A 57671-nucleotide genomic window follows, 5' to 3' on the forward strand; every position below is an offset into this window, starting at 1 on the left:
AGATGGCAGACGCTACTAGGGCACCGCAATGCGAAAGCAGCGGCAAACGGACAAGCCAAGCCTAAGACTACCGCGCCACATCCTTACTCTACCGCGTCCGGGGGGCAACATCAGGTGAAAATCCAGAGCATTTGCAGTCATCGACAACACAAGACATAGTCATTACGGCAAAATGCGCTACAACCCCAACTGTCTCGATCTACGCTATGTCTGTAACATCTCATTTGAAATATATCCGCCTGCAGGCGGACGGCGACCTGCCAGAGTTGAGCGAACCAAGTCCATTTAAAGTCATGCTTGTTATTGACGAAGAAACGTCGCAGCCTTGGCAGTGGGAACTAGCCCGCTGGCTTGTTCGCACCAATTGCCGTTGTGTAATGGCGTGGGGACTGGAATGTGATTCATGGGAGGAGGCGGTTGAAGACGCGCATCTGGAGGCGTTCGACTTTGAAGAGGTGCCTGAAGAACAGGTCATCGTCACGACTTCGCATGCGGATGAGGAATTAGCCGAAGTTTTCTGGTATTGCCGCCACCGTGCAAGGCATCCGGTACACGAATTGGCGAATACCGTGATTCTGCATATATCAAAGGAGATAAAAAAGACGGAATTTGAGGCGTTATATGCGGCTGCATGAAGCGGTCGGTTGATCGTCTCCGCCTAAGTGCCTCGCCTAAGTTTTAACATACGCGTACCGTTGCAGGAAATGCAATGCATGCAGGCTCATTCTGATCCGGGCTGCACCAAAATTTCGCGACTACCATTGGTTGCCATTGAAGACAGGATGCCTGCCGCTTCCATCTGTTCCACCAACCTAGCCGCACGGTTGTAGCCAATCCGTAATTGACGTTGAACCGATGATATGGATGCCTTGCGACTGCGAACGACAAAGGCGACCGCCTCGTCATAAAGCGGATCGGATTCGGCGTTGGCATCCTGTCCGGGCACCTCTGCGGCAGATTCATCGCCGGCCGCGCCAGCAAGGATCGCTTCCTCGTATTCCGGCTCGCCAAATTGCTTGAGGTATTCGACGACCCGATGCACTTCTTCATCCGATACAAAAGCGCCATGCACGCGTTGCGGATAGCCGCTGCCGGGTGGCAGGAACAGCATGTCGCCATGCCCTAAGAGCGTTTCCGCTCCCATCTGGTCCAGCACCGTGCGTGAATCGATTTTCGACGACACCTGGAAGGCTACACGGGTCGGAATGTTTGCCTTGATCAGACCCGTGATCACGTCAACCGATGGGCGCTGCGTGGCCAGAATGAGGTGAATGCCTGCTGCGCGTGCTTTCTGTGCAAGGCGCGCAATCAGTTCTTCGATCTTCTTCCCGGCGACCATCATCAAATCGGCCAGCTCATCGATTACAACCACGATCAAGGGTAGTGTCGACAAGGGTTCCGGCGCATCCGGGGTGAGCGAAAACGGATTGGTGACCTTTTTCTCGGCCGCCTCGCCGTCGCGTATCTTCTGGTTGAATCCCGCGAGATTGCGCACGCCGAGTGCTGACATGAGCCGGTAACGTTTTTCCATTTCAGCGACGCACCACGACAGGGCATTGGCCGCTAGCTTCATGTCAGTGACGACCGGCGCAAGCAAATGTGGAATGCCATCATAGACAGACAATTCGAGCATCTTCGGGTCGATCATGATCATGCGTACATCGGTCGGCGTCGACTTGTACAACAAGGACAGAATCATGGCATTGATCGCAACGGATTTACCCGAGCCGGTGGTGCCGGCTACAAGCATGTGCGGAGCACGAGCGAGATCGGTGACGACGGGTTTACCGGTAATGTCTTTGCCCATCGCAAGCGCCAGATGCGAAGTCGATCCACGGTACGCATCGGACTCAAGCATTTCGGCAAGGCGGATTATCTGGCGTTTCGCATTGGGCAATTCAAGCCCCATGCAGGTTTTTCCTGGAATCGTCTCTACCACGCGAATGGACGTCAAACCAAGTGCGCGGGACAGGTCTTTCATCAGGCCGACGATCTGCGCGCCGCGCACGCCGACGGCAGGCTCGACTTCAAAACGGGTGATGACCGGGCCCGCCCCGGCTCCAAGAACAGTTACGGGTACTTTGAATTCCTTAAGTCGCTGTTCGATCAGTTGACCGGTTGCGGCAAGCTCTTCGGCGGGGATTTCCTCCAGGTCAGCGGCAGGCGCATCAAGAAGATCGAGCCCCGGCAGGTCCACATTGATTTCAACCGGGGCCTGAAATTCGAACTGTGTTCCTGACACCGGCCGTACAGCCGTCACCGAAGTTTCCACGATGGGAACTGAATCCGCTTTTTCCTTTGTCTCTCGGAGATCAGCAACGCTTTCCTCCGCCTGGACGGTTGGTGCGGAGCGCGATGCGGCATCTTCGGTGGAAACCTCAAACACTTCCGACCTGACGGCAACCACTTCTTCAGATAACCGCTTCGGTATGTCGATGTTGGGCACGACCGCTGCTGTAACTGGGTTTGTTGCGGCGAACGAAGAGACGCCGGACTCCTGCGCGGCCGAACTGACCGACATCGGTGTCGTGATTGTTGTCAAAGGCGCGCTCGTTTTCGCTTGTGCCGGTTCGCGAGACGACGCAGATGAGTTAGTTTCGGTAGTCGGCGCGGATGGTACACGGATGATCGTCCTTGTTACCTTTCCAATAACAGGTTTTTCATCGCTATCCCGTGGGGACCGCTGCATAGGCCTTTGAGCCGCAGCCGGTGTGCTGATCATGCGCCTGCGACCGGTAGGTAGACTGGCGGCCGGCGCTTCACTCCTTGCGAGCATTGCCGAGGTCGGGCGGATCAATTCAAATGGCGCCCATTCTTCGCTTGGCCGTGGACTTGGTTTGTTCTCGTTCGAAGCGGCATTTGGTTTCCGCGAGGTGTTGAGGAAATCCTTCGAGGGGGGCGGCGTTACCGGAGTAGGCAGTGTCCACGATTTGGTTTTTCGGGTGCCTGCCTTTTCCAGATTTGTGGCATCGGGTTTTGTACGACGAGGAAGAGCTTCCTGCGGAGAGAGTAGTGGCACCCTCTCGTTGCTCTGTCGGGCGTGCCTCGTGGCGGTATGAATCGCACTGCGCCCTTTGGACATCGCCTGGAGTGTTCGCATGCCGAAGAGCCAGGGCATTGCCAATACGACCACGCCGAGTAATAGCAGTACACCCAGCAAGATGCCAAAGGTAGCGGTAATGCTTGTGGCGAGCATATTCCCGAACACAACGCTTCCCCGACTTGCAGCGCTGCTCCGGAGCATAGCCTCAAGCGCACTGCTCGCGCATAACATCAGCAACGTCCCAAGCCAAAGGCGGATGGAACCATGTCCTTGCAAAGTCGCTTTTTTAAGGGCAAATGTTTTGAAAAGACGCACCAACAGGGGCGCAAGCCACAATGCAGACCAACCAAACCACCCAAAAACAAACATGTGCGTTCTCTGTTTTACTCTAACCAATCAAGCGATTATCGCTGTTTCCCGACGATATGGTTTGCCTGCGGAAACGAGTGTTGTACTGTAGCAGATTGGATGAGGGTAAAAGCAGATGTTGCTGGACTTTTCACATGGCGGTACCGGTTATGCAGGTGCCTTGCTGAATTGAGACAAAGGGATCGCCGACGGTTTCTCAACTCCCGGATCTTTGTCCCACCCTTTCCCCGAACTTGTCGAAGCGTTTGCTATAAAACAGGTCCAGGCCCGCCACTGTGCCGCCACGTACGACAACCGTCCAGTACCGCGTAAGTTCGTAGGTCAGCTTGAGTACGCTCTCGGCACCTGCGAGACTTTGTTCATAGCCGATGAACAGTCGGTCGGTCAGCTCTTTACCGAGATTGACCACCTGCCCGCCGCCAAGGCCGAATTCGCTGGCGCCGATCGAAAACTCGTCGAGACCAAAGCCTTTGGCAATACGCGATCCGCCGAACTTGTTCAACAATCCAAGCGCTGCTCCCTTGGCGGCGGATTGTGCCTGCCCCTGTGCTGCGCTGCCGCCGCTACGGCCAAAAATCAGCCACGAAAGTTTTTCTTCTTCCGCGACATTGGGTTCCGAAACCAGCTGAGCACGGGGTTGCGAAACGGTCCCGGTTACCTGCACGCCTGCGGCGACATCCTGATTACGCCGCATGGCAAGGATGTTCAGGTTTGGATTGGTCAGCGGCCCGTCAAAGGTGATCACACCGCGCTCGACCGCGAGTTTGGTGCCGAAGGCTTCATAGCTACCCTCGGCGATTCGGACGGTGCCGAACGCCTGCGGTGCTTCCGCCGGCTCACCTACTATCCGGACTGATCCCGCAAGCCGCAAGTCGGCACCCGCGCCTTCGAAGCGGAAGTTCCGCCCGAGCCCTACGGTGACATCGATGCGGGGCGAATACGGGCTGGATTTTGGCACTTTGTCCGTGGCCGTTTTCTTTTGCGGTGGCTGATCCCCACGAACAATCACGACATCGTCGTCGAGCTTGGGTGCGGATTTTTCAGGCAAGCTAAACAATGCACGATCAACGTCAAATCTTCCGGTGACTTGCAACTGCTCATTAACGCGCGCCGCGATCGCCTGTCCCGACACCGTAAGCTGACCGGCAGGGCTTGCAAGCAATTGCAGCTTGTCGGCCGTGATCGTGGCCTGTAGGTCGCGTGCTTCGTTCGTAAGAGGAATACGGCCACCAATTGTCAGCGTACCATCGCCGCCGCGAAACATGACTTGTCGCAGGTCGACAATGTTATTGTCGAGAACAATTCGTGCTGTGCCATCGCTTAACCTCACACCCTGTTCGTACAATGTCAGTGCGAGTCGGTCACCATTGATGTAGCCTGACAGGCGTGGATCCGACAAGGAGCCATTGACACCTACGTCAAGCGCAACCTGGCCGTTCAGCGCAATGCGCGGACCAGCCAATGCGGCAAGGTTGGACAGGCGTGGAATCGATGCCGTGACACGCCCATTGACAGGGGCGTCGGGGGCAACTGTCCAGCTTCCATCCCGGTGTTGCAGAGCGATCTTTCCCTGGCCCTCCAAGCTGCCTATCTGTTGCGCCCCGGCACGCGCATTCAGCACCACTTCCTGCCCCTGTAGATCTGCGCGCAATGATAGCGAGTTCAGTCCTAAGGCATTATTGGCGACCGGTCCAGGCAGGCGAATGTCACCGCGGCGGCGTTCGACCTGGACGAAACCGTCTGCCCGATCGGCCAGCGTGACGTTCCAGCTGCCATCAAGGACGAGATTGGTGTCTAGTGGCGGCTTGGTGCCGGTGATCTGTTCTTGCAAGGCAAGGACCCGACCGATATCGAGTGCCGAAAAGGCGCCTTCGCTGCGTAGGCTACCGTCTTTGTAATCGACTCCCTGCACGTCGATACGTGCGTCCGCAAAACTGAGGCGTGCAGAGCCGAGCGCCAACCGCCCGGGTGCGACGTCGAGCTTGACGGGCGAAGCAAGTGAGAACTGGGGCAAACCCTTGTTTTGCAGGTTTTGTATAACGCCGTCCCATTGGAAGCCCTGTTGCTGCTGTCGAACTGCGCCTTGCGCGGCAAGCACAAGATCAAGCCGGGCACCGCGCAGACGACCATCTGTATTCAGTCGCACAGTGTGTTGCGCATAGCTACCATCAATTGCGACGTCCACCTTGCCCAGGCGGATATCGCCACTACGCAGATCACGCGCTGTGAGGTCAAGCACAAGGCCGGCATCGGGCGCTGTACCGGGAAGGCCCTTCATCCTGGCACTACCGCTGAGCAGCGCAACGTGGTGTTCACCAAACGCAAGGTTCTCGGCGCGATACTGGGTGTCGACACGCGGATTGTCCGCTGTCCCGCGAAGTTCGCCATCGGCTTGCAAGGTACCCGACAAACCATATCCAAGCCGACCAAGGAAGGGCGCATCGGCATGGAAGGTCAAGCGATCCGATGGCTGACCGAAACTGCCTTTCAGATTGATCTCATTTCCGGCGACCGAAATTCTTGCGTCGCTGGGCAATACCCGTTTGCCCTCAAACTGCACCAGCCCTCCGCCGGTCAGGGGCAAGCCTGCGTAGCGGCTGTCGCTCACGGCGAAGCGAATTTTGGCGGCCGGCTCGGGTTTAAGCTTACCGTTTGCCTCGAACGTCATATTGACGTTAGCGTCGATTTCGGACAAACGTGCGCGTGTCTTTTTATCCAACTGAGCTGGCTGAATGTTGGCAAGCACCACTGCCGGATCGAAATTGCTCAAAGCGCCGTTGAAGGAAAACGCTGACGGTTCGGTTCGATCAAGGTTTCCGTTCAGCGCCAGTTTTGCCGGCCCGGAAACGAGTTGTGCCGCATGCAGCGTAATGGCGGCCGGCGTCAGGTCTGCATCGACACGGGCCGACAGGCGCGGCCCGGTGAGGTCAAGCTGAACTTTCTGATTGCCGTTATCGAGCTTGATGTCGAGCGGACCGGCCAGGTTTGTCGTCACGAGTGCGCCATGCAATGCATGCAAATCCAATTTCGATGCGCGGAATGAAAACTCGCCATTGCCGCTGGTTTTCAGTTCACCGCCACCTTCCAGCGTTGCGCTGCCGGGAAGCTTGACCTGCAATGCCGACAACTGCTGTTTTTGCGTATCCAGCGTCACTACGGCGTGCGCCGAATCCAAGGGGAGACGACCTTCGTCGATCTTTCCCGGCTTGTCATTTCGTATCTCGACAGGGCCGGTCACCGTGAGGTCCAACGCGCTTCCCGCACTGCCTGAAGGATTGGTTTGATTCTGAGACTGATTCTGACTTGTGGGCTGTAGCGACGCATTGATATCGAGTTGTGCCTCTGGCCACTCCGGGTTAAGCGCACGAGGGTCGAATCCTTTAATTCGAATCTCTGCCCGCCTTAGCGGCACATCGGCGAACGGCGTCGCGGCGATGTCGGCATCACCATCAAGCCCCTTGCCAGTGACAGTCAGCTTGACGCCAAGATCTTGCAAGCTTCCACTCAGTTTCGCATCGGCGTCGACCTGCTGGTCACGGTAAACCGCCGCAAGACTGGCGCTTCCGTCGATCGGAAAAGGCCGGTCGCCGGTCAACTGTAATGCGGCCTTCACGTCACCAAAAGGCGTTGTCGCTTTTTTCAGCCGCAGTCGATGATGGACTTGGTCCGAGCTGGCACTGAGCTGGATATCCGCATAACGGCTATCCTTGCCTTCCTGATGCAGCAGTACCTGCTGTACGCTCGCATTGTCAAGTTCCAGATGTATCGGCAATCTGATTTGTGTCGGCAGGGTAGTGGGCTCGGGTGGAGACGGATAAAGCGTGACGTCGGCAGTGCCGACACGCAGCGACCGTATGTGCAGTGTTGTGGGCGACCATGAGAAACGCCATGCGGCATCGACGCTGTCTATCCCGATCTGTTTTTTTTCGTCGCGGTAGCTGACGTTGCGCAGATGCAGTCCATCGAGCAGAGTGCCGCCCTGGAATTCTGCATGAAATTCTCCTGGAATAAATCGTTCGGCGTTCTGCAGTATGGTTTTCGCTCCCCATTCGGTGCGAAGTAATGTGAACGCCACGGCGGTGAGCAGGGCGAGCAGAATACAGAGGACTGCCACAACCCAGGCCAGCACATGGCGTGTGCGGCGCGGTTGCCTGGGGGAGGGGGCTGAAGTTGCTGGATTTTCGGCGTGCATGCTAGTTGTCAGAAAGCGAGGCCAAGGGATAAATGCGGCCGTATGCGGCTTTCCTGAATGCCGTACGCAAGATCCACGTTGACCCGGCCGACAGGGCTGCGCCAGCGCGCTCCAACGCCCACGCCATGAAACACCGATTTGTCTGCCCAACGATCCGTCGCCACGCCGACGTCATAGAATACGGCACTACCCCACTGTTCGTTCAGCCAGTGGATGTATTCCACGCCACCAGTGGCAAGGTAGCGGGTTGGATAGACAGTGCCGTTTTGCACGTTGCCGATACTCTGGAATCCGTAACCACGAACGGACTCGGTTCCGCCTGCACGGAAGAGCAGCGATGCTGGAATCGCTGCGTTGCCGCCTTTCGAAACGACGGCGCCGAGTTCGGCTCGCAGGATAACGATGTCACGCTTTCCAACCGGCATAAATTCCCGTCCACGTGCGTAAAGTCGGAAAAACGTCTGGTCGGTCAGCAGGCCTTTGAAGGCTACTCCTGCCTGCCAGGAAACAATCCGACCCTTACGCGGATTCAATGGATCGTCAACGTCACGCCGGGTTTTTCCCAATCCTGCCACCAGCGCCTGATGGGTGCCAGGCTGGACGACGACGTCTGCCGGCACGGGCGCGCCGTTGATTTGTTTTAATGAGTCACGGTAGTAGTCGATTGTGTAGGTGGTGTCCCGCTTGTCGGTATTCTTGGAACGATGCAGGCCAAAACGCCGTGAGCGCAGGTCCACGCCTTCCAGCGTGGTGCGTTCAGCTGAAGCCAGTGCGCTGTCGACCCATGCGCCCGGCCGGGGTGGCAATGCCAGTTCCAGCGAACCGAGCTGGCGTCGTTGTTCTATGCGTGTCTGCGCATTCAATACCCAGGCTTTTCCGAACAGGTTGTAATGGGAATACAAGCCTTCAAGATGCGCGCCGGTGTCGGTCGTATAGCCGACACCACCGCGGATACGCTGTTCAGGAAACTCTGTGACCTTTACCGTTACCGGAGCAAGATCGGCACCGGCTGGGTCATTATCAATGGATACGACAGCATTGCTGAAGTAAGGATTGCGCAAAATCTGACGCTGAAACTCCAGCAGGCGGTCCGTCCGATACTCTTCTCCTACGCGTAGCGGATTAACGTTTCGGATAATATCCTCCGGATAGCGGCTGGTTCCGGAAATCGCGACTTCGCCCAGCGTGAACACGGGCCCGCTGTCATATTGGACGCTCAAGTCTGCCTGTTGCTTATCCGCAAGGATGCGCGCCTCGGAGTTCGCGATGCGGGCAGCCGCATACCGCTGTCGCTGTAGCACCTGCAGGCCGCTCTGCTTCGCACCGGACCATTGTTGCTGGCGAAAGGGTTCACCTGGCAGCATGGGCCATGTGCTTTGCAATTCTTCGACCTGCTCGGGCGAGCGCGATGCCGCTGCGCCCGTAACGTCGATATTGAGTCCCGAAACAAATGTTCGCGGGCCCGGATCCACAGATACACGCACTACCTGCGTTCCCGCATCATCATCGACCTTCACTTTAGTCGTAGTGGAAAAATATCCTTCGGTTGCGGCAAGCCTGCTGACCTGGTCTGGGGTCGTTGCAACCATGAAGTTGAGCTGAGATGCGTCGATGTCATCGCGCTCACGAAAACGAAACAAGTCCAGGAACTCGCGCAGCAGCTTTTCCAATGAACGCGGAGCCTCGATCTCTACGCGATAGGCGGGTTCGGCCGCTACAGGAAAAGCAAACCATGCGGCACATACACCCATGAGCACAGGCCGCATCGCACTTCGCATAATTGTTTGCGATAACCGACGATTCAATCTTTACCTTTTTTGTTTGTTAGTAAGTGATACGTGCCTGAGGACATACTTTCTGACGTGGTGTGATGTGGTGGATAGCCTAAAGAAGAAATTTTACTAGGCATGCGCATATCATTGCATTTTTCATACCAAACGCGAGTATGCCGGAAATGTTGCGTGTAGCGCTTGATTCGGGGCACGAAGTCTTCTGATTTGAAAGGGCTACGGTTACGACGTGAAAGAAATTTACGGAAATTTGTAAATTATTTTAAAAGACTTATGCCGAAACAGTGATTTCGAAACGGCAATATTCTGTGGAGGGGTCGTGAAGACTGAGAAAGAAAGAATGCTCGCTGGCGAGCTTTATGATCCTTTTGACGCTGAACTAGTCACTGCCCGGGAACATTTCGCCGGCCTGCTGCGTGGCTTGCGTCGATGCGAAACGACATTGAGGGCCATTGGGATAGCGTATTGGCGGATCATTGCTGCCACGGGTTTAAGTTCAACGCTGCCGGCTGATGCGGCAGCCCGGGCTTCACATGCATCCATTCTCTAATGCGTAATGCGTTCAGCCAAATCCGATATTCGCGGTTGTGTTGCTCCGAATCTAGAGCGGATTTCATCGTGGTGTACGGAGAATCGGGTCGACCTGGCGTGCAGGACAAGGCGCGCGAAGTGCCGTGTGGCGGGCCACACAAGCGACCTCTAGCTCTCAAGCCTGAATTGCGGTAGCGTGATGTCTTCCGACAGTTTCTCAAAGCATACCTGCACCCGGCTGCCGATCCTTACCGCATTAATCGGGCTATCAACGACGTTGGCCAACATGCGCACACCCTCGTCGAGGTCGATTGCGGCCACGACATAGGGCACAAGATCATTCATGGCGGGGTTTGCCGCCCGACGGTTGATGGTATATGTGTATACCGTGCCCTTGCCGCTGCTCTCTATCCACTTAATGTCATCGGACAGGCAGCATAGGCAGAATTCGCGCGGATAGAACTGGCGTGAGTGGCAGTGGCTACACTCCTGTATGACCAGGCGCTGTTCCTTCGCCGCGTCCCAGTACGGCTGAGTGATCTTGGTCGGTTGCGGCAGGGGGCGTTGGATTTGTGTCATCGTCAGACTCCGAGTATCAAGGTGGTGTTGCAGGAAAATACCAGGCCCGGCGCATGCACCAGGGCCAAGTCGGCCTTGGGCAACTGTCGTTCCCCGCATTCCTTGCGTAGCTGGTGCACTGCTTCGAGCAATAGCAGCATGCCGAACTGACCGGGGTGGTTGTAGGAGAGGCCGCCACCCGAGGTATTTATCGGGAAATCGCCGCCGGGCGCTAGTCGGCCATTGGCCACGAACGCGCCACCTTCGCCGCGTTTACAAAAGCCGAGTTCCTCCAGTGACTGGATTACGCCAATGGTGAAATGGTCATAAATTTGCACTACATCAATGTCTGCGCGCGTGACGCCTGCCATTGCCAGTGCTTCGTTGGTGGTCTGGGCCACGCTGGTGTCCAGCCAGTCGGAGGTGTTGAAGGGTGTGTAGTGATGAGAGAAAGATTCGGCGATGCCCATGACATACACAGGCGGCCGCCTGAGGGACCGGGCATGCGCGGCGGAAGTGAGGATGATGGCGCCACCGGCATCGGTCACCAGGCAGCAATCGCGCTGACGCAGCGGATCGGCGATCATCTTCGATGCCATCACTTCCTCGATCGAGGTCTCTTCACGCCGATAGGCATTGGGGTTAAGTTGCGCCCACTTGCGTGCTGCCACTGCTACTTCCGCCAAGTCCTTGTGCGTGGTGCCGTAGCGCTGCATATGCAGTTGCGCCACCATGGCATAGTAGCCAATGGGACTCAGCTGCCCGTAGGGCGTGACGAACTGCCCACGGGGCATGCGCATGTCCTCGGGCGTTCCGCCAACCTTGCGCGTTCCATCGGACAACTGCGTGCTGCCATAAGCCACGAGAGCCACTTCGCACATGCCGGCATTAATCGCAGCCATCGCATGGCGGATATGCATGACGTTGGACATGCCGCCGACGCTGGTCGAGTCCATGTAGCGCGGCCGGATGCCGAGATATTCTGCAAGTTGCAGACTCGAGAACTTGTCGTCGACGTGGGCGAACACGCCGTCCACGTCCTTCAGCGTGAGGCCCGCGTCGCGTAAGGCACGCGCGGAGGCCTGTGCCTGCAAGTCGAGCGAGGTCATTCCAGATACTTTGCCGAGGTCGGACTCAGCGGCACCAACGATGGCGACGGATTTTGAAAGATTCTTGGTCATAAGTGTACGAAGGTCCTGTTGAGGTTCGAATGGGCGGGGTCACAATGTCCTGGCGATCAGCTCACGCATGATCTCCGAGGTGCCGCCGTAGATGCGGTTCGGGCGCACATCGGTGTAAGCGCGGCCAATCGGATATTCGCGCATGTAACCGTTGCCGCCGTGAAATTGCATCAGGTCATCGATCACGCTCGTCGCTTCCGTGGCCCAAAGCTTGGCCATCGCTGCGCCGCCGGCGTCAAGCTCGCCATCGAGGTATTGCTGAACGCTGCCGTCAACAAAAGAGCGCGTAGCCGCAGCCAGCGTCTTGATATCAGCGAGCTTAAAGCGGAGATACTGGTTGTCGATCAACGGCTTGTCGAAGGCACGCCTTTGCTTCGTATAGTCAATCGTCCATTGCAGCGCGGTTTCCAGAGCGGTTGCGCAACGCACGGCAATCATCAGGCGTTCGCGTACCAGTTCCTTCATCAAATAACCGAAGCCTTGGTTGGGCTCGCCCAGTATTTCCTCTTCCGGCACAAACATATCCTCGAAGAACAGTTCGACTGTGTCCTGCGCCTTTTGACCGACCTTATCCAGCAGTTTCCCACGCGAAAACCCAGGTGTCGTGGTATCGACCCAGAACAGGCTGATGCCGCGTGACACGGCACCCGGATCCGTCTTGGCGACGACCAGCACCCGGTCGGCGTGAAAGCCGTTGGTGATGAAGGTTTTCTGGCCGTTGATCACATAGCCGCCTTGGACCTTGGCGGCCGTGGTCCGGATCGCCTTGACGTCGCTGCCAGCGCCCGGTTCCGTGATTGCCAGCGAGGCAACGATGTCGCCCTTGGCCATGCCCGGCAAGTAGCGCTGCTTTTGCTGCTCGGAACCAAAGTTGAGCAGGTAGGGCGCGACGATGTCCGAATGGGTAGTAAAGCCGGTCACGCCGGTGACGAGCGCCCGGGCAATCTCTTCCACCACGATGATCGTGTGTAAAAAGTCCCCGCCGCCGCCGCCGTACCGATCAGGTGTGCTCGGCAGCAGGATGCCGGCCTGTCCAGCCTTGCGCCACAAATCCCGTGGCACCATCCCGTTCTTCTCCCACTCGTAGTGATACGGGGTGATCTCTTCGCCGATGAAGCGGGCGACAGTGTCGCGGAACATCTCGTGCTCCGGCATGAAGAATTTGCGCTTCTGGTTCATGCTGCTCCCTGATGGATTAACGGGCAATGCCCTTGTCGGTTGGCCAATAACGCTGCTTGACCAGGCGTTTCAATAGTTTGCCGGTCTCGGTGCGTGGCATGTCGTCGGTAAAATCAACACTTCGTGGGCACTTGATGGGCGACAGCCGTTCCCGGCAATAAGTGATCAGCTGCTGCGCAAGCTCGGGGCTAGCCTGACCCGGGTCACGTAACTGCACCACCGCCTTGACTTCCTCGCCGAACTCGTCGTTCGGCACACCTACCACTGCCGCGTCCGTCACCGCCGGGTGCATGCACAGCAGGTTCTCTGCTTCCTGCGGATAGATGTTGACGCCGCCGGAGACAATCATGTTGGAAAGCCGGTCGGTCAGGTAGAGATAGCCGTCTTGATCGAGGTAGCCGATATCGCCGTAGGTGGCCCAGCCGCGCTCGTTGTAGACCTGACGCGTTTTGTCGGGGTCCTTGTGGTATTCGAAGGACCCGCCGCCCGAGAAGTAAATCAGACCCGGCTCTCCTGGCGGCATTTCCTGCTGCTCGTCTTCACTCAGGATATGTACCTGCCCGAATTCCGGCTTGCCGACCGAACCGCGATGCGTCAACCATTCCTCGGAACCAAGCGAAGTCCGGCCGACCAGTTCCGTACCGCTGTAGTACTCGTACAGGATGGGACCCCACCACCGGATCATGGCTTCCTTCACCTCGGCCGGGCAGGGCGCTGCGGCGTGCACAGCGTAGCGCAGAGACGACAGGTCATGACGCTCGCGCTCTTCTCGCGGCAGGCGCAGCATGCGGATGAACATGGTTGGCACCCATTGCGAGTGTGTCACGCCAAAGGTAGCGATCGCGTTCAGGGCGCCGGCTGGATCGAATTTTTCCATCATCACGCAAGTGCCGCCGGCGCGCAGAACCGCCATGTTCCATCGCACCGGCGCTGCATGATAGAACGGTGCTGTAGAAAGATAGACCGTGTTGCGGTCGAACGCCTTCCAGGTGCTGCTGGCGGCATTGCCAACGCGGAAGAACTGGTTGGCCGTAGCGAGAGGCCGTTTGATACCTTTCGGCAATCCGGTAGTGCCCGAGGAATACAGGAAATCAGTGCCTTCCAGGGTATTGGGCAGGCACACGTCATCCGGAATGCGACCAATCCAGGACTCGTAATGCGTTGCGCTTGTGTCAGCTTCGTCCATGCTGACACAAGCGACACCAAGCTCGGTCAGATGTCGGACATCGGCCTCCCCGCGGGTAATGCCGGAATAGAACAGAAGGCGCGCGTCGCAATTATCGATGATGTATTGGGCCTCGTCACGCTTCAGATGGCGGCTGATGGTGGTGTAGTACAGGCCGATACGATGAGCCGCCCACAGCAACTCGAAATAGCGCAAGTGGTTTTCGAGGAAAACCGCGATCACATCGCCGGTTCGGCAGCCTGCCTCGAGCAGCGCAGCCGCACACTTGCGGCTGCGCTGCTCGAGTTCGCGCCATGTGACTGCTTGTCCCGACGGGACCATACGGTAAGCCACGCGGTCTGGCATTTCCTTTGCATAGACTTCAAGTGGAGACATGCTTGTCCTCTCTGTCGATTACTGCGCCAGGCTGGCAACCCCATTGCTCAGCACGACCTTGTCGCGTTCATGGGCCAGGACGCGAAACTGTAGGCGTGTGCCGTCGCGCCAGACTTCCGTGCGCAGCGACTCGCCTGGAAAGACCGGCGAGGAAAAACGGGCGGCGATGCCGCTCAGCCGTTCCGGCGCCGTCGGGGCATAGATCTGCAGCAGTGCGCGGGCCGCCATGCCATAGGTGCATAGGCCGTGCAGGATGGGGCGGTCGAAGCCTGCTGCCTGTGCCATGTGCGGCAGGATGTGGACTGGATTGAGATCACCGTTGAGGCGGTACAGCAAGGCTTGCTGCGGAAGGGTAGATAGCAGGACTACCTGGTCTGGCGCGCGCTCCGGTGTGCCGGGCAAGGCTTCCGGGGCTTCGTCGCCCTGACCGAAGCCGCCGTCAGCCCTGCAGAAGGACACGTGCTCGACCGTGGCCAGCAGCTTGCCGCTTTCAGCATCCGTGATTTCCCGGATTGTTACGACCAGCGCACCCTTGCCGGCGCCTTTGTCAACGACGCGGCTGACCCTGGTCGTGCTACGCACCGCGCCGTGCGCGGCCAGCGGGGCATGGAAGGTCATCCGGTGCTCGCCGTGCAGGATTTTCAGCCAATCGATGCCGGTGGCTGGATCGGTGGCCCAGCCGTTTGGCGCTCCTATTGTGGCAAGAATTGTCGGCACTACCGCTGTCTGCTCTTCATGCACATAACGGAGCTCGTTTTCATCGGTGGGATCGCTGCCGTACCCCAACCCGAGTGCATAGATCATGCAATCGCGTGCGGTGTAGCGGTCAATACGGTCTTCGAATTTCCAGTTGCGCAGGTTGTGATAATCGATTGCCATGCTCTTGTCTCCTTGCTCCATATTTCCTGCCGACCGCTCCTGTGTGCCGTCGGCGCCTTCTGGTCATTCCACCCGAATGTTGGCGACTCTAATGACTTTTTCCCATCGGTCCTTCTCAGATCGAATGAAGGCATCGAACTCCGCGGGCGTGCCGCCTAAAGTTTTTCCGCCTTGCTGGGCCAAGGTCTTTTTCACCTCCTCGTCAGCCAGCACCTTGTTCAGTTCCGCGTTCAGACGCTCCACGATGGCGGGCGGGGTATTGGCCGATACGAGCACGCCCAGCCATGCGCCGACATCGATATCGGGATAGCCTTGCTCCGCCAGGGTGGGAACGTCCGGCAGGATGGGACTGCGGTCTTTGGTGGTAACGCCGAGCGCCCGCAACTTGCCCCCCTTGACCAGGGGAGCCACCGTGATGACGTTCTCGACCATGAAATCGACTTCGCCTCCCACCAGATCCTTAGCTGCAGGCGCGGCGCCTTTATATGGCACCGTGACGGCAGGGAAATCGAGCCGGTTTCGCACCAGTTCACCCCCAAGATGTCCCGAGGTCCCGATCATGGAAATGGCCATTGACAGTCCGCCCGGCTTGTTTCTGGCATAAGAACTGAACTCAGCCAGCGTCTTAACCGGGGTATTGGCATTGATGACCAGAGCGTTGGGCATCGTGATGATGCTGATTACCGGTGCAAAGTCCGACATCTTGTAGGGCAGCTTGCTGTACAGCGTATAGTTCACAGCGTTCGGTCCGCTGCTGCCCATCACCAGCGTGTAACCGTCGGGTTCTGCGCGCAGCATGCTCTGCATGCCCAGGATGCCGGCTGCGCCAGGCACGTTTTCGACCACCACCGGCTGCTTTAGCTGTTCCGACAGTTTTTTGCCTATCACCCGGCTGGTGATATCCAGAATCCCGCCAGGTGAACTGGGCGCGATCAGGCGAAGCGGTTTGCTGGGGTAGTTGTCGGCTGCATGGGAAGTCTGGTGCAGGAAAAGCGAGGTGGCCAGGCTGGCAAGCACTGCCAGCGCGTTACGCCTAGAGTTCTTCATTGGAGTCTCCTGTATGGTTCTTGAATCGATGTAATGCTGCGTTCCGGGGTTTGGCGGCAACCTCGGCTTTCACTCAATCAACCTTCAACCCGGTGGCTTTGACTACACCCTGCCACTTCTCCATCTCGGCCTTCAAGAATGCCCTGGCTTCGTTCGGTCCACCGGTCAAGGGCTTGGCGTAGATGCGCTCGACGAAGCTTTGTACATCCGGTTGCCTGTTGATTTCAGCGATCGCCTCGGACAGCGAGGTCAGGATGGGAGTCGGCACCTTTGCCGGCGCCGCCATGAAGTAAACCGCCTGCACGTCGTAGCCCTTCAAGCCCGCTTCCTCGATGGTTGGCACATCGGGCATGGCCTTCATGCGCTCGGGCCCGGTTACCGCAATGGCCTTCAGCTTCTTGGCCTGGACCAGCGGGATGGCGGTCGAGACGCTGCCAAACATCATGTCGACCGTACCCGCCATGAGATCGACTTCCGCCGGTGATACGCCCTTGTAGGGGACATGGGTCATATCGACCCCGGCCATGACCTTGAACAGTTCGCCTGCGAGATGGATAGAGGAGCCCATGCCGGCCGAACCGAAAGTTAGCTTGCTATCGGGTTTTTTAGCCTCCCGAATCAGGTCGGCAACGCTGTTGAGCTTGGAATTAGGTGGCACCACCAGAATGTTCGGTGTCGAAGCGACCATGCCAATCGGAGCCAGCTCCCGCTCCCAGTCGTAAGGATTGCGCTTCATGGCGGCGTTTGCCGCCACATAGTTGGCAGCCATCGCAATCGTATAACCGTCGGCTGGGGCCTGGGTCAGCGCCTGGACTGCGATATTGCCACCGCCGCCTGCACGGTTTTCCACAATAAATGGCTGATTAAACTTCTCGCCCAGTTTTTTTGCGTATAGCCGAGCCAGCTGATCAGTGGCGCCACCTGGCGCAAAACCAACAAATATGCGCACCGGCTTGTTTGGATAAATATCGGCGCCGAAGGCCGCTCCTGCTGCGGCCACGCTCAATACCGCGGCTAACAATCCCTTCAAAACTGCCATGGTTAGTCTCCTTCCTATAGATAGAGTGAAATGCCGGCGCTCCGAATATTTTCCGACATGCCGAAAATTATAACCGTATACCGAAAGAACTTGTCAACTTTTACGGCGTGCCGTATAGTTTTACGTAATCCCGGATTAACTTTTCCGGCCAACGATTGGGCGTGATCATAAATATTGCGCAATTAACAATCATTCGCTAACGGAGGATGAAAGATGGACTTGCAGCTCACTGGTAAAGTCGCGGTAATCACTGGTTCTGGCCGTGGGATAGGCTATGCCTCTGCCTTGGCGCTGGCGCAGGAAGGCGCCAGGATTGTTATTACCGATATCGACGCGGAATCGGCGGCCCAGGCTGTCGCCAACCTGAGAGCGGCCGGCCATGAGGCAATCGGCGCCGTGCTCGACGTCTGCAACAATGAACAGGTGCAGGAAATGGCTGGGCAAGCGATGCGCGAATTCGGCAGCATCGACATCCTGGTTAACAACGCCGGCTTTACCCGCGACAAGTACCTCCTCAAGATGCCGGTCGAGGACTGGGATTCGGTGGTGGACACCATTCTGAAAGGCGCCTACTACTGCACCAAGGCTGTTCTGCCCTCGATGATGGAAAAGCGCTGGGGCCGCGTCATCAACATCGCATCACGCGCACATTGGGGCAATCCGGGGCAGACCAACTATTCCGCGGCAAAGGCCGGCCTGATCGGTTTCACCCGCTCCCTGGCGCTCGAACAAGGCAAGTTCAACATCACATCGAACGCAATCGCTCCAGGCTTGATCGAAACACCCTTGGTGCGTGGGCTGTCCACGTATGACATGCTGCGCACTAACGCTCTTGCCCGCCAGCCGGTACAACGTATGGGCGCGGTCGAAGATGTCGCTAACGCAGTTACCTTCCTGGCTTCAGACCGGGCCTCATTCATCACCGGCGAAGTACTGCACGTAACCGGCGGCCGCTATTCCTCGTAACCGCTGCATCCTGCCTTCATCCGCCCAATCACTATGCAAAGCACCAGCGAAACCAACATGGACACCGTCCTGACGGCAGCACCGCCCGTAGGGCTTGAAGTTGGCCATTCCTTTCAGTCGGCCGGTCGCACTATCACCGAGAGCGACATAGTCAGCTTCGCCGGCCTGTCGGGTGATTTCAATCGCCTTCATGTCGATCAGGAGTACGCCAGGAGCACGCCGTTCGGGCAACGTATCGCCCACGGCCTGCTGGTGCTGTCCATCCTGTCAGGCCTGACTACGCAGTCAAGTGGCTACCGGCAGCTGGAGCCCTTTGTGCTGGCGCTGCTGGAGATGAACTGCCGCTTCCCGAAGCCTACCTTCATCGGCGACACAATTTTTGTGCAGGTTACGGTAGTGGAAAAAATCAGGAACTACCGCCCAGGCAAGGACAAGGTGGTGTTTCGGCGTGAGGCAATCAATCAGCGTGGTGAGGTGGTAGTGCAGGCTGACTTTGCGATGATGATGCGCTCAATGGGAGAACGCCTATGAAACCATTCGTCGATCTGACGCGTTTTATCAATCCGCACAACGTCGTTGTGGTTGGCGCCTCCGCGCGAGAATCAAGCCAGGGGCGCCGACTGTACGATAACCTGCAGCTTCACTCGGCGATTCCGGGCAAGATCTACCCGGTCAACCCGGCATACCAGGACATAGGTGGCAAAACGTGCTGGCCGTCGATCCGCGATCTGCCAGCCGATGAAATCGATGTGGCGCTCATCGTGGTCAATGCATCTCTGGTGCTGGACAACTTGAGGCAATGCGTGGAACGCAGTATTCCGTTTGCCATCGTAATGACATCTGGCTTTTCCGAAGTGGGTGAAGAAGGCCGAAAGCTGGAAGGCGAAATAGCAGCGCTGTGCCGCACCACCGGCCTCCACGTTTATGGCCCAAACTGCCCAGGCTTCGTGAACGTCCGCGACCGTCTCGGCATGAACTTTTCACCGGCCTTTAAAGATGACTTGAACAGCGGTCCGATCGGGCTTGCAACGCAGGGCGGGGGGCTCGGCCGCAATTTGCTGCAGGGTCTTTCGTTTGGCGATGGCATAGGACTATGGTTTTCCGCCGGGAATGAAGTTGACCTGGAAATCCCTGACTTCATCGCGCACATGGCGAATGATCCGCAAATCAGAGTGATCGCGCTGCTGATGGAGGGTGTCAAGGATGGCCGACGGCTCACTGCAGCGTTGGAGCTGGCACGCGTTCGTAAAAAGCCGGTGGTGGTGCTGAAGATCGGGCGGTCGGAAGCCGGCGTGCGCGCTGCCCAGTCGCATACCGCTTCCGTCGCTGGAACGGCGGCCGTCAACAGCGCAGTGTTCCGCCAGTTTGGCGTGATTGAAGTGGGCGATCTCGACGAGTTGCTGGCCGTGGCGAATCTTCTCACACGGACGACATCCAAAAGCGGCAACGGTTTGTGCATCTATACCTTCTCCGGCGGTACTGCGGCCCTGGCGGCCGACATCGCCGGCGCCGCGGGCTTGCCGATGTCCACCTTCTCGCCCGCCACGTCGTCTGCCCTCAAAAAGCTTTTGCCGGATTTTGCCAACATCGGCAATCCGGTCGATACCACCGCTGACATCCTGCGTAACCGGGAGTTGTCGGACGAATGCCTGCGCATTGTGTGCGCCGACCCCGCAGTGGGCACTGTCCTGTTCCCGATACCGATGGATTATGGCGATATCACCGAGGGCATGGCCAAAGGCATTGCCGAAGTCGTGGCCGAAACCGACACGTTGATCGTCCCGGTCTGGATGAGCCGTCGGCTGGGCGGTGGCTTCCAGTTGATGGAAACGGCAGGCCTGTTGCCCTTCTTATCCATGTCGGATGCGATTGCGGCCCTAAGCAAGGCGATATCCTGGAAACCGCAGGTATCCCGTTCAGGCGCTGTTGCGGACAAAACGGAAAAGACCGCCGGCGGTACGCGTATGGTGAGCGAAGCGGAGACCAAGGCCATGCTGCGTAAAGCCGGGATCCGGGTTCCGAAAGGGCAGGTGGCTCAGAGCGTTGAGGAAGCGGTCGAGCACGCGACACAACTAGGCTTCCCGGTGGTGATGAAAGTTGTCAGCGCGCAGATCGCCCACAAGACCGAGGCGGGCGGGGTCAGGCTCAATATCGCTTCTGCGGATGCTGTGCATGAAGCCTTTGCCGCAATCCATGAATCAGTCCCACGATACGCCCCGGCCGCGGTAATTGACGGCATCCTTGTTGAAAAAATGCTGCCTCAGGGCGGGCGCGAAGTGCTCATCGGCGTACACCGCGACATGGCGTTCGGCCTGATCCTGACGTTCGGCCTGGGCGGCATCTTCGTCGAGACCATTCGGGACGTGGCGCACCGTATGATCCCCTTGTCGCAGGAAGATGCACGTGAACTGGTCCGGGACATCAAGTACGTCGAGATACTGGAGGGTGTGCGTGGTCAGCCGCCGGTCGACTTTGCTGCGCTGGAGGCCCTGATCGTACAGATCTCGGATTTCGCCTGGGAGCACCGCGAAACTCTCCACGAAATGGAACTCAACCCCGTGTGGGTTGGTGCGACAGGCGAAGGCGCAGTGCCTCTGGACGCGCTGATTGCCTTCCGCTCCGGCCAGGACGGTGAGTGATCGATTTAAAAGCCAGGCAACATGAAGTCGGCTCGCAATGCAGCGCAGGAAATGTGCAAGACCGGGCGGCCTTCAATAAACATGACGCATAGACCAAACCACTCAGAATAGTTTATGGATTTCTCTCTCGACGCGACCCAGACTGAACTGCGCGATTCGCTACGCCGCTACCTGAAGGCGGAAGTTGCTCCAATTGTCGACCGTTACGAATCCGAAGGCAGGCTGGTGCCGCAGGAAATGGTGAAGGCAATGCGTGACTTTGGCCTTTTGGGCGGCATGCTGCCAGAGGAAAATGGCGGTTACGGTTTGCCGGTAATGACTTACGGCGTGCTGATCGCCGAGTTGGCGCGGGTTTGGCCTTCCTTGCGCAGCATTGTCAGTACCAGTAACCTGGCAGCATCGGTGCTAACCGACGGCGGCTCCCAATACCTGAAGGAAAAATACCTTCCACGCGTATTGTCCGGCGAAGCCATCGCCAGCTTCGCGTTGAGCGAGCCGAATATCGGCTCCGATGCCGCCAATCTCGAAACCCGTGCTGTCGAAACCGATGCCGGATGGAAGGTCAATGGCCGCAAGCTCTACATCAGTCTTGGTCCGGTATGCGAACTGGGTGTGGTGTTTGTGCAGACGCAGCGTAAAAGCGGCGAACGCGGCGTGTCCTGTCTACTCTTTGAACGTGCCATGCCCGGTTTCTCCTCGAGTGCCATACCGAAGATGGGCATGCTGAGCTGCCCGCTTGGCGAGCTCTTGTTCGAAGATGTCGAGATTCCGGCAGCGAATCTTATTGGGGTTGAAGGCAAGGGCTTCGGCCTCGCCAAGAAGTATCTCAATATCGGTCGCTGCGTCGTCGCCTTTTCCGCACTTGGCATCGCCGAGGCGGCCTATGAAGCGGCAACAAAATACGCCGGTGAACGCATACAGTTTGGGCGGCCGATTGGCAGCTTTCAACTGGTGCAGCAAATGATTGCCGACATGATGACGCTGGTCGAAACATCGCGTCTGCTGTGCTGGCGGGCGGCGGATGCGCTCGACCGCAACGCGCCTGACAGCCAGATGCTCTGCTCGATGGCGAAGCGCCATGCCACCGACGCGGTGCTGCGGGTAGCGGAGATGTCGATGCAAGTACATGGCGGTGCCGGCTACACGACCCTTTTTCCCGTCGAGCGGTATTATCGCGACGCACGCCATTTAAGCATTGCCGAAGGGACTAACCAGATTCAGTCGCTGCTGATGGCACAAAGCGTGCTTGGTATATCGGCCTTGAAATAACAGATTCTCATTGAACATTCACGTACATTCTTACCCCCATGCCCCAAATCATTCCGACTGCGCAGCGCGTTTTGCAAGTCTTTGAAGTTTACGCCAGGGAACGACGCCCCCTTTCAAATTCCGAAATGGCGCGCTATCTGGACTTGGCAGACAGTAGCTGCTCCGACCTGTTGTACACGCTGCGTCAAGCCGGCTATCTGCTCCGCTCACCCAAGTCGCGGTATTTCCATCCAACTGCCAGACTCCTTGACGTGGCGCAAGGGATCGCCGCGGCAGATCCCTTGCAGGCATTCGCCTCGGAAGCGCTGGAAATATTGACCCGGCAGTCGGGAGAGTCGTCGATGTGTGGCCTGCTGGATGGGAATAAAGTGAAAATCTATGCCAGTCAGGAGAGTCCGCGTGCACTGCGTTATGTCCTGCAGCCCGGGACCACGCTCGAATTGCATGTCACGGCACTCGGCAAAGCGATACTGGGCGAAATGGACGAAGCCAGCCGTAACGCTTTGATCGATACGCTGCACTTCGAGCCAGTTACGTCCAGCAGCATTACCGCGGCTGCAGCCCTGCGTGCGCAGATTGAGGAGCAGCTGCCGAAAAAATACTTCATTACGCGCAATGAAGGCAACGAAGGTGTATCTGCGATCGGCATTGCCGGACGCGTCGGCGGCCAGCTGACGGCGCTGTCTATTGTCGGTCCGACCCACCGTATCGATGACGATGTGGAGAAATACATCAAGATAATTCTCGACGCACGGGCTGAGTTTTTCGAATCATAGGATCGAGGATCTAAAGAAAGGCGATAAGCATGGCTGGTCCATTGAGTGGTTTTACGGTAGTCGAAATGGCGGCGATCGGCCCCAGTCCGTTTTGCGCGATGATGCTGGCAGATATGGGAGCGGATGTCATACGCATCGACCGGTTGACGGCTGGTTTTTTCGGGAGTGGCGGCATCATCGACCGCGGCCGCCGTACTATCGCACTCGATCTCAAGAAACCAGGGGCTGTTGATATCGTACTTGCCCTCATTGAAAAAGCAGACGCACTACTGGAAGGCTTCCGGCCGGGCGTGATGGAAAGGCTGGCGTTAGGGCCTGACGTTTGCCTGGAGCGTAATCCGCGTCTCGTGTACGGGCGCATGACCGGGTGGGGACAGGAAGGTCCATTGGCCCAGGCTGCGGGGCACGACCTGAACTACATCGCAATCACGGGTGCTCTGCACGCGATGGGATATGCCGACCGCCCGCCGACGCCTCCATTGCATCTTGTTGGCGATATGGGTGGCGGCGCAATGATGCTGGCATTCGGCATCCTGTGCGGCTTGCTTGAAGCCAGCCGCACGGGAAAAGGTCAGGTGGTAGACGCTGCGATCTGTGACGGCGCTTCCCTCCTGGCCAGTACCTACCACGGAAAAATTCGACGTGGTGAATGGGTCAATCAGCGGCAGTCCAACATGCTTGATGGCGGCGCACATTTTTATGGCTGCTATGCATGTGCAGATGGAAAGTTTGTCTCTGTCGGCGCGATCGAGCCGCAGTTTTACCAGTTGTTGCTGGAGCTGTGCGGCATCAAGGACAACGACTTCCTCCAGCAATGGGAGCGTGAACAGTGGCCGCTGCTACGTGCCAAGCTCGCAAGTATCATAGCCGGCAAGACGCGGGAGCAGTGGTGCGCACTGCTGGAAGGTACCGATGTCTGCTTCGCGCCGGTCCTTGATTTCCTCGAGGCGCCGGACTATCCCCACAACAAGGAACGCGGAAGCTTCATCGAGACCGATGGCATTGTCCACCCGGCGCCCGCTCCGCGCTTTTCACGGACACCCGGACAAGCGCTGCCTATCCCAAAAAACGGTCAACACACGGAGGAATTGCTGATCGAACTGGGCATGAGCGAAGCCGATATCCAGACATTCCGCGAGCGCGGCGTTATCGCTTGACAGATAAAACCGTTCTGCTGCGGTCACCGGCGTGCCGGCAGCAGCCTGAAATCAGCACTGATAACGTGACGTGGAGACCTGTCCTATGCAAGCACATCCAAACGAGTACAAGACGATCCTGTACAGCCAGGAAGCCGGGGTGGCCACAATCACGTTGAACCGGCCCGCTCAGAAAAATGCGCTGGATATGGTTATACGGGAAGAACTCAGCGAAGCGATCAGTGCTATTCGTCGCGACCCTACGGTGCGGGTCTTGATCCTTGGCGGCACAGGTGGCGCGTTTTGCGCAGGCGGCGATATCAGCACGATGCATTCCGGCGCATCAGCCGAAGAATCGCGCGAGCGCATGGTCAAGCTGCACTACACGATTGAGGAGTTGATCACTCTCGACCGGCCTGTGATTGCCAAGGTCGACGGGCCAGCCTATGGTGCCGGCTTCGGACTGGCTTTAACCGCTGATCTCATCCTTGCTTCGCCGCGCGCGCGCTTTTGCCTTTCCTTCCTGCGCCTCGGCGCCATTCCAGATTGCGCCACCTTCTACACGCTTCCGCGCATGGTTGGGCTTCAGCGTGCCAAGGAACTTGCTTTCTCGACGCGAGAGTTTGGTGCTGAGGAAGCAAAGGACATGGGAATTGTTTGCGAAATCCAGCCATGCGACCGTATCGATGAGCGCGCGCGTCAGATTGCGCTGTCCATGACCGCACTTCCATCATCGGCGCTTTCCATCACGAAGCGCGGTTTCAATGCCTCGCTCAACAGTGACCTTGGCACGATGCTTGAACTGGAGGCAGCCGGGCAGGGAGTCGCACGCTCTTCCGAGTATCACCGTGATGCAGCTAGGCGATTCGTCAATAAGGAACCGCAGCGTTTCAGGTGGCCGCAAGAGGACGATTAGTTCGATTCTTGCATTGCTCAATGACTCTACGCTGGCGGCAACGCGTGCATCGCTGAACCCAGTACCAACATAACGAATTCTTCGCAACCCGGGCGCGCCACTGTATCGACCCGGCGGCGCCCTTCAGCCCAACGGCATGCACCAGCCATGGTGCGGCCTTTACTTTGCTGTCTTCCATACCGGTATGGAAAGGTGGGGCGATAGTCAGCGCCAGCTCATTAATTTGCATATCGTGAAAAGCTCATGCATAATGTGGCGCTAATCTTATGTCTTATATAAGACCTCGCCTGACCACATACTGGTCGTCAACAAAGGCGGCGTTGAGCGTAAGCCGAGATAGGCAAAAATTGTAAATTGCAGAATTTCTAAAACCTCCGCGATAACCGAGGAAACAGCCATGAACAGCGATCCGACCATCATTTACACGCTCACTGACGAGGCGCCTTTGTTGGCGACCCACGCTTTTCTGCCCATCATCAGCGCTTTTACCAAGCCGGCCGGGATTCGCATCGAGCAGAGCGACATTTCCGTCGCAGCACGTATCCTCGGCAACTTCTCCGATTACCTTACGCCGGAGCAGCGCGTGCCGGACACGCTCAGCCAACTGGGCAAGAAAACACTCGAGTCGGACGCCAACATCATCAAGCTGCCCAACATCAGTGCCTCGGTGGGTCAGTTGCTGGCAGCGATCAAAGAATTGCAGGGCAAGGGCTATAACATTCCCGACTACCCCGCCGAGCCGAAGACTGACGAAGAAAAAGCCATCAAGGCTCGCTACGGCTCCTGCATCGGCTCTGCCGTCAATCCGGTGCTGCGCGAAGGCAACTCCGATCGCCGGGCACCGCGCGCCGTCAAGGAATACGCACGCAAGAACCCGCACTCGATGGGCGAATGGTCGCAAGCCTCGCGCACCCATGTGTCGCACATGACCAGCGGTGACTTTTACCACGGCGAAAAGTCGATGACGCTGGACAAAGCACGCGACGTGAAGATGGAACTCGTCACCAAGAGCGGCCGGACCATCGTCTTGAAGCCGAAAGTCTCGTTGCAGGAAGGCGAGATCATCGATTCTATGTTCATGAGCCGCAAGGCGCTGCTGGACTTTTACGAGAAACAGATCGAAGACGCGCACAAGACCGGCGTGATGTTTTCCTTGCACGTCAAGGCAACGATGATGAAGGTGTCGCACCCGATCGTCTTCGGCCACTGCGTCCGCATGTTCTACAAGGAAGCGTTCGATAAACACGGCGCATTCCTTGACAGCTTGGGTGTGAACGTCAACAACGGCATGGCCGACCTGCACAGCAAGCTTGCCAAACTGCCAGACTCGCAGCGCGAAGAAATCATCCGTGACTTCCATGCCTGCCAGGAGCACCGCCCTGCATTGGCGATGGTCGATTCGGCAAAGGGCATCACTAACTTTCATTCGCCGAACGATGTGATCGTCGATGCGTCCATGCCGGCCATGATCCGTGCCGGCGGCAAAATGTACGGTGCCGACGGCCGGCTTAAGGAAGTCAAGGCCGTGATCCCCGAGAGCACCTTCGCACGTATCTATCAGGAGATCATCAACTTCTGCAAATGGCATGGTGCGTTTGATCCGCGTACGATGGGCACCGTGCCCAATGTAGGCCTGATGGCGCAGCAAGCCGAGGAATACGGTTCACATGACAAGACTTTCGAAATCCAGGAAGACGGCGTCGCCAATATCACCGACCTGGCCACCGGCGAGGTGCTGCTGACGCAGAATGTCGAGCAGGGCGACATCTGGCGCATGTGCCAGGTCAAGGATGCGCCAATCCGTGACTGGGTCAAGCTGGCCGTCACGCGAGCACGCAACTCCGGCATGCCGGCAGTGTTCTGGCTCGACTCTTACCGCCCGCACGAAAACGAGGTGATCAAGAAGGTCAAGACCTACCTGGAAGACCATGACACGACCGGACTGGACATCCAGATCATGTCGCAGGTACGTGCGATGCGTTATACGCTCGAACGCGTAAGCCGCGGGCTTGATACGATTTCGGTCACCGGCAATATTCTGCGTGACTACCTGACCGACCTGTTCCCGATCCTGGAACTGGGTACAAGCGCGAAGATGCTTTCCATTGTCCCGCTGATGGCCGGCGGCGGCATGTATGAAACCGGTGCCGGCGGTTCGGCGCCCAAGCATGTGCAGCAACTGGTTGAAGAAAACCATCTGCGCTGGGATTCGCTCGGTGAGTTTCTCGCGCTAGCCGTGAGCCTGGAAGACTTGGGCATCAAGACTGGGAACATCAAGGCAAAGATTCTGGCCAAGACTCTCGATGCAGCTACCGGCAAGCTGCTGGACAATCGCAAGTCGCCTTCACCCAAGACCGGCGAACTGGACAACCGTGGAAGCCAATTCTACTTGGCCATGTACTGGGCACAGGAACTGGCGGCGCAGAAGGACGACACTGAACTTGCCGCTTCGTTCGCGTCGCTGGCAAAGGCGCTCACGGACAACGAACAGAAGATCATTGCTGAGCTGATTGCGGTGCAGGGAAAACCTGTAGACATTGGCGGTTACTACAAGCTTGATGATACGAAAGTAAAGGCAGTCATGCGTCCAAGCGCGACGTTCAACGCGACTCTGGAGAGCGTGGCGGTCTGAAGCCAGCGGCGCTAAATAATCTGTCGATGCCTTTGTCCGGCAACCTGTTTGAATCGCTGTAACCTCGGTACGACGAACCATGTGGTACCGAGGTGCAGATCAAAAGTAAATAGGGGGAAATGAGCGCCGCTTTTCGTATAATTGACCATGTCGGGGCGTCCGGTCACGTTTGTCCAAGCTTTTATGCGTGATGGGTTTACCGCGCTGCTAGCAGTACTTTGTTGAAATCAGAAACGGATTAAAGACGCAGTAGTCGAAGCTACCGGACTGTTGTGTTCCATCTGTATCGTACCAAACCGTCTCCTGGCAAAAATAGGAGCAGATCTCGAAAAGCCCAATGGGCTGACAATTCTGTCCCTCGAAGACGTCGGACCCGGATCTGGCCGCCGCGGATGCTGGACTTTTGCAGGAACACTTCGGGCGCCCCTACAGCGCATGGCTGCTGAACGCTGCCCATGGCACCGATCACAGTGAAGTCGTGATGCATTCTCAGCCGAAATTCATGAGCCGGGAAACCACGTTTGAAACAGATTTGCATCCACGGCTTGATCGCCAAGCTCTTGGCGAAGTCTTCACCACTCAGTGCGTGCGGGTCTCTGAAGACTTGGTGCGCAAACACTATGTTGGGACAACGGTCGGGATCAAACTGCGCATTCAGGGATTTCATACCGTGACGCGTGACATCACCTTGCCCGAGGCAACCAACGATCCCGTTGCTGGAACGATGTAGTGACCGCTGGGAAGTGCGGCACTGTAGTGCGCGCATTCGGAAATGCGGGCCGAGGACACCATCTATAGGAGTGCCAGTCTGCTCCATTTCTCGCATGGGCTGCGGCGAATTCTGCGTTGAGGGTTCATCAGAATTCTTTTCCGGGTAGCGGCCTTAAATTCACATTGACTGTTGCACAATCGAAACTTGCGCTCGCATGCGGCACCGTGCACCAAGTAATTGGTATTGAGGCGTCCCTACACCGTGTTGATTGTTGGTTTGCGCACCACACTGGACTGAAGAACTCGTCGGACGCTTGATATGCTGCAAACTGCTCTCCGAAAAAACGTTTCTACTAATTCTACGGTCTCGCTGTACGAGCCGTTCGCAACGTCTTTCCACTACGAAGAATTCCAGAGAACAAAGGAGACGATCATGCAGCATCGTATTGAGCTTGTGCCCGTGGCGCTCATCGCGCTACTTTCCGGTTGCGCCACTGTGCAGAAAGATTCCGCATCCTCGACTGCCACTGCGCCGCCCGCCACAAGCGCGTCACGCGCGGCGGAGTCTCCTCAAGCAGCTCCCCCACCGAGCCAGACCGCGCCGCAGGGACAGGCGCAGAGCGATAACCTGCAGGCGCTCGAAGGCTTCCGCAGCACCGGCGCCTCGCTCGACATGGAGACGGTGCCGCAGACCGGGACCAAGATCAACGCGCTGCGTGCCAACCTGAAGAACATCAAGTTGCCGCCCGGATTCAAGATCGACCTGTATGCGGTCGTGCCCGACGCCCGTCACATGGCCATCGGTCCGTCCACGGGCATCGTGTACGTCGGTACCCGCAAAACGCGCGTCTGGGCCGTGACCGATCGCACCAAGACACGCGTGGCCGACGAAGTGAAAGTGTTTTCGCCGTCGGTGAAATTCCGCGTCCCCAACGGCGTCTGCTTCACGCCCGACGGCATCCTGTATGTCGTGGAGCACAACCGCGTGCTTAGCTTCCCGGCGGCCGAGTTCTTCTATGAAGGCCCGGATGTGGCGGCGGCCACAGTGGTGCCCCAAGGCAAACTCATCCCGGTCGAGGAAGAGAGCTTCAATCACGGCGCACGGACCTGCCGCATCGGTCCGGACAACAAGCTTTACATTACCCTCGGCAATCCCTTCAATGTACCGGCGAAGGACAAGCTGCCGTTGTACGACAAGACCGGCATGATGGGCATCCTCCGCATGGACCGCGACGGCAAGAATCGCGAAGTGTTCGCCCACGGCGTGCGCAACTCGGTCGGCATGGATTTCAATCCGAAGGATAAGACGCTCTGGTTCACGGACAATCAGGTCGACGGCATGGGCGACGACACTCCGCCCGGCGAACTGAACCGCGCGGAAAAGGCTGGCCTCAACTTCGGCTTTCCCTGGTACGGCGGCGGCAAGGTGCGTACCGATGAATACAAGAGTGAGCAGGCGCCGGCCAACGTCGTCTTCCCCGAAGTCGAATTCGCTGCGCATGCCGCCGACCTCGGCATGACCTTCTATCGGGGCAAGATGTTCCCGGCGAAGTATCAGGGTGGGGTGTTCGTTGCCGAGCATGGTTCATGGAACCGCACCACGCCGATTGGTGCGCGCGTCATGTTCGTGCCGGTAGGCGCCAATGGTCACGCCGGCAAGGCCGAGGTGTTCGCCGAGGGCTGGCTCACGCCCACGAACGAGTATCTCGGCCGGCCGGTCGACGTAGCCCAGCTGCCCGACGGCTCGCTGCTGGTGTCCGACGACTATGCCGGCGCTATCTACAGGATCTCGTATGCTGGCAAGTGAACCCGGCGCCGCGCGCCTCGCGTCCCTGTGCCTTTTGATGGCACTCGCTCCCTTCGCCGGCGCTCAGCAGCCGGCGAACGCGAAGCTGACGCAGTGCTTCACCTGCCATGGCCAGGACGGCCTTGCCAAAGTGCCCGACGCGCCCAACCTCGCCGGCCAGAACGAGAGTTACGTCGTCAAGGCGCTGCAGGATTACCGTTCGGGCGCGCGCAAGCACGAGGTCATGTCGATGATGGCGAAGCCGCTGTCGGACGCGGACATCGCCCAGGCCGCCGCCTATTTCAGCGGCATCCAGATCGAAGTGAAGAAGACCAGGTAAGCCGCTCGCTGCGCGGCGCAGCGGCTTCCTGCAACGAGGAGAAATACCATGCTTCAGTTCAGCATTACGGGACGTCCGGCTGCTCGGCTGGCCGTCCTTGTCAGCGCCATCGTGGTGTTGGCGGCGTGCAGCGGCACCGGCGGTCGCCAGTCCTCCGGCTCGAGTACGGGCGCAGGTGCGGCCGGCAGCGGATCATCATCGTCCGGCAGCAGCATCACCGGTGGCGCGGAGGGCGCACCGACCGACCAGGCCACGCCGGGAGCGAGGACGCCGGAAGGCGTACCGACGACCTCGGGCGGGGGTTCGAGTTCCGGATCGAAGTAGCGCCAAAGATCTCTTTCGGCACCAATCGCCGCAGCCATCCGCACGGTCATGTACGACGGCAGACGGCGCGAACGGGCGTCCCAATTTGACCATCAGGACCGTGTTCTTTGGGTACGAAAGAGGTGGTCGGTAACATTGGGTCACTCGAAAGCAGGGCATTTCGGCGCACGGAATGCGCTGCGGGTAGTCTTGCCCGGCGCCGACCCTGCGTTTCCGGAAATCGTCGTCAGTGTGACGCACGCCGCGCGCACCAGCGCACCAGCGCACCAGCGCAGAACATCGCTGCCACAGCGATATCTACCCTGGAACAAATTCATTTAAGCCGACGATCGTCGAGCGGTTCATGCTCCGGGCGGCATACGCTCCAGGCGAGCGCATTGATTTAATACTCCTTGCAGAATGGAGTCGGCCAAATCCCTTGGGAACCCTTCAGGGATCTGATTGTAGATTGAAGCCACGACGCCATTTGCACTGGCCAGTACATCGGCGATTATCTGCTCTGCCGCTACTGCACCTAAGCCAACCGACCTGGCGTGACTTCCCCAATGCCGCCGCTGTATCTGCTGAATGGCATAGTAGTTTTGCGTACCACGTACCGCCATTGCCAGTTTTGCGTGTTGCGGAGCGAGATTGTTCGCACCGGTTCCAAGTATGGGGTGCGCGGAGAGCACGTCATATAAAGGCGTTGCTCGGAACCCGCTCCTTGGTAGATGGAAAATACTGAAGTTCTTGGCATGTCCGTCGGTCGCTGCTAGCAGCCAAAACACCAGCTGCGTCTTAAAGAAATGAAAGCGGTCCAGTTCAGCCTGCTCGGATCCAAGTAGGATTTCCATAATCGTCGTAATGCCAGGTCCACCATCTGCCTGGTATTTGTGAAGCGGAGAAGTCCCGGTGGCCTGACAAAAGTCCTCTTGGGGCAGGCGAACGATCCAACTGCCGTCTTCAGAGAGTTTTCGGTCGAACCGTTCGACGACCAATACCTTTATATCTTCGAACTGAGCGATCTCGCAGCTAGCGATGGGAAGCCCGAAGCCCCGCATGATTTTGGAGCACAGCCATTCGTTCTCTATCGACGTGCGCATATCGGCTTGCATTGCACCGACCAAGCCCAATGGCAATTTGAGAATGTGCGTTGTTGGGGTGCTACCGAGCGGTCGATACCACTGGTCTTGATACCAAAGGAGGGCGCTTTTTTCCTGCGCGCCTGCGATGGACAATCGGAGATCCACGTCATCTTCACGTTGCCCCAAGGGGCGATCCGATATGGTGTTTCGCAGCAGGGTTGCCACTTTGCTTTCGTTTAAGGGCTCACCCCGAATCGAAAAGAGATCAGTTGGCTGTTCATCGCCAGGGAGCAACTGAATGGCGCCAACGCAGTCGCGGCCGATGGCGGCTAGAAGCTGATAAGGCTCGATACCGTCGGTTCTAAAGTGCTGAGCAATCCTGCGACGTATGGCTTCGCTATCCGGTAACAGGTTATCGAAATAGTTTTGAACCACGGCTCCGCGGTATGGTTCGTTGTCGGGTTTAAATGGCAATGAAAGCGAGAGAGGCCGCCCCTGATCATCGGCAAGCCATTCGTCGAAGTACGTCATGGAGTTTCGACCCGGTAATGCGTCCCAATAGCCGGCAGGATTGCCATTGAGCCAAAGGGTCAAGCGCTGTGCATGCGAGCGTCTACCCATTTACCAAGACTCTTTCTTCGCCGATGGCGGGACTATTTTCGGTGGGGCAGGGCGACTTGTCTTTTTAACCTTCGGTGCCATCTTAGACGATGCTACTGAGGGCAGAGGCTCGTTAGACGAGGCAATCACAGACGACAAGTCTACTGCGTTAGGCTGTGCGCTTTGGGTGAGAACGATCTCGGTTCCAAGCAGCCGTAAGATTGTAAATAGGCGTTCCACGCTTGTGGCTGCAGGGTTTGCTTCGATCTTTGCGTAGCTCTGTTGTGTGATGCCGAGTCGTGATGCAATAGCGGCTTGGGAAAAGCCAGCCTGTTTCCGAAACCCAACGAGTATTGGCCGAAGCTGCTGTAAGGCTTTAATGGGATAGTCCATATTAACTGCCCTTCCTTTATTCCAGCATAACAGTATATAAGTTGTAAAATAATAAAACAACCTTAAAGTTGTATATGTACAATACAACCTAAGATATGTATATTTAGAATACAGCTTAGACTAGGTAAATATGCTTTACAGCTTCGAACCTGTGGACATCAGTGCCGTTTCTCGGTGTGTATATACAAGAAACGGGAACAACGGTAGCGCTTAAAGTGAGAGAAATCTGTTTCAGGGATCACGATACGAAGGCCTTGGTAGTTATTACCTGTCCCAATTAAGCACAGACCTATGAAGCTGCTGCGTACCTCCAAATCCGGAAGATTGGTAACGTCGCAGCGAATCCTTTGTAGTAGCTTGGGCCCGCGATGTCACCGACTTGCGGGCCTTCTTATTGCGTTATCAAGGTACTTGTAACGGCCGCAGTTACTGCGGCTCGCCAGATCTATTGGAACGCCGTTGTTGTGAGCACGCCAATACACGGGCGACTGAAATTATCCACCAACGCGCTGGCTGTTTTATAAGCTTTTAGCAGGCGACACATTAAACAATGGCGATGCGTTGCTTGCCGCAGCCAGTTCCGCCGCCGCGGCAAGCAACGCCGGCCCAAGGCTATGCATGCGTTGTTCATCGAGACGCATCAGCGGACCGGCGATGCTGATTACGCCAATCGCCGGATAGCCGCGCTTTTGCACCGGTGCCGCCATGGCTGTCATGCCTGGAGCAAATACCTCGCTGATCATTGCAAAGCCGCGCTTACGACCGGCGTGCAGAAAAGCGAGAAGCTCAGCGATTGTCGCCGGCGCATTGGGACCAAAATCCTTGGGCTTGCCGAAGCCTTGACGGCTCACCAGTTCGAGCGCGCGTTCATCGGACAGGGTAAGCATCCAGGCATGCCCGGTAGCGCTGCAGGACAACATGGCATCCATGCCCATGTCCGGGTCGTAACGCAAACCTTTGCGGGCCCCTTGTGCTTTTGCGACCCAGGTCAAGCGGTCGCCATCAACGATTGCCAGACGGACGAGCTCACCGGACAATTCTGCCAGCCGGTCAAGCATGGTTTGCGCAACATCTACGATACCGGACGCCGCCAGGAAGCTCAGGCCAAGACCGATCAGCTTGGTAGTCAATACATAATCGTCATGTGCGCGGACCTGACGTACATAGCCGCAGCGCACCAGATCGGCAAGCAGCCTGTGGCAAGCGCTGCGCGGTATATCTAGTTCATCAGCGATCATGGATAAAGGCATACCACCTGGCTGCGCGGAGAGATATTCAAGAATCGCCATAGTTCGATTCAATACGACAGTCATAGATGTGCCTTCTAAGCTAATAATTAATTCCGTGTTGGTTGCATAATGCGGAATCAAATTCCAGTTTGGAACAGTGTTCCACCGTCCCTGTTAGCATTCTACCGGAGCCTTATATTTTGGTAGGCGCATTTTCAGAAGCACCATTTACATCATATTGGAGACAGACATGAAACGGTTCCTGGTAGCACCGCTGATTGCAGTGAGTATAGGCTTCCTGGCCACATCCTTCGCCTATGGGCAGGCGTTGCAGGAGCGAACCATTCGCTTCGGGCACCTGAATAACCCGGACCATCCGGTCAGCTTTGGTGTCAAGCGTTTTGCCGAGCTGGTCAGCAAAAAGAGCGACGGGAAATTAAAAGTACAAGAGTACCCATCTTCGACGCTTGGTAACGAATTGCAGCAGCAGTCGGCGCTGCAAGGCGGTATCCAGGAAATGTCAGCCCCTGCGACAACATCACTGGCAGGGATCGTGAAAGAGTTCGGTCTGATCGATTTTCCGTTCTCCATCAATAGCTATGAGCAGGCAGACGCGTTGCTCGATGGACCGCTCGGTCAGGCACTGCTGGCGAAATTGCCGGAGAAGGGCTTGGTTGCGTTAGGTTTCTGGGATCTTGGATTTCGTAACGTGACCAATAGCAAGCGCGCCATTATGCGCCCCGAAGATCTTGAAGGTATCAAGATCCGCGTGATTCCCAATCCCGTGTTTCTCGAGACGTTCAAGGCGTTCAAAGCCAATCCTACCCCAATGCCCTTCTCGGAGCTGTATGGTGCACTCGAATCGAAGGCGGTCGACGGCCAGGAAAATCCGTTCGCTGTGATCTTGTCGAACAAGATGTATGAGGTGCAGAAATACGTCAGCGCAACCAAGCACGTCTACGCAGCAAACATCTTGCTAGTGAGCAAGCGGTTCTGGGACAAGCTGTCTCCTGCCGAGCAGAAGATTCTCAAGGATGCCGCAACCGAGGCAACCGGTTATCAGCGACAGGTCAGCCGTGCCGCTGCTCAGCGCGCAGTCAGCGAACTCCAAGCGAAGGGCATGCAATACAACGAGCTCAATGCAGCCGAGCAGGCAAGGATGCGGCAAGTTGCCAAGCCCGTGACTGACCGCTTCGCCGCGACCTATGATCCGGCTATCGTGAAAATCTACAACGAACAACTCGTCAAGGCACAAAAATAAGCCGGCAATCTCATTTACCTAAGACAGAACCATTATGAAAATTCTCGTACTTCATGGCCCGAATCTAAATTTGTTTGGCCGTCGCGAACCGCATATCTACGGCACCATGACACTCGCGGAGATTAATGCAAAGCTGACGGCTCTGAGTCAGGATCTCGGTGTCGAGCTCGATATCATGCAGTCCAATCATGAAGGTGACCTGGTGGACAAGCTGCATGAGAATATCGACTCGGCAAGCGGGGCACTTCTCAACCCCGCCGGTTTAACACAATTTGGTGTTTCGCTGCATGATGCAATCAAGGCGATGCCTTTTCCGGTGTTGGAGATTCACATGTCCAACATCGCAGCACGTGAAGAATGGCGTAGCCACTCCATCATCTCGCCCGCCGTCAAAGCGACGATCCAGGGACTGGGATGGCGCTCCTATACGATGGGATTGAGAGCTGTCACCGAACTGGCAAAAGAAGCAAGCGCAGCCAAGGCATAGAGCTAGCCGGAACGCCGGTTCCCGCCATGTGTTGCTTGTTAATATTGCAGAGGCAAGCGGCACATGGCGTATATGAGTTGAGGAAGACAAAATGGACAGAGTTTTTTATTACTACTGTAGGGGAATTGAGGCGATTCTTGCAGTTGCATTGTCTCTGATGGTCATCATGGTGTTTGGTAACGTAGTACTACGCTACCTATTCAATTCGGGTATTGCCTTCTCTGAGGAATTGTCACGGTGGCTCTTCGTTTGGGTAACCTTTCTCGGGGCAGTAGTCGCGTTGCATGAACGCGGCCATCTTGGCACGGACTTTTTGACAGGACGCCTTCCGCCGGCCGGAAAAAAGCTCTGTCTGGGAGTCGGTTACCTGTTAATGCTGCTCACGTGTTGGCTCCTGTTCAAAGGCGCTCTCGATCAGACAAAAATCAATTGGGATGTGTCGGCGCCATCCAGCGGCGCATCCGTCGGTATCTTCTATGCCAGTGGCATCGTCTTCAGCGTGTCAGCCTTTGTCATGCTGGCAGTGGATTTGATAAAGCTGGTCACGGGCCGCGTACCGGAAGAAGAGCTGATCATCGTCCGTGAATCAGAGGAGCAAGCATGACCATCGCCGTTTTTCTTGGTTCCTTGCTGGGGGCAATGGCACTCGGGATACCAATTGCATTTGCCTTGCTTGTTTGCGGCATGGCGCTAATGTGGCATCTCGACCTCTTCGAAGCACAGATCCTGGCGCAGAATGTAATCAACGGCGCAGACAGCTTTCCCCTTCTGGCCGTGCCGTTCTTCATGCTCGCGGGCGAAATCATGAATGTCGGTGGGTTGTCGCGACGCATTGTCAATCTGGCGTTAGCCATTGTCGGTCACGTCAAAGGGGGGCTTGGTTATGTGACCATCATTGCCGCATGTCTGATGGCCGCATTGTCGGGGTCCGCGGTGGCAGACGCTGCAGCGTTGTCCGCATTATTGCTGCCGATGATGGTCGCGGCCGGCCATGACAAGGCACGCTCGGCAGGGCTGATCGCATCGGCAGGCATTATTGCCCCTATTATTCCTCCAAGCATTGGGTTCGTCGTGTTTGGCGTGGCAGCAAATGTCTCCATCACAAAGCTGTTCTTTGCCGGTATCTTCCCTGGCATTATGCTCGCTGCGGCCTTGTGGGTTACATGGTGGTTTTTGGTCCGAAAGGAAACCATCACGGCACCGCCCAGGAAATCGGCTCGTGAGGTGCTGGTGGCAGCAAAAGCAGCGGGATGGGCTCTTGGTCTGCCATTGATCGTCGTGGCCGGACTGAAGATGGGCGTATTCACGCCAACAGAAGCAGCTGTCGTAGCGGCTGTCTATGCGCTTCTCATTACTACCTGTGTATATCGTGAACTGAAGCCGCGCCAGATTTATGGCGTTTTGGTTGCGGCGGCAAAGACTAGCGCTGTGATCATGTTCTTAGTGGCGGCGGCGATGGTGAGCGCTTGGCTGATTACCGTGGCGGATTTGCCTTCAAAAGTGGTTAGCTTATTGCAGCCGTTCATGGGTAACCAGACTTTGCTACTTATTGCGATCATGCTTCTGGTAATGATGGTCGGTACCGCACTGGACATGACACCAACGATTCTGATAATGACGCCTGTGTTGATGCCAGTGATCAAAGCGGCGGGGATCGATCCAGTGTACTTCGGTGTGCTCTTCATGATCAATAACGCGGTTGGCTTGATTACACCACCGGTGGGTACCGTTCTGAACACGGTCGCAGGTGTGGGAAAAATAAAGATGGACGAGGTCACGCGCGGGGTCATGCCGTTCATGCTTGCCCAATTTGCCATACTCATTCTGCTCGTCCTTTTTCCATCGCTGGTAATGGTTCCGGCGCGTTGGTTTTCGTGAAAAGACTGTGCATCGTGAGATGAACCATTCGGCCCTGTTGCGTCCACGGCGACGAATTCATCGGCGTGCATGCATCAGGGATGACTGGAACGGCTAGAAACATTGAGCGGAGCGTCACTGCCAATGGTCACGGAATTAGTCGGTTAGCGCGCAGAAGGGAAAACAAATCGAAAAATGACTCATCGGTTGGCTGATACGCAGTGAAACCAAGCTTGCGGCTTTTTGCCATGTCGGTCATTACTTCGATTGGTCGCCCGAGGTCCAGGTCGGTATGCCAAGGTGACACCAGGCGACCCAAGTCCGGTTCGATAAGGGCGTAGCGCTGTGCTATTTCCCGCCATCGAGCCTCGTCATTTGCCATCGCGGCCTCGAGGGGTTGAACCCGGCCATTAAAACCAGCCGCTTGCACGCCGAACCAATCGGCCAGTTTTCCCCATAGCCAACTCCAACGAAAGTAGTCTCCGTTCACAATATTGAAGGCTTCGTTGCGTGCGGCATCGGTATCTGCGGCCCAGATCAGCTGCTTTGCCAGGATGCGCGCATCAGTCACATCTGACAGGCCTTTCCACTGTGCCTCCGAACCCGGGAACTGAAATACGCGTCCGGTCTCCTTGCAGATTGTCGCATACGCTGCGAGGGTAGTACCGAGGTTCATTGCATTTCCGACTGCCATTCCAATCAGCGTGTGGGGACGATGAACGCTCCAGGTAAAACGATCCCGCGTAGAAGCTGCATAGACCTCGTCTTCTTGTGCATAGTAAAAATTTTCGATGGGTAACCGCGGTTGTGTTTCCCTTAACGGCGTGTCGGGTAATGTCCCCGATTTCGCGTACGCGTCAAATGGTCCAAGATAGTGCTTCAAACCAGTAACGAGAGCGACATGCCGTACCGTTCTTTTTGGCGCCACCGCGGTGAGGAGGTTGCGTACCATGGTACCGTTGACGCGAATATTTTCGGCTTCTGTGGCCTGACGCATCCAAGTGGTGATGAAGACATGCGTGGGCGCCACATCAGTAAGTGCGCTTGCCAAACCGGATGGATCGAGAAGATCCGCAGCGACCGGCCTGACTCCCGATATATCCCCACGTGGACGGCGCGACAAGCCATACACAGCCCAACCGTTCGAAATGAGTTCGCGCGCGACATAACTCCCGGCGATGCCACTTGCACCGATAACTAATGCAGTTCTTTGCATGGTTTTCCTCCGAAGAATGATTTAGGTAAGGGCCAATATGGTCTGACAGCGCCGCAGGCGAAATATCCGCATTCCAGCGAACGAACTTGAAGCACTGGCTGCGCTGGAATAGGAGGCTTAGGCCAGCGTGCGTTATCCAGCGAGTCAGCGTTGTTTGGTGGAGCAGGCTGTTAGTAACGCCATGCAATTTGGCCAAGGAGTCTGATCATTGCCGTTTCGGGTTGTGTCATGATGGGTTTTCGCTCAGCAGTGGCATGAGGCTGGTGGCAACGCTCAAAGCGACTTCCGCATCAACCGTCCTGAGGTTTCTCACGCGCGTTTCCCCAAGTGCCGAGATTGGCTGCCTTCATAAGTGGCGAAGCCTCACCCGACGACGCCAGCTCATGAGCAGCGGCCAACAAATCAGGCCCATATTGCTGCATACGCTTCAACGAGAGGCGGCTTGAAGGACCTGCAATCACGACTACTCCCGTCGCCAGATGATCAGCGCGTTGTACTGGCGCGGCCATTGAACTCATCCCAGGCGCATACCCATCCTCAATAATGCTGAAACCCCGTCTACGATGCTCGTCTAACGCCTTTAGCAAGGCCTTCACGCTCGTTGGTGCGTTTGGGCCGTAATGCTTTGGCTCACCGATCCCCTGGTTCATGACATACGCGATCGCTATATCGTCGGGCAAGGTCATCAACCAGGCCTGCCCAGCGGCGCTACACGACAGGCGCAGGTCGATTCCCATGTCGGGGTCGTAGAGCAGGCCCGAGCGTGCCCCTTGCGCTTTGGCAACCAGGGTTAGTCGTCTGCCATCGACGATGGCAAGCCGAACGAGTTCCTCGGTAGCATGAGCCAGTCTGTTGATTACCGGCTGCGCAATGTCTACCACTCCGGATCGGCTTAGGAAGCTCAGCCCCATAGAAGCCATCTTGGTCGTGAGTGCGTACTCGCCACGAGGTAACTGTCGGATATATCCGTAGCGCACAAGCTCCTGCAAAGTGTAGTGACAGGCGCTGCGGCCCTGATTGAGCGCATTGGCTACCTGTGCCAATGGAACGCCTTCAGGATAAGCGGTAAGGTATTCGAGAATTGCCAACGACTTTTCCAGCGCCCCGCTCATGATTGCCTTTCTGAGCAAACAGACTATTCAAAATTTGAATGGTATCAGGATCTTGAATGTCTTTTAAAAAGATGTAACGATTCGAATCACGAATACCCAGTTCACCGCATAGCTTCTCCAACCATCTAAGCGATAAGGATAGATACGATGAAACAGATCATGCCATTGCGTCGGGCAATGCTCGGCATCCTTGCCGCGGTATCCTTGGTCGCCATCATGGCGCCTGGCCAGGCGCAGGATATCAAGGAACGCCAACTACGCTTCGCATTCAGCCTTGCAAAGGATCATCCTCTTGGAATCGGTGCGCAAAGGTTTGCAGACGCTGTAGCCAGCAAGAGCGGGAACAGGATCAAGGTCAAATTATTCCCCGGTGCGGTATTAGGCGGCGATCCACAGAACTTGTCTGCGATCCGTGGGGGAACCCTGGATTTTACTTCGATGGCCACGGGCCTGCTTGCAGGGATTGACAAACAGTTCATGGTGTTCGATTTTCCCTTCCTCTTTAACAACGCACAGGAGGCTTATGCGCTGTCGGACGGCACCGTCGGCACGAAGATGCTGAACGATCTGGCCCAACACAATATTATCGGCCTTGGCATCTGGGACCTCGGATTTCGCAATATGACGAATAGCAAGCGACCTATCGTCCGCGCCGAAGATTTGCAAGGGTTGAAGATTCGCGTAATCGCCGCACCGATCTACCTCGATCTATTTAAAACATTGGGGGCAAATCCATTGCCGATGACCTTTGGAGAGGTGTATGGCGCCCTAGAATCCCGCGCGATCGACGGTCAAGACAATCCCGTAAGCGTAATTGAAAACGCGCGTTTCGCCGAGGTACAGAAATATCTGTCCTTAACCAAGCACGTATATACAGGAATGCCTTTCCTGATGAGCAAGAAGACTTGGGACAGCATGTCGGATACAGAGCGTCGCATCATCCGCGAGGCGGCCGACGAAGCCAAGCAGGAGCAACGCAAGGTAAATGCAGCCAAGGAGTCCGAAGCGATCGACCTCTTGAGGAAGTCAATGCAAGTCAACGAATTGAGCCAACCCGAGGTCGCTCGCTTGCGCGAGACGGTGAAGCCTGTAGTGCAAACCTACACGCGCGAGGTCGGCAGCCGACTGGTCGAGCAGGTAAACGATGAACTGTCACGTCTTCGCGCAAACAAGTAGGGGATTATATGGCTCTATTAGGCAAGGCTGCACTGGCGATGTGGTGGGATATGGCCACCGACAAGCGCATGGAGTTTGAAGACTGGCATTCCCATGAGCATTTTGCGGAGCGCTTGGCTATCCCCGGCTTCCATCGTGCATCGCGATGGAGATCGGCAGACGGCGGGGATGGCATATTCGTGATGTATGAGCTTGACGAGTACGAGATACTCACCTCACCGCAATACATGGCGCACTTGAATGCCCCCACGCCATGGTCCAGGGCTATGATGCCACATCACCGCAACATGGTTCGTGGTCAGTGCCGCGTGCTTGAGAGCCGTGGCGGGAGTATCGGCAGCCATGCTGTGACATTGCGATTTTCACCCTCCGCTGGTCGCAGCGAAACTGTGCTCGCATCTTTGGGCACGTTGTTAGAACAATTGGCCGTACGGCCGGGTCTGGTTGGCGCACACCTGCTGCAACATCAGACACCAGGCGTTCCACCTACCGAGGAGCAGAAAATCCGTGGGCTCGCCGATAAGGCGGTTCATTGGGTAATGGTGGTATGCGGCTATGATTCGGACTGCCTGCAAAGGATTTTCGAAAAAGAACTAGGAGAAACCGCGCTCGAAGCGATGGGTGTATCAGGGGATGTTATTAAAGGACAGTATGTCCTTGCTCATTCAGCCACCCCAAGGGATACAACTTGAATAATGCGAAATTAGGATTTTAAGCCGGCCAGCTTCCAAAACGGAATCACCAATCCGACGCGACGCTGCATGGATTAGGCGACCGAAGGCGAATGCCTTGACCTCGCCAATCGTGTTGAGACGTTAGCTGCTTCCAGTTGAAGCTGTACCGCAATATCGGGGTGAATCCCACCGGCGTCCATGTCTTGATTCGGATAGGCCGCTCACTCAAGCCGCTCTCGTCAAGGAAGAGAATGACTCTCCTCTCCCGGCAGGCTTTTTTTGAGCATCGGCCAGCGTTTGAGTCGCCACTGCCGTATCGATTCTTCATTACGCTGGCTTGCGCGTCCGGTAGGGCGTTGAACGGTAAAACCCATTGCCTTGAGCAGCAGCCAGATATTTGTCTTTCCATACGTGATCAAAATCTTGCGTCGGCTCAGCTCTTTCTTTTCACTAATTCATGCGCCGAATTAACTACTCTGGAGTTTCTCAGGGACGACCAGCTACCGCGATATAGGTCCGAGTTTAGCCAGCGCATTGGACTGTCGGCTGCACTGCCACCGAAATGATCTACGTCGCCATGGGCTGTCTGCTACTGAAGCGGCCGTTCGAAAAAGCTAGTTTTCAAACAGGCCGTAAGGAAGACCAAAGCTCTCCCAGACAGCTTCTCGCATGTCGCGTCAAATCCGGCCGATATCCTTTACCTCATTGAGTAACCAATCTCTGAAAAGGGCAACTTTACGCGACTCGCGCTGCATTTCTGGCCTAACCAGATAATAAGCTTTGTCTCTGCGCACTGGCATCGTGAATGGCCGCGTCAGCTGCCCTGAGCGGAACTCCTCTGCTAGAAGTGCATTCTGACCGATCGCTATGCCCAATCCGTTGATCGCCGCCTGCCAAGTAAGAACAGAAGTGCCGAAGTTCATCCGCTCCGCGGTCGCGGCGTATTGCGTCATGTGAGTCGCACTTAACCAATCATCCCAGTCGATGCGTCGATAGTGGGAGACCAGCAGACGCTCCCGAAGCAGAGATTCGGGTCGCTTGTCTACCGTGAGATGCTTTTCGATATAACCCGGTGAACAGACCGGTTCGATCTCGTCATGGAACAATAGATCGCACTGTGTCCGCTGCCATTGCCCTTCGCCGAACTGGATCGCAACGTCGACCGGGTCCCTGTCAAAATCGACATCAGGGACCGCATTACTGATTCGAACCTCTACATTGGGATGCAACCGATGGAATTCGGGGAGCCGCGGAATCAGCCACTTGGCGGCGAACGTCGTGTAGGTACGTACCCGCAATGCACCTTGGCTGGTTCCCTTGACCAGTTGCTCGGTTGCGGCCGAGATCTCGCTGAATGCCGGAATGATGCGTTCCCCATAAGCGCGGCCGAGCCGAGTCAACACCACGCCGTGCCGCTCGCGTCTGAACAATTCAACGCCCAGATAGGTTTCCAGTACACCGATTTGACGGCTCACGGCCGACTGCGTCACATGCAATTCTTCGGCGGCGGTGGTAAGGTTTTCTGTCCTCGCCACTACTTCGAAGACCCGAAGTGGATTCAGGGGGGGAATGCGTCGCGCCATTGATATTTATGGGCAGTCGAGAAATGAATTTATTTATTATATCGCAATGCCTGCCGGGCGTTCGGAGCAGCTATGAGTATTTGTCATGCCTGTGCGCCGAATACGAAGTTCTCCACCTGTCGCTCCTCAAGCAAAATTAGCGTTCCACCTTACGCAGTACAGAATTTGAGGATCCCGCAATGAATTTTGAGTTAAGCGAAGAGCACCAGGCTTTTGTCGACTCCGTCCGCCGTTTTGCGCAAGACAAGTTGGCTCCAGGCGCGCTGCAGCGGGCGCACTCCGCGGCGTACCCATGGGACGCCGCGCGCATGCTATCCGAACAGGGGTTGCTGGGCATTGCTTTTCAGGAAGAGGATGGCGGACAGGGCGGTACCCTGATGCATGCGGTGTTGGCGATCCAGGAAGTCGCACTGGTCTGTCCGAAGAGCGCGGACATTGTGCAAGCGGGTAACTTCGGGCCGATTCGCACCTTTGTCGAGTACGCGACACCCGAGCAAAAGCAGCGATTTTTGCCCGACCTCTTGGCTGGCAGGAAGCTGATCGCCCTCGGGATGAGCGAGCCCGACGCCGGCTCGGCCGTTACCGAACTGAAGACCAGCGCCCGACTGGACGGCGACCACTATGTCATCAACGGGAGCAAGGTGTTCTCAACGCACAGTCCCGAAGCAGACCTGTTCTTGATCTATGTGCGTTTCGGACCCGGCGTTGACGGTATCGGTTCGGTACTGGTCGAACGCGGCACGGCCGGCTTCTCCATCGGAGAGCCGTCCGCTTTTATGAGCGGAGAGGAATGGTGCCAGCTCTATTTCGAGGATTGCCGCATTCCCGCCAACAACCTGCTGCTTGGCGCAGGCGGCTTCAAGAAGCAGATATCGGGCTTCAATGTCGAGCGTCTAGGCAACTCGTCCCGCTCGCTTGCGCTTGGACGGCACAGTTTCAATATCGCCCGTGAACATGCGCTCACCCGCAAGCAGTTCGGCCGTGAGCTATGCGAATTCCAGGGGATTCAGTGGAAATTCGCCGAGATGGCGTTGAAGCTAGAATCGGCGCAACTAATGCTCTACCGCGCGGCGCTGGAGGGTGAGCACGGCCTGCCATCGGCGCATAGCACCGCTCTTGCCAAGCTGGCCTGTAATCAGGCCGGCTGGGAAGTCGCGAATGAAGCGCTGCAAGTCATGGGAGGCATGGGCTATAGCCGCGAGTCGCTGGTCGAGTATTGCGTGCGTCGCACCCGCGGCTGGATGATCGCCGGGGGTTCTATCGAAATGCTGAAGAACCGGATCGCGGAAGGCGTCTTTGAGAGAACATTTTCGCAACGGCCGCCCAAAAAGGAATGACGTTGCCCGCCGCGGCGATGTCTGAAAACGATCAACGATCCATGGACTGAAGATGAATGCAACTTCCACCTCCGGCGCGGCACTCGCTCAAGCGCTGCTGAACCCGCGCAGCGTCGCCCTGATAGGCGCTTCCGACGACACCGGCAAGACCGCCGGCCGACCGTTGCAGTACCTGCGGCGTACCGGTTTCAAGGGCGCCGTCTATCCGATCAATCCCAAGCGTGCAACGGTGCAGGGCGAGCAGGCATGGCCGGACCTCGCGTCTCTGCCGGAAGTCCCGGATCATGTGTTCGTGCTGACGCCAACCGAGGGTGTGCTGCCCGCCGTTGAAGAGTGCGCACGCGTCGGCGTGAAAGTAGTGACTGTGCTGGCTGCCGGTTTCTCCGAATCCGGGCCGGAAGGCGCGGCACGCGAACAGGAACTGAGCGCGATAAGCAAGCGTACCGGGATTCGCGTGCTGGGCCCGAGCAGTCTGGGCGTAGTCAATCCCTCGACCGGTCTGGTGCTGACGGCGAATGCCGCCTTCGCCGAACCGGATCTGCCGGTCGGCCGCGTCTTCGTGGCCTCGCATAGCGGTAGCATGATCGGCGCCCTGGTTTCGCGCGGCAAAGCGCGCGGCGTCGGTTTTGCCGGCCTGGTCTCGGTCGGCGGCGAGGCCGACCTGAGCATCGGAGAAATCTGCGCCGCGACCCTGGACGACCCGTCTATCGAAGGTTATCTGCTGTTTCTCGAGACTCTGCATCACGGCCCGAAGCTGCGCGATTTCGCAATCGAGGCAGCCCGCCGCGGCAAACCCGTGATCGCCTATAAGCTCGGGCGCTCGGATGCAGCCGCCGAGATGGCCGCGACCCATACCGGCGCCCTGGCAGGCGAGGATGACGTGGCCGATGCCTTCCTGAAGGACTGTGGCATCGCGCGTGTCGGCATTCTGGAAGCGCTGCTGGAAAGCTTCCCGTTGGCCAAGCGCGTGAAGCTTACCGCTAGCGCGAGCATGCCTCGTCGTGTCGGCGTGGTTACTACCACAGGCGGCGGCGCCGCCATGGCGGTCGACCAGCTCGGTATCCGCGACGTCGTGGTACAGCCGGCATCCGAGCAAACGATGCAGCGCCTGGCTGCGGCCGGCGTATCTGCCAATCCAGGTCGCGTGCTGGACTTGACGCTCGCCGGGACCCGGTACGAAGTCATGAAAAAGACGCTAGACATCATGCTTGATGCACCGGAGTTCGACCTGGTGCTGGCCGTGGTGGGCTCATCCGCACGCTTCCAGCCGCAACTGGCAGTCAAGCCCATCGTCGATAGCGTGCAAGGCGCGAAGCCGCTGGCCGCGATGCTGGTGCCCGACGCTCCGGATGCACTGGCCGCACTGACGGCGGCCGGCGTGCCTTGTTTCCGCTCGCCGGAAGCATGCGCAGACACCATTGCATCAGTGTTTGCCCGCCGGCTGCCGGGCGTGGCGCCACGGGTCGTGGAGCGATCTTCGGTGGACACACACACGCTCAGCGAAGAGCAGGCATATGCGGTGCTCGACGAACTCGGCGTGCCGCATGCACCGGTCGTAACCATGAGCTTGTCGACTCCCGCTCCGGCGCTGCCATTCGACTTCCCTGTAGTGGCAAAAATCTGTTCCGAGCACATTTCGCACAAGACGGAAGTCGGCGGCGTGGTGCTCGGTATCAACAGCGACGTCGAACTGAATCAGGCGCTGGCTACGCTGCGCAACAACTTGGCGGAGCGGGCACCAGGTATCGCATGCGACCAGGCATTGGTGCAACCGATGCTCAAGGGGCTGACCGAAGTGCTGGTAGGTTACCGCATCGACCCGGATGCCGGGCCGATAATCATGCTGGCGGCGGGAGGAATTTGGGCAGAGGTATCGCGCGACCGTAGCATTCGCCTGGCGCCCGTGAGCGTCGATACTGCACGTGAAATGATCGCTGAAGTGCGCTCGCTCAAGACGGTATCCGGCCTGCGCGGTAAGCGGCGCGGCGACCTGGAAGCGCTTGCACATACCGTATCGGCGCTGTCACAGCTCGCCATGAAGCCGGAGCTGGGCGTCTGCGAAGCAGAGGTGAATCCGTTGATGGTGATGCCTGAGGGCGAAGGCGTGCTCGCCGTCGATGCGCTGGTCCTGAAAGCATGACTATTCCGGACAGAGCCGCAGCAAGTGTGACTGAAGAACAGGCACGCAGAGAGATCGCGCGTCTGGATGCCAGGGCAGCGAAGCAACGTGTGGTTTGGCAGGGAAGGGACGTCGTATGGCGGCGTTTCGGCGACGGTCCGCCGCTGGTTCTGATTCATGGCGGTCATGGCAGCTGGCTGCATTGGATACGCAACATTGAAGTGCTGGCACAGCGTCATACACTCTGGCTGCCCGACCTGCCGGGGTTCGGCGACTCGGATGAACTCGACCTTGCCGCACATGCTCTGGACCGCATGCAGCATCTGACCGATGCGCTGGCTGGCAGTCTGGATAGCTTGGTGGGCGAGGATACCCAGATCGACCTTGCAGGCTTCTCTTTCGGCGGCCTAGCCGCGGCACACCTTGCCGCGCTGCGCGGCGGCATCCGTCGCATGGCACTGCTTGGCCCAGCTGGCCATGGCGGCACGCGCCGCCAGCCAGTGGCTATGGCGGATTGGCGTTTGCCTGACCGGGACGCCATGCGTGCGGCGCTACGCCACAACCTGGCTGCGCTGATGCTACACCATCCGCTCGTCGATGACGCGCTCGCCATTACGGTTCATGAGCAGTGCTGCATACAGACGCGCTTCCGCAGCAAGGCAATTTCCAGGTCGGCATCATTGAAGTCCACGCTGGATCGTTACTCGTATCCCTTGCTGTTGATCTGGGGCGAGCATGACGTAACGGGAACGCCTGAAGAACTCGTTCAACAGTTGGCCGAAGGGCACCCCGGCCGCGACTGGTGTGTGGTACCGAATGCCGGGCACTGGGTGCAGTATGAACGGTCCGACGACATTAACCGGTTGCTGCTTTCCTGGTTCGGCGACGGTGCGGCAGTGGCAGCGATGCCAGTTGGCTAGACTTCTTACTATCGTCCGTAGAGTCACACGCCTGTCGTTGCCACAGCCCGCGCCGCTTCCCGCTATCTTACGAGCAGTGCATCAAGTGTATGCATCGACTCAATCTTCCACAGCTTCTCCAGGAGCGCTTGCGCGGCTTCCGCGCCGAGCACAGGGGTAGCCAGTTCCAGATATTTCTGGTTGAGTTCGTCATCCGCGAGTGGTGCTTCGGGATCGCCCTTGCGTGTCGGTTGCAGGTGCTGGGCGCTGCTGCCGTCTCGCAGCCTGAAAGTGATGCGGGCAGCACGCTTGCCGGGGAAGGCGGCGTCGAGCTCCGGGTCGATAGTCAGGCGGATTTTTTGCATCAATGCCCGCGTCACTGGATCATTCAGACGTTCCGGCAGAAATGCCGCGAGGCGTACACTGCCGTGGGTGAGTGCAGTAGCGACTGTGTACTTGACCGAGAAGCGGCCTTCGGCCGGAGTCGCCGGCGCTTCGTATCCGGCCACCTCCAGCGCCGCGCTGTAGGTGGCGATCTGGATTTCCTCGATATCGGAAGCGGCAATACCCAATTTCGCCTTCAACGCAAGCGCACCGTCAATAGGCGCGAAGGTATGGCCGCAGCACGCGTGGTTCTTGAAAGTCATGCGTGTGATGTGGAAGTCCTTCCCCAGTGTTGCAAGTGCAAGCGTCCAGTCGGGGCCGTTGCCCATCGCCCGGCCAAAGCCCACCTCACCCTCCAGTACATCCAGCGATCCGGTAACTCCCTGTGCCGCGGACAGAGCTGCCGTCACCCCGGCTTCTGCAGCACGTCCGGCGTGCAGTGGCTTGGACATGGAATCCATTCGGAAAGCCTGCTGCAAACCAGAAGCGAACGTAGCGACGGTCGCCAGCGCATGGGCGAACTGTCTTTCATCCAGCCCCTGGAGCTCAGCTGCTGCTGCGGCGGCGCCGAAGCAGCCAATGGTGCCAGTGTTATGCCAGTGTTTGTAGTGCGCACGCCCCATGGCGGCGCCGATGCGGGTTGATATTTCGTAGCCGACGATCACCGCACGCAGAAACGATTCACCGGATGCATTGATGGCTTGCGCCACCGCCAGTGCTGCCGCGATGACCGGCGCGCCAGGGTGGTAGATGGCTTCGCGGTAAATGTCGTCGACCTCGGCGGTATGCGATGCGGTACCGTTGATGAGCGCCGCCAGACGCGTGGTCGCCGGTTTTCCCAGCGCAAGGCGGGCTCGGCCGTGCTCCAGTTCTTCGGCAAAGGCCTTTTCAAGCAGAGTAGCTGGCGGCAGCACTGCACCCGGAAGCAGTGCCGCATACCAGTCGATTACGGCGCGCTTGGCATGGTGCAGCACCTCCGGCGTGATGGTGTGCGTACGGTAATCGACGGCGTGGCGGGCGAATTGCTTAACGATGTGCATGTGTTTGTCCTGCTGTATATTGAAGCGACGATAGACGAGCATGGCACTCGGAGCCTTAACGACATTGCGTTATTTCGGCGTTTCGGCGCGGCGTAAATTGCCTACGGTTATGTTCGGTCCTCGCCTTGTGGAACTGTCTTCCAAGCCATTGATTCCATTGAAACGGACTCGCTGTCTGTCATTGAATCGAGCGCTCCCGGCATGTCAGGGAAGGTCTGGCTTAATGATCCTGTAATTATCGCCGTAGTCTACGTGATGGACCACTTCGCATTTGTTGTTCAGGCATGCGTTTTTGTAATGGGGCGGGACCAAGGGCTCGTATGCAATCCGCTGATTTTCTCTGCACCAGCCGCGCGGCGTGTTCTGACATGAGAAAAAGTCATTCCTGCCCTACAAATTGTCACTTGCCGCTTGGGGACTGCGTATGGAGAATGGCCATCTGGAGATTTAAATGAACACGATAAGCTCAATTAACACTCACATCAGCGGGTTGGCCTGCGGGAGCATAGACGCCAACGGGACTTTAGGCTTGAGAAGGGGCGGGCAAAGTATCCGGTCACCGTTCGTGGTCAACAGGACCAGGCCGACGCGACTCTCGTCCCCATGCCGCGCCTGCGCGCTTCCAAAATTATAGGAGATTATCAATGAAGGTCGGATTCATCGGGCTTGGCCGCATGGGCTATGCCCTGGCGTCGCACCTGTTGCGCAACAAGGTGGACTTGATCGTCCACGATATTCAGCCGGTGCCCGTGGACAAGCTCGTAACGCAAGGCGCATCGCGTGCAGCGGACGTACACGAACTTGCCAAGCGTGCTGACGTGGTATTCACCATGCTGCCCGGTCCCAGGCAGGCACGCGAGGTGACTCTGGGCGAGTCGGGCGTACTTGCCGGTCTTCGTCCGGATAGTCTCCTGGTCGAGCTTAGCACCATCGACACGGATACAGTGGACGAACTGTGGTGCGCGGCACGGGAGAAGGGCGTGCGCTTCGCCGACGCTCCTGTCGGTCGTCTCGCGGCGCACGCGGACCGTGGCGAGTCGCTGTTCATGCTTGGTGCCGCCGAACGCGATCATGCCGAACTCGAACCGTTGCTGCTGAAAATGGGCACGACGGTACTGCACTGCGGAGATCCGGGCTCCGGTACTCGGATGAAACTGATCAACAATCTCATGGTGTTGTGTTACTGCCAGCTCAACTCCGAGGCCCTGGTTCTGGCATCCGCCCTCGGCCTGGACGTGCGCAAGACATTCGAAGTACTCACCGGCACCACTGCTTCGAATGGACAGCTCAAGGAGAAGTGGCCCGCCAAGGTGCTGAAGGGGGATCTCACTCCCGGATTCGACATCGCTCTGGGATTCAAAGACCTCACGCTGGCGTGCCAGGCCGCGCAATCCGCCGGAATCTCTTTACCGATGGGTAATCTAGCAAGAAACCTGTTTCAGCTGGCGCGACATGCGGGAAAAGATGGGCAGGATACGTCGTCCATGACCGATTACTGGGCAGAAGCCAACGGTCTCGATTCGATCCGACTGTAACACCAGAACGACCCGAGCAAGGTCGGTGTTACGGCAGGGATGGCTACTAAAGCTGCCTCCGCGGAAGCCCTGAAGACCGCGCTATAGCCTGATCGCATTTTAAAATTTATAAAACGGAGACACCTTCATGATCATAAAGAGCAAACGCTCGTTTCTTCGGTATTCCGTCGCCCTGGCCACCGCGCTTCTCGCCGGCGCAACCTGGGCCCAGTCCGGAAGCGACTGGCCGACAAGACCAGTGACCATCGTCGTCGGCTTCAGCGCCGGCGGCCCCACAGATGCAGTCGCACGTATCCTCGCCGAGCAGTTGTCGGCCAAGTTCAATCAAAGCTTCGTGGTCGAAAACAAGGCGGGAGCCAGCGGCGCCCTGGCCGCAGTCGGCGTCAAGAAGGCTGCGCCGGACGGCTACACACTGATGTTCGGCAGCAGCAGCACACTGTCTATCACGCCTCACCTGCAGAAAAATCTGGGCTATGACCCGCTTCGCGACTTCACAGCAATCGGTCTGGTTGCCAGCTACCCGTATTTCCTCGTCGCTCCCGCATCGTCCGCCATCACTTCGCTCGACGAATTGTTGAAGCGAGGAGGTAATCCGTCGTTCAACCTGAGTTACGCATCCGCCGGCAATGGGGCCGTGAATCATCTTGCCGGCGAATGGTTCAAGCACGTGGCTAGCATCAAGGCGACCCATATCCCCTACAAGGGAGATTCGGCGGCACTGGTGGATCTGGTGGCCGGTCGAACCGATTTTGCGTTCCTCTCGGGGGCAGCGGTGCTGCCTCAGGTGAAATCCGGCAAGCTGCGCCTTCTGGCTTCCGCGAGTGCCACCTCGGGACGCGGCGGTGAGGGCGTAATTACTCTGGGTGAATCCCGCTTCAAGGGCTTCGCTGCCGAGCCATGGAATGGTTTGATGGGGCCTGCGGGCATGCCCCAGTCGATCGTGGTCAGGCTGAATGCGGCGGTCAACGAAATCATGAACCGAAAAGAGGTAGTGGACCGGCTCGCGGCCATGGAACAGTATCCGCTCACGGGTACGCCTCAGCAGTTCACCAATCACATTAAGGAACAGACCGAGCGCTGGGCTTCGGTCATCAAGACCTCCGATATCAAGGTTGATTAAGATGGAATATTCCCAATTCATTGCAGGCGAATTTCGCCAAGGCACATCCAACGCCCGCTTCACGGTGATCAATCCCAGCAATGGCCAGGAGCTGGGCAGCTATGCACATGCCCACCGTGCGGACGTGGAACAGGCTGTCGCTGCGGCGGCCGAGACGTTCCGCAGCTGGTGCAAGACACCCGCGCTGCAGCGTTCGACATTGCTGCGCCGAACAGCGTCCATCATGCGCGAGCGAGGTACGGTCATCGCGGAGCAGATTAGCCGCGAGCTGGGCAAGCCCGTCGGCGAAGCGCACAACGAAGTAGCCACTGCTGCCGAGATGTTCGAATGGGCCAGCGAAGAGGTGCGTCGTATCTACGGCCGTACCATTCCTGCCCGCGCCGAGAGCATTACACAAACAGTAGTGATGGAGCCGATTGGCCCTGTGGCCGCGTTCGCAGGCTGGAACGCCCCCGCCATCACACCGTCGCGCAAGATTAGCGGCGCCCTTGCGGCCGGATGTACCATCGTAATCAAGCCTTCGGAAGAGACCGCAGGGGTTGCGCTCCACATCGCGCGGGCCATTCAAGACGCTGGGATCCCCGACGGGGTTGTGAACATGGTATTCGGCGACCCGGGCGAGATTGCCGATATTCTCTGCACTGCGCCGCAGATCGCCATGGTGACTTTCACCGGTGCCACCTCGGTAGGGAAGATCATAGGCTCCAAGGCAGCGCTGACCATGAAGCGTGCCACGCTGGAATTGGGCGGGCATGCGCCAGTAGTCGTGTGCGATGACGTCGACGTCGACCGGGTGGTGCGCATGGCGGTGGCCACCAAGTTCCGGAATGCGGGCCAAGTCTGTACCTCGCCGACCCGCTTTCTTGTTCAAGCCCCCATTTTTGACGCCTTTTGCGAGAAGTTCGTGACCGCGGCCAGAGCGATCAAAGTGGGCGACCCGTTCGACCGTTCCACCCAAATGGGGCCGCTGAAGAACCTGCGCCGGCTCGAGTCGATCGACACCATGGTGAAGGACGCACGGCAGCGCGGCCTGAAAGTGCTTGCCGGCGGCGAGCGCCTTGGAACGGAAGGATTCTTCTACGCGCCTACCGTCATCCTTGAGCCAGGCCTCGATAGCGATGCGGCCAATATCGAACCCTTTGGACCGATTGCGCTACTCAGTTCCTTCGAAGGGCTCGACGATGCCATTGCGGAAGCGAACCGGTTGCCTTTTGGACTGGCTGCCTATGCACACACGAACAACCTGCACCGCGCGCACCGCTTGGCGCACGAGATCGACAGCGGCGTGGTGTGCATCAACGAGTGGCAGGCATCGCTGCCGGAAACGCCGTTCGGCGGCCACAAGGATAGTGGTTTGGGATCGGAAGGCGGCATCGAGGGTGTGCAGGAGTTCCTTCGAGTCAAGTGCGTACGACAGGGAGCCGTATCGTGAGCAGCCCATCATCCGTGCTGGGATTTGTTGGCGTAGGTGTGATGGGAGAAGGCATGTGCCGCAACCTGGTCCTGAAGTCCGGGCGCCAGGTGCATGTGGCGGATATCAGTGCCGAAAACGTCGCCCGAGCGGTCGCCTATGGCGCCATTGGTTCTAGTATCGCGTCACTGCGCGAGGTCGCCGACACGGTATTCCTATCGCTGCCCTCGATCGATCAGGTGGAGGATGTGTGTTTCGGCGCCAATCCACTGATCGTTAAGGGAGGGGCAATCCGGACCGTGGTCGACATGAGCACCAGCGACGTGTCGCGCACGCGCTCGCTAGCACACCGGCTTGCAGCACACGGCGTGCGGTTCCTGGATGCACCCGTGGCACGCAGTCGCGAGGCCGCCAATAACGGCACGCTGCTGATCACGGTAGGCGGTGAGGGCGCGCTCTTTGATGAAGTCGATCCATGGCTGCGCTGCATGGGATCAGACGTGGTGCACTGCGGCGACGTGGGCGCGGGCCAGGTCGTCAAGGTCATGAACAACATGGTCCTGCTCTCCACCGTCAACGCGCTCGCCGAGGCAATGGCGATCGCCGAAGCGGCAGGTGTGGACAAGACCATGCTGGCCAATATGCTCAGACTCGGTTCGGCGGATTCGTTCGCCCTGCGCCTGACAGGAGAGAAGTATCTCGCACGGGATGAATTTCCCGAGAAGATGTTCCCCGCATCCTACGCGCTGAAGGACATGCGGCTTGCCCTTGCGCTGGCGCAGGCATCCGGGATCCGGCCTGCAGTCGCCGAAGCCACTACAGCGCTGCTGGACGAGGCGAGCGCGCGAGGATACGCGCTGAACTACTATCCGGTGATCTACCGCTTAATACGTGCCCAGAAGAACTGATCCCGCGCCGCTGCCGGGAAAGCCTTTACAAAACCTCATGCAGACATAACAAATGCGAAGTCGTCGCCAGATGCGGGCAATGCAATAATTCTTACGCTGCCCCGACGTGGGGCAGTGAAGCAGGTTGAAGGTTAAAACAGGAAATCAATATCTCATCGTGGAATCTGATTCATGTCGAAAAACGGAAGAACTCATGGATAACCTAAAAGAGCTTGTGAATGCCGATGAACGACTTGTACGACGTGGCCGGTACATCGACACGACCTTCATGGTGGAGATCGGAGACATCTCCTACCTGATCAAGGTGACGGAAGGGCGGGTGGCCGACGTCAGTCGCGGTCCATTCGTCATGCCGACATGGAGCTTCGCGATGCGGGCATCGACGGAAACCTGGAGCCGGTTCTGGCTTCCGGTCCCGCCCCCGGGGTTTCACGACCTGTTTGCGTTAATCAAGCGGCGTACCTTGCGTGTCGAAGGAAATCTCCATCCTTTCATGGCAAACCTCTTTTATTTCAAAGGCGTGATGGGCAAGCTTCGCGCATCGGAAGGAGCAAAAAAATGACAGCAGTGTTCGAACCCGTTGTCGGACGCTATCTGCGTCTCAATTTGCTGGGAAAACCGCACAGATTGTATGTCGAGGAGGCGGGGCAAGGCATTCCGCTGCTTTGCCTGCATACTGCCGGATCGGATACCCGCCAGTACCGGGCGTTGCTCAACGACCCGGACGTGCTGCGCCATTATCGAGTGATCGCGTTCGATCTGCCGTGGCATGGCAAGTCTTCGCCTCCTGCGGGTTGGCAAGACGAGGAATACCGGCTGACTTCGCGCGACTATACCGATATTGTCATGGGCGTGGCCGATGCGCTGGAACTTGATGGCCCGGTGGCGATGGGATGTTCCATAGGCGGGCGGATCGTACTGCACTTGGCGCTCGAGCATCCTGAACGCTTTCGCGCCATCATCGGCCTGCAGTCTGGAGCGCATGTCGATCCCTATTACGACATCAATTGGCTCCACCGTCCCGATGTGCACGGCGGCGAAGTTTGCGCAGGCGTCGTATCGGGTCTGGTTGGCCCTCTGAGCCCTGAAGCGGAAAGATGGGAAACCTTGTGGCATTACATGCAGGGCGGTCCTGGTATTTTCAAAGGCGACCTGCATTTTTATAAGCTCGACGGCGACATCCGGGGAAAGGTAGCTGAGATCGACACTAGTCGCTGTCCCCTATACCTGCTCTCAGGCGAATATGACTATTCGTGCACGCCGGAGGATACGCTTGACCTGGTCAAACGCATCAAGGGAGCTGAAGCCAACATCATGGAAGGGCTGGGCCATTTTCCGATGAGCGAGGATCCCGAGAAGTTTCTTTCTTACCTGCGTCCGGTACTTGACCGTATCCGCGGTGTTAACCGCGTCGCCAGCTAGATCCCGTTTTGAAGCCGACAACCTGATTGCTGATTGTTCCACTGCACCGAGGAGTCGGTACAGCAGAAAGTGGCTGTCGGCCACATGCATTCAAGTAGGAAATATAAGTCATAACCTGGAGACAAGGATTTCAACATGAAGAAGCTCATCGCAAGCGCCATATCGGCCCTGTTCGCCTGCTCCATGCCGGCACATGCGCAAGAAAAGGTATCCGACGGGATCGTCAAGATCGGTGTGATAACGGATATGTCAGGCTTGTATGCCGACAACGTTGGAACCGGCTCTGTGCTCGCTACGCGGCTGGCGGTCGAGGATTTTGGCGGCAAGGTGCTCGGCAAGCCGGTCGAGATCGTCACGATGGATCATCAGAACAAAGCTGATATCGCCTCGACAAAAGTGCGCGAGTGGATTGATCGGGACAAGGTGGACGTGATTACCGAGCTGGGCAGTAGCGCGGTTGCGCTGGCGGCGATGAAGATAGGCGCCGAAAAGAACCGGATCACCATGGTAACGGGGGCAGGCGCGACCCGTATCTCCGGCGAGGACTGCACACCGACAAACGTGCACTGGGTCTATGACACATATGCCTTGGCCAACGTCGCCGGTAAGGAAATCGTCGGCAGCGGTGGAAAATCCTGGTATTTCATCGCGGCCGACTACGCTTTCGGACACGCGCTGCAGAACGACGGCACCAAGATCGTCAACGCGGCAGGCGGTAAGGTTCTGGGCGCCTCGCGCTATCCTATTCCAGGCAATGATTTCAGCTCCCAGCTGGTGCAAGCCCAGGCAAGTGGCGCAAATGTCGTGGCTCTGGCGAACGCGGGTATGGATACGCAGGTCTCCATAAAGCAGGCCAAGGAATTCGGGCTGCCACCGAAACAGAAAATCGTGGCAATGCTCATGAGCATTGCGGATGTCCATGCGCTGGGCCTGGAGCAGGCGCAAGGCATGTATTTCACCGAGAGCTTTTACTGGAACCTGAATGACGACTCGCGCAAATTTGCGCGACGCTTCTTTGAAAAGCACAAGCGCATGCCGACCGCCCTGCAGGCAGGTCAATACTCGGCCGTGTTGAGCTATCTGAAGGCAGTACAAGCGGCTGGCACCGATGCGACGACTCAGGTCATGGAGAAACTGAAAGCGATGCCGATCAACGATGCCTTTACCAAGAACGGAAAAATCCGGGCAGATGGAAAAATGATTCACGATATGTATCTGGTTGAAGTCAAGGCACCAAAAGAGTCGACAACGCCTTGGGACTATTTTCGTGTCGTGAAGACCGTTCCGGGCGATCAGGCATTTGCACCGTTGGCTGAAAGCGCTTGTCCGCTGGCGAAGAAATAGGCTGCCAATATTCCCGGACGCAGTTACATACCGGCGAAAGGTTCTACATGAACGAGTCGTTTACAGTCTTTGCAATAAAGTACGCCACGGTCGATCGCCTTCGAAAGGATAACTTTCTACATCCGACCGATGGCGATCCCGAGGCACCGATGGCACTCGATTTCTTCGTGTGGCTGGTCGTGGGGCAGGGGACGGCGCTGCTGGTTGACACCGGTTTCAGCCCCGCCTCGGCGCAGGCGCGCAAGCGAAAATACCTGGTAACGCCGGTGGAATCGCTCCGACGTCTGGGCTACGCACGCGATGATATCAAGGACCTTGTCATCACGCATCTGCATTACGACCACGCGGGCAACATCGATGAGTTTCCAGCCGCTGAAATCTGGGTGCAGGAGCGGGAAGTGCGGTATGCCACCGGCAGTTGCATGTGCGATCCCAAGCAGAGCCACTTCTTTTCCAGTGACGACCTGGGCAGTTTGATCAAGCAGCTTTACCGAGGCAATGTCCGCTTCGTCAATGGGTTTCATCAGCTCCGTGACGGCGTTGAGCTGCATCGCGTGGGCGGCCATACAGACGGCTTGCAGGTGGTGCGAGTCCGCACGGAAAAAGGATGGGTCGTGCTGGCCTCGGACGCGGCGC

At 57.5% G+C, this 57671-nt stretch carries 47 protein-coding genes and 2 pseudogenes (1 of these 49 running past the window's edge); 31 read left to right on the forward strand and 18 right to left on the reverse strand.

Features of this window, described 5'->3' with window-relative positions; translation table 11 throughout:
* The first annotated feature begins 206 nt into the window (after positions 1 to 206).
* A complete protein-coding gene (locus ASE07_RS02390) occupies positions 207 to 635 on the forward strand; it encodes a DUF7684 family protein (RefSeq protein ID WP_235548323.1) in 429 nt (142 codons plus the stop codon).
* Between the two features lie 86 nt (positions 636 to 721).
* Here ASE07_RS02390 and ASE07_RS02395 read toward each other — a convergent pair whose 3' ends face one another.
* From ASE07_RS02395 to ASE07_RS02405, 3 genes are all read right to left on the reverse strand, one after another.
* Positions 722 to 3412 carry a DNA translocase FtsK gene (locus tag ASE07_RS02395; RefSeq protein ID WP_057289216.1) on the reverse strand — a complete coding sequence of 897 codons (2691 nt, stop codon included), beginning with the start codon at positions 3410 to 3412 and terminating at the stop codon, positions 722 to 724.
* A 196-nt stretch (positions 3413 to 3608) separates the two neighbouring features.
* The gene (locus ASE07_RS02400) at positions 3609 to 7604 is read right to left on the reverse strand and encodes a translocation/assembly module TamB domain-containing protein (RefSeq protein ID WP_057289217.1); all 3996 of its coding nucleotides are present in this window, start codon (positions 7602 to 7604) and stop codon (positions 3609 to 3611) included.
* An 8-nt stretch (positions 7605 to 7612) separates the two neighbouring features.
* The gene (locus ASE07_RS02405) at positions 7613 to 9370 is read right to left on the reverse strand and encodes an autotransporter assembly complex protein TamA (RefSeq protein WP_235548324.1); all 1758 of its coding nucleotides are present in this window, start codon (positions 9368 to 9370) and stop codon (positions 7613 to 7615) included.
* A 364-nt stretch (positions 9371 to 9734) separates the two neighbouring features.
* Between ASE07_RS02405 and ASE07_RS30585 the strand changes: the two genes are divergently transcribed.
* Positions 9735 to 9944, forward strand: coding sequence for a maltose acetyltransferase domain-containing protein (locus ASE07_RS30585; protein ID WP_082583906.1), 210 nt, complete (start codon positions 9735 to 9737; stop codon positions 9942 to 9944).
* A 149-nt stretch (positions 9945 to 10093) separates the two neighbouring features.
* On the opposite strand, the gene ASE07_RS02410 is transcribed toward ASE07_RS30585, so the two are convergent.
* From ASE07_RS02410 to ASE07_RS02440, 7 genes are all read right to left on the reverse strand, one after another.
* Complete coding sequence (locus ASE07_RS02410) at positions 10094 to 10504, reverse strand: Zn-ribbon domain-containing OB-fold protein (RefSeq protein ID WP_057289219.1); 411 nt, start codon at positions 10502 to 10504, stop codon at positions 10094 to 10096.
* A 2-nt stretch (positions 10505 to 10506) separates the two neighbouring features.
* Positions 10507 to 11664: an acetyl-CoA acetyltransferase gene (locus tag ASE07_RS02415; RefSeq protein ID WP_057289220.1), complete on the reverse strand. Its 1158-nt coding sequence runs from the start codon at positions 11662 to 11664 to the stop codon at positions 10507 to 10509.
* A gap of 39 nt (positions 11665 to 11703) precedes the next feature.
* The gene (locus tag ASE07_RS02420) at positions 11704 to 12843 is read right to left on the reverse strand and encodes an acyl-CoA dehydrogenase family protein (RefSeq protein WP_057289221.1); all 1140 of its coding nucleotides are present in this window, start codon (positions 12841 to 12843) and stop codon (positions 11704 to 11706) included.
* A gap of 16 nt (positions 12844 to 12859) precedes the next feature.
* Entirely contained in the window at positions 12860 to 14404 is a 1545-nt protein-coding gene (locus tag ASE07_RS02425) for an AMP-binding protein (protein ID WP_057289222.1), read from the reverse strand.
* An 18-nt stretch (positions 14405 to 14422) separates the two neighbouring features.
* Positions 14423 to 15283 (reverse strand): MaoC family dehydratase, encoded by an 861-nt coding sequence (locus ASE07_RS02430; protein WP_057289223.1) that lies wholly within the window; start codon positions 15281 to 15283, stop codon positions 14423 to 14425.
* Between the two features lie 63 nt (positions 15284 to 15346).
* Positions 15347 to 16330, reverse strand: coding sequence for a Bug family tripartite tricarboxylate transporter substrate binding protein (locus ASE07_RS02435; protein WP_057289224.1), 984 nt, complete (start codon positions 16328 to 16330; stop codon positions 15347 to 15349).
* A gap of 73 nt (positions 16331 to 16403) precedes the next feature.
* Positions 16404 to 17369, reverse strand: a complete 966-nt coding sequence (locus tag ASE07_RS02440; RefSeq protein ID WP_057289225.1) for a tripartite tricarboxylate transporter substrate binding protein — start codon at positions 17367 to 17369, stop codon at positions 16404 to 16406.
* Positions 17370 to 17582: 213 nt separating this feature from the next.
* On the opposite strand from ASE07_RS02440, the gene ASE07_RS02445 reads away from it, so the two are divergent.
* The 12 genes and pseudogenes from ASE07_RS02445 to ASE07_RS28580 all read left to right on the forward strand — a co-directional run bounded on the left by ASE07_RS02445 (position 17583) and on the right by ASE07_RS28580 (position 30864).
* Positions 17583 to 18335 (forward strand): beta-ketoacyl-ACP reductase, encoded by a 753-nt coding sequence (locus tag ASE07_RS02445; protein WP_057289226.1) that lies wholly within the window; start codon positions 17583 to 17585, stop codon positions 18333 to 18335.
* A 33-nt stretch (positions 18336 to 18368) separates the two neighbouring features.
* Positions 18369 to 18866 (forward strand): MaoC/PaaZ C-terminal domain-containing protein, encoded by a 498-nt coding sequence (locus tag ASE07_RS02450; protein ID WP_057289227.1) that lies wholly within the window; start codon positions 18369 to 18371, stop codon positions 18864 to 18866.
* On the forward strand, positions 18863 to 20974 hold the full coding sequence (locus tag ASE07_RS02455) for an acetate--CoA ligase family protein (RefSeq protein ID WP_057289228.1): 2112 nt from the start codon (positions 18863 to 18865) through the stop codon (positions 20972 to 20974). The genes ASE07_RS02450 and ASE07_RS02455 overlap by 4 nt, the downstream gene beginning before the upstream one ends.
* 114 nt (positions 20975 to 21088) lie before the next feature.
* Complete coding sequence (locus ASE07_RS02460) at positions 21089 to 22243, forward strand: acyl-CoA dehydrogenase family protein (protein ID WP_057289229.1); 1155 nt, start codon at positions 21089 to 21091, stop codon at positions 22241 to 22243.
* Positions 22244 to 22281: 38 nt separating this feature from the next.
* Complete coding sequence (locus ASE07_RS02465) at positions 22282 to 23019, forward strand: IclR family transcriptional regulator (RefSeq protein WP_057289230.1); 738 nt, start codon at positions 22282 to 22284, stop codon at positions 23017 to 23019.
* 29 nt (positions 23020 to 23048) lie between these two features.
* Positions 23049 to 24176 carry a CaiB/BaiF CoA transferase family protein gene (locus tag ASE07_RS02470; RefSeq protein WP_057289231.1) on the forward strand — a complete coding sequence of 376 codons (1128 nt, stop codon included), beginning with the start codon at positions 23049 to 23051 and terminating at the stop codon, positions 24174 to 24176.
* Positions 24177 to 24261: 85 nt separating this feature from the next.
* Entirely contained in the window at positions 24262 to 25071 is an 810-nt protein-coding gene (locus tag ASE07_RS02475; RefSeq protein ID WP_057289232.1) for an enoyl-CoA hydratase/isomerase family protein, read from the forward strand.
* 397 nt (positions 25072 to 25468) lie between these two features.
* Complete coding sequence (locus ASE07_RS02480) at positions 25469 to 27703, forward strand: NADP-dependent isocitrate dehydrogenase (protein WP_057289233.1); 2235 nt, start codon at positions 25469 to 25471, stop codon at positions 27701 to 27703.
* Between the two features lie 234 nt (positions 27704 to 27937).
* Positions 27938 to 28412 (forward strand): annotated as a pseudogene (locus ASE07_RS02485) (DNA polymerase Y family protein); the annotation flags it as partial.
* A 435-nt stretch (positions 28413 to 28847) separates the two neighbouring features.
* A complete protein-coding gene (locus ASE07_RS02490; RefSeq protein WP_235548325.1) occupies positions 28848 to 30221 on the forward strand; it encodes a PQQ-dependent sugar dehydrogenase in 1374 nt (457 codons plus the stop codon).
* Complete coding sequence (locus ASE07_RS02495) at positions 30208 to 30540, forward strand: c-type cytochrome (protein ID WP_057289235.1); 333 nt, start codon at positions 30208 to 30210, stop codon at positions 30538 to 30540. The genes ASE07_RS02490 and ASE07_RS02495 overlap by 14 nt, the downstream gene beginning before the upstream one ends.
* Positions 30541 to 30588: 48 nt before the next feature.
* Positions 30589 to 30864, forward strand: a complete 276-nt coding sequence (locus ASE07_RS28580) for a hypothetical protein (RefSeq protein WP_156396337.1) — start codon at positions 30589 to 30591, stop codon at positions 30862 to 30864.
* A 341-nt stretch (positions 30865 to 31205) separates the two neighbouring features.
* On the opposite strand, the gene ASE07_RS02505 is transcribed toward ASE07_RS28580, so the two are convergent.
* From ASE07_RS02505 to ASE07_RS02515, 3 genes are all read right to left on the reverse strand, one after another.
* Positions 31206 to 32549, reverse strand: a complete 1344-nt coding sequence (locus ASE07_RS02505) for a type II toxin-antitoxin system HipA family toxin (RefSeq protein WP_057289237.1) — start codon at positions 32547 to 32549, stop codon at positions 31206 to 31208.
* Positions 32550 to 32921: a helix-turn-helix transcriptional regulator gene (locus ASE07_RS02510; protein ID WP_082583907.1), complete on the reverse strand. Its 372-nt coding sequence runs from the start codon at positions 32919 to 32921 to the stop codon at positions 32550 to 32552.
* A 518-nt stretch (positions 32922 to 33439) separates the two neighbouring features.
* Positions 33440 to 34234: an IclR family transcriptional regulator gene (locus ASE07_RS02515; RefSeq protein WP_057289238.1), complete on the reverse strand. Its 795-nt coding sequence runs from the start codon at positions 34232 to 34234 to the stop codon at positions 33440 to 33442.
* 166 nt (positions 34235 to 34400) lie between these two features.
* Between ASE07_RS02515 and ASE07_RS02520 the strand changes: the two genes are divergently transcribed.
* From ASE07_RS02520 to ASE07_RS02535, 4 genes are all read left to right on the forward strand, one after another.
* A complete protein-coding gene (locus ASE07_RS02520) occupies positions 34401 to 35411 on the forward strand; it encodes a TRAP transporter substrate-binding protein (RefSeq protein ID WP_057289239.1) in 1011 nt (336 codons plus the stop codon).
* Positions 35412 to 35445: 34 nt separating this feature from the next.
* Positions 35446 to 35898, forward strand: coding sequence for a type II 3-dehydroquinate dehydratase (locus tag ASE07_RS02525; RefSeq protein ID WP_057289240.1), 453 nt, complete (start codon positions 35446 to 35448; stop codon positions 35896 to 35898).
* A gap of 91 nt (positions 35899 to 35989) precedes the next feature.
* Positions 35990 to 36502 carry a TRAP transporter small permease gene (locus tag ASE07_RS02530; RefSeq protein WP_057289241.1) on the forward strand — a complete coding sequence of 171 codons (513 nt, stop codon included), beginning with the start codon at positions 35990 to 35992 and terminating at the stop codon, positions 36500 to 36502.
* The gene (locus ASE07_RS02535; protein WP_057289242.1) at positions 36499 to 37776 is read left to right on the forward strand and encodes a TRAP transporter large permease subunit; all 1278 of its coding nucleotides are present in this window, start codon (positions 36499 to 36501) and stop codon (positions 37774 to 37776) included. The genes ASE07_RS02530 and ASE07_RS02535 overlap by 4 nt, the downstream gene beginning before the upstream one ends.
* Positions 37777 to 37903: 127 nt before the next feature.
* Here the strand turns inward: ASE07_RS02535 and ASE07_RS02540 are convergent, their stop codons facing one another.
* Positions 37904 to 38971 carry an SDR family oxidoreductase gene (locus ASE07_RS02540; protein WP_057289243.1) on the reverse strand — a complete coding sequence of 356 codons (1068 nt, stop codon included), beginning with the start codon at positions 38969 to 38971 and terminating at the stop codon, positions 37904 to 37906.
* Between the two features lie 290 nt (positions 38972 to 39261).
* Complete coding sequence (locus ASE07_RS02545; protein WP_057289244.1) at positions 39262 to 40083, reverse strand: IclR family transcriptional regulator; 822 nt, start codon at positions 40081 to 40083, stop codon at positions 39262 to 39264.
* A gap of 177 nt (positions 40084 to 40260) precedes the next feature.
* Between ASE07_RS02545 and ASE07_RS02550 the strand changes: the two genes are divergently transcribed.
* Positions 40261 to 41259: a TRAP transporter substrate-binding protein gene (locus tag ASE07_RS02550; protein WP_235548326.1), complete on the forward strand. Its 999-nt coding sequence runs from the start codon at positions 40261 to 40263 to the stop codon at positions 41257 to 41259.
* 8 nt (positions 41260 to 41267) lie between these two features.
* Entirely contained in the window at positions 41268 to 41951 is a 684-nt protein-coding gene (locus ASE07_RS02555) for a hypothetical protein (protein ID WP_057289246.1), read from the forward strand.
* Between the two features lie 221 nt (positions 41952 to 42172).
* Here the strand turns inward: ASE07_RS02555 and ASE07_RS30590 are convergent, their stop codons facing one another.
* A complete protein-coding gene (locus tag ASE07_RS30590; protein WP_162256856.1) occupies positions 42173 to 42352 on the reverse strand; it encodes a winged helix-turn-helix domain-containing protein in 180 nt (59 codons plus the stop codon).
* Between the two features lie 258 nt (positions 42353 to 42610).
* A complete protein-coding gene (gene gcvA / locus ASE07_RS02565; protein ID WP_057289248.1) occupies positions 42611 to 43516 on the reverse strand; it encodes a transcriptional regulator GcvA in 906 nt (301 codons plus the stop codon).
* A 179-nt stretch (positions 43517 to 43695) separates the two neighbouring features.
* Between gcvA and ASE07_RS02570 the strand changes: the two genes are divergently transcribed.
* From ASE07_RS02570 to ASE07_RS02580, 3 genes are read left to right on the forward strand one after another with little or no spacing between them, the layout of a single operon-like run.
* The gene (locus ASE07_RS02570) at positions 43696 to 44853 is read left to right on the forward strand and encodes an acyl-CoA dehydrogenase family protein (RefSeq protein WP_057289249.1); all 1158 of its coding nucleotides are present in this window, start codon (positions 43696 to 43698) and stop codon (positions 44851 to 44853) included.
* A 52-nt stretch (positions 44854 to 44905) separates the two neighbouring features.
* A complete protein-coding gene (locus tag ASE07_RS02575) occupies positions 44906 to 46993 on the forward strand; it encodes an acetate--CoA ligase family protein (RefSeq protein WP_057289250.1) in 2088 nt (695 codons plus the stop codon).
* A gap of 26 nt (positions 46994 to 47019) precedes the next feature.
* Positions 47020 to 47892, forward strand: coding sequence for an alpha/beta fold hydrolase (locus ASE07_RS02580; RefSeq protein ID WP_235548327.1), 873 nt, complete (start codon positions 47020 to 47022; stop codon positions 47890 to 47892).
* Between the two features lie 62 nt (positions 47893 to 47954).
* Here the strand turns inward: ASE07_RS02580 and ASE07_RS02585 are convergent, their stop codons facing one another.
* On the reverse strand, positions 47955 to 49295 hold the full coding sequence (locus tag ASE07_RS02585; RefSeq protein ID WP_057289328.1) for an MmgE/PrpD family protein: 1341 nt from the start codon (positions 49293 to 49295) through the stop codon (positions 47955 to 47957).
* A gap of 632 nt (positions 49296 to 49927) precedes the next feature.
* Here ASE07_RS02585 and ASE07_RS30595 point away from each other — a divergent pair.
* From ASE07_RS30595 to ASE07_RS02625, 8 genes and pseudogenes are all read left to right on the forward strand, one after another.
* Positions 49928 to 50830 (forward strand): annotated as a pseudogene (locus ASE07_RS30595) (NAD(P)-dependent oxidoreductase); the annotation flags it as partial.
* A gap of 127 nt (positions 50831 to 50957) precedes the next feature.
* Positions 50958 to 51950, forward strand: coding sequence for a Bug family tripartite tricarboxylate transporter substrate binding protein (locus tag ASE07_RS02595; RefSeq protein WP_057289253.1), 993 nt, complete (start codon positions 50958 to 50960; stop codon positions 51948 to 51950).
* 1 nt (position 51951) lies between these two features.
* Complete coding sequence (locus ASE07_RS02600; protein WP_057289254.1) at positions 51952 to 53382, forward strand: NAD-dependent succinate-semialdehyde dehydrogenase; 1431 nt, start codon at positions 51952 to 51954, stop codon at positions 53380 to 53382.
* Positions 53379 to 54269, forward strand: coding sequence for an NAD(P)-dependent oxidoreductase (locus ASE07_RS02605; protein ID WP_057289255.1), 891 nt, complete (start codon positions 53379 to 53381; stop codon positions 54267 to 54269). The genes ASE07_RS02600 and ASE07_RS02605 overlap by 4 nt, the downstream gene beginning before the upstream one ends.
* A 193-nt stretch (positions 54270 to 54462) precedes the next feature.
* The gene (locus ASE07_RS02610) at positions 54463 to 54831 is read left to right on the forward strand and encodes a hypothetical protein (RefSeq protein ID WP_057289256.1); all 369 of its coding nucleotides are present in this window, start codon (positions 54463 to 54465) and stop codon (positions 54829 to 54831) included.
* The gene (locus tag ASE07_RS02615; protein WP_057289257.1) at positions 54828 to 55691 is read left to right on the forward strand and encodes an alpha/beta fold hydrolase; all 864 of its coding nucleotides are present in this window, start codon (positions 54828 to 54830) and stop codon (positions 55689 to 55691) included. Before ASE07_RS02610 ends, ASE07_RS02615 begins: the two co-directional genes overlap by 4 nt.
* 135 nt (positions 55692 to 55826) lie before the next feature.
* Positions 55827 to 57035, forward strand: coding sequence for an ABC transporter substrate-binding protein (locus ASE07_RS02620; RefSeq protein WP_057289258.1), 1209 nt, complete (start codon positions 55827 to 55829; stop codon positions 57033 to 57035).
* A gap of 47 nt (positions 57036 to 57082) precedes the next feature.
* A protein-coding gene (locus tag ASE07_RS02625; protein WP_057289259.1) for an N-acyl homoserine lactonase family protein crosses the window boundary here: on the forward strand, positions 57083 to 57671 show its 5' portion. It continues 194 nt past the right edge of the window; only the first 589 of its 783 coding nucleotides appear in the window; the start codon lies at positions 57083 to 57085; its stop codon lies beyond the right edge, outside the window.

Origin of the sequence: Noviherbaspirillum sp. Root189 (assembly GCF_001428545.1) — a bacterium.
Classification (GTDB): domain Bacteria; phylum Pseudomonadota; class Gammaproteobacteria; order Burkholderiales; family Burkholderiaceae_D; genus Noviherbaspirillum.

Coding starts and splice junctions, on each gene's coding strand:
- ASE07_RS02550 (WP_235548326.1), top strand. CDS start 40,261: ATGCTCGGCATCCTTGCCGCGGTATCCTTGGTCGCCATCATGGCGCCT.
- ASE07_RS02430 (WP_057289223.1), bottom strand. CDS start 15,283: ATGGCAATCGATTATCACAACCTGCGCAACTGGAAATTCGAAGACCGT.
- ASE07_RS02415 (WP_057289220.1), bottom strand. CDS start 11,664: ATGACCAAGAATCTTTCAAAATCCGTCGCCATCGTTGGTGCCGCTGAG.
- ASE07_RS02480 (WP_057289233.1), top strand. CDS start 25,469: ATGAACAGCGATCCGACCATCATTTACACGCTCACTGACGAGGCGCCT.
- ASE07_RS02540 (WP_057289243.1), bottom strand. CDS start 38,971: ATGCAAAGAACTGCATTAGTTATCGGTGCAAGTGGCATCGCCGGGAGT.
- ASE07_RS02505 (WP_057289237.1), bottom strand. CDS start 32,549: ATGGGTAGACGCTCGCATGCACAGCGCTTGACCCTTTGGCTCAATGGC.
- ASE07_RS02410 (WP_057289219.1), bottom strand. CDS start 10,504: ATGACACAAATCCAACGCCCCCTGCCGCAACCGACCAAGATCACTCAG.
- ASE07_RS02450 (WP_057289227.1), top strand. CDS start 18,369: ATGCAAAGCACCAGCGAAACCAACATGGACACCGTCCTGACGGCAGCA.
- ASE07_RS02545 (WP_057289244.1), bottom strand. CDS start 40,083: ATGAGCGGGGCGCTGGAAAAGTCGTTGGCAATTCTCGAATACCTTACC.
- ASE07_RS02520 (WP_057289239.1), top strand. CDS start 34,401: ATGAAACGGTTCCTGGTAGCACCGCTGATTGCAGTGAGTATAGGCTTC.
- ASE07_RS02570 (WP_057289249.1), top strand. CDS start 43,696: ATGAATTTTGAGTTAAGCGAAGAGCACCAGGCTTTTGTCGACTCCGTC.
- ASE07_RS02440 (WP_057289225.1), bottom strand. CDS start 17,369: ATGGCAGTTTTGAAGGGATTGTTAGCCGCGGTATTGAGCGTGGCCGCA.
- ASE07_RS02465 (WP_057289230.1), top strand. CDS start 22,282: ATGCCCCAAATCATTCCGACTGCGCAGCGCGTTTTGCAAGTCTTTGAA.
- ASE07_RS02600 (WP_057289254.1), top strand. CDS start 51,952: ATGGAATATTCCCAATTCATTGCAGGCGAATTTCGCCAAGGCACATCC.
- ASE07_RS02510 (WP_082583907.1), bottom strand. CDS start 32,921: ATGGACTATCCCATTAAAGCCTTACAGCAGCTTCGGCCAATACTCGTT.
- ASE07_RS02405 (WP_235548324.1), bottom strand. CDS start 9,370: ATGCGGCCTGTGCTCATGGGTGTATGTGCCGCATGGTTTGCTTTTCCT.
- ASE07_RS02445 (WP_057289226.1), top strand. CDS start 17,583: ATGGACTTGCAGCTCACTGGTAAAGTCGCGGTAATCACTGGTTCTGGC.
- ASE07_RS02470 (WP_057289231.1), top strand. CDS start 23,049: ATGGCTGGTCCATTGAGTGGTTTTACGGTAGTCGAAATGGCGGCGATC.
- ASE07_RS30585 (WP_082583906.1), top strand. CDS start 9,735: ATGCTCGCTGGCGAGCTTTATGATCCTTTTGACGCTGAACTAGTCACT.
- ASE07_RS02535 (WP_057289242.1), top strand. CDS start 36,499: ATGACCATCGCCGTTTTTCTTGGTTCCTTGCTGGGGGCAATGGCACTC.
- ASE07_RS02515 (WP_057289238.1), bottom strand. CDS start 34,234: ATGACTGTCGTATTGAATCGAACTATGGCGATTCTTGAATATCTCTCC.
- ASE07_RS02525 (WP_057289240.1), top strand. CDS start 35,446: ATGAAAATTCTCGTACTTCATGGCCCGAATCTAAATTTGTTTGGCCGT.
- ASE07_RS02490 (WP_235548325.1), top strand. CDS start 28,848: ATGCAGCATCGTATTGAGCTTGTGCCCGTGGCGCTCATCGCGCTACTT.
- ASE07_RS02585 (WP_057289328.1), bottom strand. CDS start 49,295: ATGCACATCGTTAAGCAATTCGCCCGCCACGCCGTCGATTACCGTACG.
- ASE07_RS02615 (WP_057289257.1), top strand. CDS start 54,828: ATGACAGCAGTGTTCGAACCCGTTGTCGGACGCTATCTGCGTCTCAAT.
- gcvA (WP_057289248.1), bottom strand. CDS start 43,516: ATGGCGCGACGCATTCCCCCCCTGAATCCACTTCGGGTCTTCGAAGTA.
- ASE07_RS02595 (WP_057289253.1), top strand. CDS start 50,958: ATGATCATAAAGAGCAAACGCTCGTTTCTTCGGTATTCCGTCGCCCTG.
- ASE07_RS02460 (WP_057289229.1), top strand. CDS start 21,089: ATGGATTTCTCTCTCGACGCGACCCAGACTGAACTGCGCGATTCGCTA.
- ASE07_RS02620 (WP_057289258.1), top strand. CDS start 55,827: ATGAAGAAGCTCATCGCAAGCGCCATATCGGCCCTGTTCGCCTGCTCC.
- ASE07_RS02610 (WP_057289256.1), top strand. CDS start 54,463: ATGGATAACCTAAAAGAGCTTGTGAATGCCGATGAACGACTTGTACGA.
- ASE07_RS02390 (WP_235548323.1), top strand. CDS start 207: ATGTCTGTAACATCTCATTTGAAATATATCCGCCTGCAGGCGGACGGC.
- ASE07_RS02400 (WP_057289217.1), bottom strand. CDS start 7,604: ATGCACGCCGAAAATCCAGCAACTTCAGCCCCCTCCCCCAGGCAACCG.
- ASE07_RS02530 (WP_057289241.1), top strand. CDS start 35,990: ATGGACAGAGTTTTTTATTACTACTGTAGGGGAATTGAGGCGATTCTT.
- ASE07_RS28580 (WP_156396337.1), top strand. CDS start 30,589: ATGCTTCAGTTCAGCATTACGGGACGTCCGGCTGCTCGGCTGGCCGTC.
- ASE07_RS02495 (WP_057289235.1), top strand. CDS start 30,208: ATGCTGGCAAGTGAACCCGGCGCCGCGCGCCTCGCGTCCCTGTGCCTT.
- ASE07_RS02575 (WP_057289250.1), top strand. CDS start 44,906: ATGAATGCAACTTCCACCTCCGGCGCGGCACTCGCTCAAGCGCTGCTG.
- ASE07_RS02420 (WP_057289221.1), bottom strand. CDS start 12,843: ATGAACCAGAAGCGCAAATTCTTCATGCCGGAGCACGAGATGTTCCGC.
- ASE07_RS02395 (WP_057289216.1), bottom strand. CDS start 3,412: ATGTTTGTTTTTGGGTGGTTTGGTTGGTCTGCATTGTGGCTTGCGCCC.
- ASE07_RS02555 (WP_057289246.1), top strand. CDS start 41,268: ATGGCTCTATTAGGCAAGGCTGCACTGGCGATGTGGTGGGATATGGCC.
- ASE07_RS02475 (WP_057289232.1), top strand. CDS start 24,262: ATGCAAGCACATCCAAACGAGTACAAGACGATCCTGTACAGCCAGGAA.
- ASE07_RS02435 (WP_057289224.1), bottom strand. CDS start 16,330: ATGAAGAACTCTAGGCGTAACGCGCTGGCAGTGCTTGCCAGCCTGGCC.
- ASE07_RS02455 (WP_057289228.1), top strand. CDS start 18,863: ATGAAACCATTCGTCGATCTGACGCGTTTTATCAATCCGCACAACGTC.
- ASE07_RS02425 (WP_057289222.1), bottom strand. CDS start 14,404: ATGTCTCCACTTGAAGTCTATGCAAAGGAAATGCCAGACCGCGTGGCT.